At 52.7% G+C, this 55684-nt stretch carries 64 protein-coding genes and 1 tRNA gene (2 of these 65 cut by a window edge); 16 read left to right on the forward strand and 49 right to left on the reverse strand.

The window, feature by feature from the left end; translation table 11 throughout:
* The 7 genes from ptsP to AC1RSM_RS05515 all read right to left on the reverse strand — a co-directional run.
* Positions 1 to 932 carry the 5' portion of a phosphoenolpyruvate--protein phosphotransferase gene (gene ptsP, locus AC1RSM_RS05485; RefSeq protein WP_492931467.1) on the reverse strand. 781 nt of this gene lie to the left of the window's left edge, so 932 of the gene's 1713 nt are visible here — the first part of the coding sequence; it begins with the start codon at positions 930 to 932; the stop codon falls past the left edge of the window.
* 60 nt (positions 933 to 992) lie between these two features.
* A complete protein-coding gene (locus AC1RSM_RS05490) occupies positions 993 to 1262 on the reverse strand; it encodes an HPr family phosphocarrier protein (RefSeq protein ID WP_492930239.1) in 270 nt (89 codons plus the stop codon).
* 35 nt (positions 1263 to 1297) lie between these two features.
* Positions 1298 to 1705, reverse strand: a complete 408-nt coding sequence (locus AC1RSM_RS05495; RefSeq protein ID WP_492930241.1) for a PTS sugar transporter subunit IIA — start codon at positions 1703 to 1705, stop codon at positions 1298 to 1300.
* Entirely contained in the window at positions 1702 to 2664 is a 963-nt protein-coding gene (gene gshB, locus AC1RSM_RS05500; protein ID WP_492930243.1) for a glutathione synthase, read from the reverse strand. Before gshB ends, AC1RSM_RS05495 begins: the two co-directional genes overlap by 4 nt.
* A 128-nt stretch (positions 2665 to 2792) precedes the next feature.
* The gene (gene infC, locus AC1RSM_RS05505) at positions 2793 to 3317 is read right to left on the reverse strand and encodes a translation initiation factor IF-3 (RefSeq protein ID WP_492931469.1); all 525 of its coding nucleotides are present in this window, start codon (positions 3315 to 3317) and stop codon (positions 2793 to 2795) included.
* A gap of 46 nt (positions 3318 to 3363) precedes the next feature.
* Positions 3364 to 5286 (reverse strand): threonine--tRNA ligase, encoded by a 1923-nt coding sequence (gene thrS, locus AC1RSM_RS05510; RefSeq protein WP_492930245.1) that lies wholly within the window; start codon positions 5284 to 5286, stop codon positions 3364 to 3366.
* A gap of 231 nt (positions 5287 to 5517) precedes the next feature.
* Positions 5518 to 5760 carry a putative hemolysin gene (locus tag AC1RSM_RS05515; RefSeq protein ID WP_492930247.1) on the reverse strand — a complete coding sequence of 81 codons (243 nt, stop codon included), beginning with the start codon at positions 5758 to 5760 and terminating at the stop codon, positions 5518 to 5520.
* A 101-nt stretch (positions 5761 to 5861) separates the two neighbouring features.
* On the opposite strand from AC1RSM_RS05515, the gene AC1RSM_RS05520 reads away from it, so the two are divergent.
* On the forward strand, positions 5862 to 6101 hold the full coding sequence (locus AC1RSM_RS05520) for a hypothetical protein (RefSeq protein ID WP_492930249.1): 240 nt from the start codon (positions 5862 to 5864) through the stop codon (positions 6099 to 6101).
* A 257-nt stretch (positions 6102 to 6358) separates the two neighbouring features.
* Here AC1RSM_RS05520 and AC1RSM_RS05525 read toward each other — a convergent pair whose 3' ends face one another.
* Both AC1RSM_RS05525 and AC1RSM_RS05530 read right to left on the reverse strand, forming a co-directional pair.
* Positions 6359 to 6529 (reverse strand): hypothetical protein, encoded by a 171-nt coding sequence (locus tag AC1RSM_RS05525; RefSeq protein ID WP_492930251.1) that lies wholly within the window; start codon positions 6527 to 6529, stop codon positions 6359 to 6361.
* 31 nt (positions 6530 to 6560) lie between these two features.
* Positions 6561 to 7505, reverse strand: coding sequence for a carbohydrate kinase family protein (locus tag AC1RSM_RS05530; RefSeq protein WP_492930253.1), 945 nt, complete (start codon positions 7503 to 7505; stop codon positions 6561 to 6563).
* A 254-nt stretch (positions 7506 to 7759) separates the two neighbouring features.
* Here AC1RSM_RS05530 and AC1RSM_RS05535 point away from each other — a divergent pair, with 254 nt between their 5' ends.
* Positions 7760 to 8053, forward strand: coding sequence for a hypothetical protein (locus AC1RSM_RS05535; RefSeq protein WP_492930255.1), 294 nt, complete (start codon positions 7760 to 7762; stop codon positions 8051 to 8053).
* A 73-nt stretch (positions 8054 to 8126) separates the two neighbouring features.
* Here AC1RSM_RS05535 and AC1RSM_RS05540 read toward each other — a convergent pair whose 3' ends face one another.
* The 7 genes from AC1RSM_RS05540 to AC1RSM_RS05570 all read right to left on the reverse strand — a co-directional run bounded on the left by AC1RSM_RS05540 (position 8127) and on the right by AC1RSM_RS05570 (position 12964).
* Positions 8127 to 8366, reverse strand: a complete 240-nt coding sequence (locus tag AC1RSM_RS05540) for a putative hemolysin (RefSeq protein ID WP_492930257.1) — start codon at positions 8364 to 8366, stop codon at positions 8127 to 8129.
* A 44-nt stretch (positions 8367 to 8410) separates the two neighbouring features.
* Positions 8411 to 8809, reverse strand: a complete 399-nt coding sequence (locus AC1RSM_RS05545) for a WG repeat-containing protein (protein ID WP_492930259.1) — start codon at positions 8807 to 8809, stop codon at positions 8411 to 8413.
* Between the two features lie 194 nt (positions 8810 to 9003).
* The gene (locus tag AC1RSM_RS05550; RefSeq protein WP_492930260.1) at positions 9004 to 9762 is read right to left on the reverse strand and encodes a class I SAM-dependent methyltransferase; all 759 of its coding nucleotides are present in this window, start codon (positions 9760 to 9762) and stop codon (positions 9004 to 9006) included.
* Between the two features lie 30 nt (positions 9763 to 9792).
* The gene (locus AC1RSM_RS05555; protein WP_492930262.1) at positions 9793 to 10245 is read right to left on the reverse strand and encodes an NfeD family protein; all 453 of its coding nucleotides are present in this window, start codon (positions 10243 to 10245) and stop codon (positions 9793 to 9795) included.
* Positions 10246 to 10259: 14 nt separating this feature from the next.
* Positions 10260 to 11186 (reverse strand): SPFH domain-containing protein, encoded by a 927-nt coding sequence (locus AC1RSM_RS05560; RefSeq protein WP_492930264.1) that lies wholly within the window; start codon positions 11184 to 11186, stop codon positions 10260 to 10262.
* Between the two features lie 231 nt (positions 11187 to 11417).
* Positions 11418 to 12041: a hypothetical protein gene (locus AC1RSM_RS05565; RefSeq protein ID WP_492930266.1), complete on the reverse strand. Its 624-nt coding sequence runs from the start codon at positions 12039 to 12041 to the stop codon at positions 11418 to 11420.
* Between the two features lie 125 nt (positions 12042 to 12166).
* Positions 12167 to 12964 carry a hypothetical protein gene (locus tag AC1RSM_RS05570; RefSeq protein WP_492930268.1) on the reverse strand — a complete coding sequence of 266 codons (798 nt, stop codon included), beginning with the start codon at positions 12962 to 12964 and terminating at the stop codon, positions 12167 to 12169.
* Positions 12965 to 13161: 197 nt separating this feature from the next.
* Here AC1RSM_RS05570 and AC1RSM_RS05575 point away from each other — a divergent pair, with 197 nt between their 5' ends.
* The 4 genes from AC1RSM_RS05575 (at position 13162) to AC1RSM_RS05590 (ending at position 17400) form a co-directional block, all read left to right on the forward strand.
* Positions 13162 to 13491, forward strand: a complete 330-nt coding sequence (locus tag AC1RSM_RS05575; protein ID WP_492930270.1) for a DHCW motif cupin fold protein — start codon at positions 13162 to 13164, stop codon at positions 13489 to 13491.
* Positions 13492 to 13928: 437 nt separating this feature from the next.
* Positions 13929 to 15266: a uracil-xanthine permease family protein gene (locus tag AC1RSM_RS05580; protein ID WP_492930272.1), complete on the forward strand. Its 1338-nt coding sequence runs from the start codon at positions 13929 to 13931 to the stop codon at positions 15264 to 15266.
* Between the two features lie 11 nt (positions 15267 to 15277).
* A complete protein-coding gene (locus tag AC1RSM_RS05585) occupies positions 15278 to 16696 on the forward strand; it encodes an amidohydrolase family protein (protein ID WP_492930274.1) in 1419 nt (472 codons plus the stop codon).
* Positions 16693 to 17400, forward strand: coding sequence for a sulfite exporter TauE/SafE family protein (locus tag AC1RSM_RS05590; protein ID WP_492930276.1), 708 nt, complete (start codon positions 16693 to 16695; stop codon positions 17398 to 17400). The genes AC1RSM_RS05585 and AC1RSM_RS05590 overlap by 4 nt, the downstream gene beginning before the upstream one ends.
* On the opposite strand, the gene AC1RSM_RS05595 is transcribed toward AC1RSM_RS05590, so the two are convergent.
* From AC1RSM_RS05595 to AC1RSM_RS05625, 7 genes are all read right to left on the reverse strand, one after another.
* A complete protein-coding gene (locus AC1RSM_RS05595; protein ID WP_492930278.1) occupies positions 17397 to 18434 on the reverse strand; it encodes a LacI family DNA-binding transcriptional regulator in 1038 nt (345 codons plus the stop codon). The two genes, AC1RSM_RS05590 and AC1RSM_RS05595, sit on opposite strands and share 4 nt — an antisense overlap.
* A gap of 685 nt (positions 18435 to 19119) precedes the next feature.
* A complete protein-coding gene (locus tag AC1RSM_RS05600) occupies positions 19120 to 19740 on the reverse strand; it encodes a LysE family translocator (protein ID WP_492930280.1) in 621 nt (206 codons plus the stop codon).
* A gap of 298 nt (positions 19741 to 20038) precedes the next feature.
* On the reverse strand, positions 20039 to 21373 hold the full coding sequence (locus AC1RSM_RS05605; RefSeq protein ID WP_492930282.1) for an MFS transporter: 1335 nt from the start codon (positions 21371 to 21373) through the stop codon (positions 20039 to 20041).
* A gap of 68 nt (positions 21374 to 21441) precedes the next feature.
* Entirely contained in the window at positions 21442 to 22218 is a 777-nt protein-coding gene (locus AC1RSM_RS05610; RefSeq protein ID WP_492930284.1) for a 1,6-dihydroxycyclohexa-2,4-diene-1-carboxylate dehydrogenase, read from the reverse strand.
* A 67-nt stretch (positions 22219 to 22285) separates the two neighbouring features.
* A complete protein-coding gene (gene benC, locus AC1RSM_RS05615) occupies positions 22286 to 23293 on the reverse strand; it encodes a benzoate 1,2-dioxygenase electron transfer component BenC (protein WP_492930286.1) in 1008 nt (335 codons plus the stop codon).
* 14 nt (positions 23294 to 23307) lie between these two features.
* Complete coding sequence (gene benB / locus AC1RSM_RS05620; RefSeq protein ID WP_492930288.1) at positions 23308 to 23796, reverse strand: benzoate 1,2-dioxygenase small subunit; 489 nt, start codon at positions 23794 to 23796, stop codon at positions 23308 to 23310.
* Positions 23793 to 25151 carry a Rieske 2Fe-2S domain-containing protein gene (locus AC1RSM_RS05625; RefSeq protein ID WP_492930290.1) on the reverse strand — a complete coding sequence of 453 codons (1359 nt, stop codon included), beginning with the start codon at positions 25149 to 25151 and terminating at the stop codon, positions 23793 to 23795. Before AC1RSM_RS05625 ends, benB begins: the two co-directional genes overlap by 4 nt.
* Before the next feature lie 484 nt (positions 25152 to 25635).
* On the opposite strand from AC1RSM_RS05625, the gene AC1RSM_RS05630 reads away from it, so the two are divergent.
* Positions 25636 to 26571, forward strand: coding sequence for a LysR substrate-binding domain-containing protein (locus AC1RSM_RS05630; RefSeq protein WP_492930292.1), 936 nt, complete (start codon positions 25636 to 25638; stop codon positions 26569 to 26571).
* Between the two features lie 143 nt (positions 26572 to 26714).
* Here AC1RSM_RS05630 and AC1RSM_RS05635 read toward each other — a convergent pair whose 3' ends face one another.
* The 6 genes from AC1RSM_RS05635 to AC1RSM_RS05660 all read right to left on the reverse strand — a co-directional run bounded on the left by AC1RSM_RS05635 (position 26715) and on the right by AC1RSM_RS05660 (position 31321).
* Positions 26715 to 27776, reverse strand: coding sequence for an NADH:ubiquinone reductase (Na(+)-transporting) subunit F (locus tag AC1RSM_RS05635; RefSeq protein WP_492930294.1), 1062 nt, complete (start codon positions 27774 to 27776; stop codon positions 26715 to 26717).
* Between the two features lie 10 nt (positions 27777 to 27786).
* Positions 27787 to 28149: a phenol hydroxylase subunit P4 gene (locus AC1RSM_RS05640; protein ID WP_492930296.1), complete on the reverse strand. Its 363-nt coding sequence runs from the start codon at positions 28147 to 28149 to the stop codon at positions 27787 to 27789.
* A gap of 69 nt (positions 28150 to 28218) precedes the next feature.
* Complete coding sequence (locus AC1RSM_RS05645) at positions 28219 to 29724, reverse strand: aromatic/alkene/methane monooxygenase hydroxylase/oxygenase subunit alpha (protein ID WP_492930298.1); 1506 nt, start codon at positions 29722 to 29724, stop codon at positions 28219 to 28221.
* 18 nt (positions 29725 to 29742) lie between these two features.
* Positions 29743 to 30018: an MmoB/DmpM family protein gene (locus tag AC1RSM_RS05650; RefSeq protein ID WP_492930300.1), complete on the reverse strand. Its 276-nt coding sequence runs from the start codon at positions 30016 to 30018 to the stop codon at positions 29743 to 29745.
* Entirely contained in the window at positions 30018 to 31025 is a 1008-nt protein-coding gene (locus tag AC1RSM_RS05655; RefSeq protein WP_492930302.1) for an aromatic/alkene monooxygenase hydroxylase subunit beta, read from the reverse strand. The genes AC1RSM_RS05650 and AC1RSM_RS05655 overlap by 1 nt, the downstream gene beginning before the upstream one ends.
* A gap of 23 nt (positions 31026 to 31048) precedes the next feature.
* A complete protein-coding gene (locus AC1RSM_RS05660; protein WP_492930304.1) occupies positions 31049 to 31321 on the reverse strand; it encodes a phenol hydroxylase subunit in 273 nt (90 codons plus the stop codon).
* A 349-nt stretch (positions 31322 to 31670) separates the two neighbouring features.
* Between AC1RSM_RS05660 and AC1RSM_RS05665 the strand changes: the two genes are divergently transcribed.
* The 4 genes from AC1RSM_RS05665 (at position 31671) to AC1RSM_RS05680 (ending at position 35521) form a co-directional block, all read left to right on the forward strand.
* Positions 31671 to 33374: a sigma 54-interacting transcriptional regulator gene (locus tag AC1RSM_RS05665; RefSeq protein ID WP_492930306.1), complete on the forward strand. Its 1704-nt coding sequence runs from the start codon at positions 31671 to 31673 to the stop codon at positions 33372 to 33374.
* A gap of 655 nt (positions 33375 to 34029) precedes the next feature.
* Positions 34030 to 34350 carry a TM2 domain-containing protein gene (locus tag AC1RSM_RS05670; RefSeq protein ID WP_492930308.1) on the forward strand — a complete coding sequence of 107 codons (321 nt, stop codon included), beginning with the start codon at positions 34030 to 34032 and terminating at the stop codon, positions 34348 to 34350.
* Between the two features lie 193 nt (positions 34351 to 34543).
* On the forward strand, positions 34544 to 35122 hold the full coding sequence (locus AC1RSM_RS05675) for a hypothetical protein (protein WP_492930310.1): 579 nt from the start codon (positions 34544 to 34546) through the stop codon (positions 35120 to 35122).
* Positions 35123 to 35248: 126 nt separating this feature from the next.
* Positions 35249 to 35521 (forward strand): hypothetical protein, encoded by a 273-nt coding sequence (locus tag AC1RSM_RS05680; RefSeq protein WP_492930312.1) that lies wholly within the window; start codon positions 35249 to 35251, stop codon positions 35519 to 35521.
* Between the two features lie 197 nt (positions 35522 to 35718).
* On the opposite strand, the gene AC1RSM_RS05685 is transcribed toward AC1RSM_RS05680, so the two are convergent.
* The 5 genes from AC1RSM_RS05685 to AC1RSM_RS05705 all read right to left on the reverse strand — a co-directional run bounded on the left by AC1RSM_RS05685 (position 35719) and on the right by AC1RSM_RS05705 (position 39354).
* Positions 35719 to 36453 carry an amino acid ABC transporter ATP-binding protein gene (locus tag AC1RSM_RS05685; RefSeq protein ID WP_492930314.1) on the reverse strand — a complete coding sequence of 245 codons (735 nt, stop codon included), beginning with the start codon at positions 36451 to 36453 and terminating at the stop codon, positions 35719 to 35721.
* Entirely contained in the window at positions 36450 to 37148 is a 699-nt protein-coding gene (locus AC1RSM_RS05690; RefSeq protein ID WP_492930316.1) for an amino acid ABC transporter permease, read from the reverse strand. The genes AC1RSM_RS05685 and AC1RSM_RS05690 overlap by 4 nt, the downstream gene beginning before the upstream one ends.
* A complete protein-coding gene (locus AC1RSM_RS05695; RefSeq protein WP_492930318.1) occupies positions 37148 to 37882 on the reverse strand; it encodes an amino acid ABC transporter permease in 735 nt (244 codons plus the stop codon). The genes AC1RSM_RS05690 and AC1RSM_RS05695 overlap by 1 nt, the downstream gene beginning before the upstream one ends.
* Positions 37883 to 37986: 104 nt before the next feature.
* Positions 37987 to 38796, reverse strand: coding sequence for an ABC transporter substrate-binding protein (locus tag AC1RSM_RS05700; RefSeq protein ID WP_492930320.1), 810 nt, complete (start codon positions 38794 to 38796; stop codon positions 37987 to 37989).
* 138 nt (positions 38797 to 38934) lie between these two features.
* Positions 38935 to 39354, reverse strand: a complete 420-nt coding sequence (locus AC1RSM_RS05705) for a GFA family protein (RefSeq protein ID WP_492930322.1) — start codon at positions 39352 to 39354, stop codon at positions 38935 to 38937.
* 312 nt (positions 39355 to 39666) lie between these two features.
* Here AC1RSM_RS05705 and AC1RSM_RS05710 point away from each other — a divergent pair, with 312 nt between their 5' ends.
* Together AC1RSM_RS05710 and AC1RSM_RS05715 are read left to right on the forward strand one after the other, a co-directional pair.
* Complete coding sequence (locus AC1RSM_RS05710) at positions 39667 to 40071, forward strand: RidA family protein (protein WP_492931471.1); 405 nt, start codon at positions 39667 to 39669, stop codon at positions 40069 to 40071.
* Positions 40072 to 41354: 1283 nt separating this feature from the next.
* On the forward strand, positions 41355 to 41666 hold the full coding sequence (locus AC1RSM_RS05715) for a hypothetical protein (RefSeq protein ID WP_492930324.1): 312 nt from the start codon (positions 41355 to 41357) through the stop codon (positions 41664 to 41666).
* Positions 41667 to 41877: 211 nt separating this feature from the next.
* Here AC1RSM_RS05715 and AC1RSM_RS05720 read toward each other — a convergent pair whose 3' ends face one another.
* The 5 genes from AC1RSM_RS05720 to AC1RSM_RS05740 all read right to left on the reverse strand — a co-directional run bounded on the left by AC1RSM_RS05720 (position 41878) and on the right by AC1RSM_RS05740 (position 46344).
* Positions 41878 to 42087, reverse strand: coding sequence for a cold-shock protein (locus AC1RSM_RS05720; protein WP_009461560.1), 210 nt, complete (start codon positions 42085 to 42087; stop codon positions 41878 to 41880).
* A gap of 1571 nt (positions 42088 to 43658) precedes the next feature.
* Positions 43659 to 44141, reverse strand: a complete 483-nt coding sequence (locus tag AC1RSM_RS05725; RefSeq protein ID WP_492930326.1) for a hypothetical protein — start codon at positions 44139 to 44141, stop codon at positions 43659 to 43661.
* A 1291-nt stretch (positions 44142 to 45432) separates the two neighbouring features.
* On the reverse strand, positions 45433 to 45606 hold the full coding sequence (locus tag AC1RSM_RS05730; RefSeq protein ID WP_492930328.1) for a YegP family protein: 174 nt from the start codon (positions 45604 to 45606) through the stop codon (positions 45433 to 45435).
* A 60-nt stretch (positions 45607 to 45666) separates the two neighbouring features.
* Positions 45667 to 46095, reverse strand: a complete 429-nt coding sequence (locus AC1RSM_RS05735) for a hypothetical protein (protein WP_492930330.1) — start codon at positions 46093 to 46095, stop codon at positions 45667 to 45669.
* Between the two features lie 39 nt (positions 46096 to 46134).
* On the reverse strand, positions 46135 to 46344 hold the full coding sequence (locus AC1RSM_RS05740; protein WP_492930332.1) for a cold-shock protein: 210 nt from the start codon (positions 46342 to 46344) through the stop codon (positions 46135 to 46137).
* A gap of 728 nt (positions 46345 to 47072) precedes the next feature.
* Here AC1RSM_RS05740 and AC1RSM_RS05745 point away from each other — a divergent pair.
* A complete protein-coding gene (locus AC1RSM_RS05745; RefSeq protein WP_492930334.1) occupies positions 47073 to 47222 on the forward strand; it encodes a hypothetical protein in 150 nt (49 codons plus the stop codon).
* A gap of 310 nt (positions 47223 to 47532) precedes the next feature.
* On the opposite strand, the gene AC1RSM_RS05750 is transcribed toward AC1RSM_RS05745, so the two are convergent.
* Entirely contained in the window at positions 47533 to 47700 is a 168-nt protein-coding gene (locus tag AC1RSM_RS05750) for a hypothetical protein (RefSeq protein ID WP_492930336.1), read from the reverse strand.
* A 284-nt stretch (positions 47701 to 47984) separates the two neighbouring features.
* Here AC1RSM_RS05750 and AC1RSM_RS05755 point away from each other — a divergent pair, with 284 nt between their 5' ends.
* Together AC1RSM_RS05755 and AC1RSM_RS05760 are read left to right on the forward strand one after the other, a co-directional pair.
* On the forward strand, positions 47985 to 48773 hold the full coding sequence (locus AC1RSM_RS05755) for a hypothetical protein (protein ID WP_492930338.1): 789 nt from the start codon (positions 47985 to 47987) through the stop codon (positions 48771 to 48773).
* Positions 48772 to 48871, forward strand: a tRNA-OTHER gene (locus AC1RSM_RS05760). The genes AC1RSM_RS05755 and AC1RSM_RS05760 overlap by 2 nt, the downstream gene beginning before the upstream one ends.
* A 293-nt stretch (positions 48872 to 49164) precedes the next feature.
* Here AC1RSM_RS05760 and AC1RSM_RS05765 read toward each other — a convergent pair.
* The 9 genes from AC1RSM_RS05765 to AC1RSM_RS05805 all read right to left on the reverse strand — a co-directional run.
* Complete coding sequence (locus AC1RSM_RS05765) at positions 49165 to 49413, reverse strand: hypothetical protein (RefSeq protein ID WP_492930340.1); 249 nt, start codon at positions 49411 to 49413, stop codon at positions 49165 to 49167.
* Positions 49410 to 50030: a transglycosylase SLT domain-containing protein gene (locus tag AC1RSM_RS05770; RefSeq protein WP_492930342.1), complete on the reverse strand. Its 621-nt coding sequence runs from the start codon at positions 50028 to 50030 to the stop codon at positions 49410 to 49412. The genes AC1RSM_RS05765 and AC1RSM_RS05770 overlap by 4 nt, the downstream gene beginning before the upstream one ends.
* On the reverse strand, positions 50027 to 50458 hold the full coding sequence (locus AC1RSM_RS05775; protein WP_492930344.1) for a hypothetical protein: 432 nt from the start codon (positions 50456 to 50458) through the stop codon (positions 50027 to 50029). Before AC1RSM_RS05775 ends, AC1RSM_RS05770 begins: the two co-directional genes overlap by 4 nt.
* Positions 50459 to 50508: 50 nt before the next feature.
* The gene (locus tag AC1RSM_RS05780) at positions 50509 to 50943 is read right to left on the reverse strand and encodes a DUF4376 domain-containing protein (protein WP_492930345.1); all 435 of its coding nucleotides are present in this window, start codon (positions 50941 to 50943) and stop codon (positions 50509 to 50511) included.
* Entirely contained in the window at positions 50927 to 51337 is a 411-nt protein-coding gene (locus tag AC1RSM_RS05785) for a hypothetical protein (protein WP_492930347.1), read from the reverse strand. Before AC1RSM_RS05785 ends, AC1RSM_RS05780 begins: the two co-directional genes overlap by 17 nt.
* A complete protein-coding gene (locus tag AC1RSM_RS05790) occupies positions 51334 to 52851 on the reverse strand; it encodes a hypothetical protein (RefSeq protein ID WP_492930349.1) in 1518 nt (505 codons plus the stop codon). Before AC1RSM_RS05790 ends, AC1RSM_RS05785 begins: the two co-directional genes overlap by 4 nt.
* Positions 52848 to 53060, reverse strand: a complete 213-nt coding sequence (locus AC1RSM_RS05795; protein ID WP_492930351.1) for a hypothetical protein — start codon at positions 53058 to 53060, stop codon at positions 52848 to 52850. The genes AC1RSM_RS05790 and AC1RSM_RS05795 overlap by 4 nt, the downstream gene beginning before the upstream one ends.
* Positions 53061 to 53107: 47 nt before the next feature.
* Positions 53108 to 53851, reverse strand: coding sequence for a hypothetical protein (locus AC1RSM_RS05800; RefSeq protein WP_492930353.1), 744 nt, complete (start codon positions 53849 to 53851; stop codon positions 53108 to 53110).
* Positions 53852 to 54257: 406 nt separating this feature from the next.
* Positions 54258 to 55684: the end of a TipJ family phage tail tip protein gene (locus AC1RSM_RS05805; RefSeq protein WP_492930355.1), read on the reverse strand. The gene runs 3538 nt beyond the window's last position; 1427 of the gene's 4965 nt are visible here — the last part of the coding sequence; the start codon falls outside the window, past its right edge; it ends in the stop codon at positions 54258 to 54260.

Here is a 55684-nt window from a genome sequence, read left to right on the forward strand (position 1 = left end):
TCCGTGCGGCCCATAAACAGGAACTCGCTGCGGAACAAACCAATACCGTCGGCACCCGCTTTCAAGGCCAACTCGGCCTCCTCTGGAAGCTCAATATTGGCTTCCAGGCGCACGGTAATACCGTCCAGGGTCATGGCTGGCGCATCCAGCAACTCTTCCAGCTCGGCCCGTTCAAGTCGATAGGCTTCTTGACGCTCACGGTATTCGGCCAGGACCAGCTCGGACGGATTGACTATAACGGCGCCCGAAAAGCCATCTACGATCAGGTAATCACCATCACGGATCAAGGTACGGAAGCTGCCTAGCCCCACCACGGCGGGGACACTCAAGCTACGGGCAACAATGGCGGTATGTGAGGTGGGCCCGCCCAGGTCCGTCAGAAAACCGGCGAAATGACCACCGCGTAAACGCAGCATATCCGCAGGGGAAATATCCCGTGCCACGACGATCAGCGGCTCTTCCTGAGCAGCCGAAAAGCCAGGCAATAAAGCAGGCTTGCCAGCCAGAACACGCAGCACCCGCTCGATAACCTGGCGCACGTCCGCACCCCGCTCGCGCAAATACTCGTCTTCCATCTGGGAAAACTGCTCAACCAGCATTTGTCCCTGAGAGGTCAAGGCCCATTCCGCGTTGTAATGGCGCTCGGCAATGATGGCGCAGGTTTGCTGCGTCAACATAGGATCGTCCAGCAACAGGCTGTGCACCGTCAAAATAGGGGCAAGCTCGCGTGGCGCGTCCACAGGTAATTGATCCACCATGACACGCAGCTCGTCACGTGCACTGGCCATGGCACTGAGCAGGCGCTGGCTCTCGGAATCAACGTCCTCAGCAGCGATCCGGTAATGAGGGACCTCCAGTGCTGCAGCGCTCATTACCACCGCCCTAGCGATGGCGTATCCCTTACCTACTGCTTGACCTTGGGCGGTAAACATCGCGGGCAAATCAGCGGCGGGGGTTCGAGCTGCAGCACTATTCATAACCAGATTTTTTCCTTACTCGTTTTCGCCAAACTTGGCATCGAACAACGCCTGAATATCGCTCAGGGCTTGGTCGGCATCATCGCCTTGGGCATCAACAACAACGGTGACACCCATACCGGCAGCCAACATCATGACACCCATAATACTTTTTGCATTCACGCGCTGTGAACCGCGCGCGATAAAAATCTCACTGCTATAACGGCCGGCCAGCTGTGTCAGCTTGGCTGCTGCCCGTGCATGAAGACCTAATTTATTACTGATCGTGATGGATACGCTAGGCATAAGGGCAACTGGAAAAATGAAAGTGAAAATTCAAATTAGCAATGGCAGTCGGCATGGACGATGCCACGCAAAGCGCCTGCCATGACATCCTGCGCAAAGCTTTCAGGATTGTCACGTCGCTCGGTCAAAGCTTTCAAGACCATGCACATATTGGTGCCGGTCAATAAATACGCGCTCTGCCCTTGATCTTGCAAGGCTTGCTGGACTCGGCGGGCCACATTAAAGGGGGTGGCGCCATACAGATCACACAAAATCAGTGTGGCTGGAGAATCAGGAGCTTGCGATTGCAATTGCCCCAGCAAGCGCTCTACCGCCGTATCCGTGCACTCGTCCGCTTGAATATCAAAAACGAACAAATCGGGCTTTTCGCCCAAAACGTGCTCGGCACAGCTGGCAAATGCGCTGGCCAAAGGCTCATGCATGATCAAGGCAAGGCGAATCACGTCCGTTCCGTCGCTTTTTCGACGGCCTCGGCAAAACGCTGCGCAACATCAAAACCAGTCTGTTCAGTAATTTCCACAAAACAGGTTGGGCTGGTTACGTTGATTTCAGTCACGTAGTCACCGATCACATCCAAGCCAATCAACAACAAGCCGCGCTCAGCCAGGACCGGGCCCAGCGTGCGGGCAATATGCCAATCGTGCTCGGACAAAGGCTGGGCAACCCCACGTCCACCTGCTGCCAGGTTTCCGCGTGTCTCGCCAGCCAAGGGGATACGGGCCAATGCATAAGGCACCGGCTCTCCGTCAATGATCAGGATACGCTTGTCGCCGTTGACGATTTCGGGAATATAGCGCTGCGCCATAATGGTTTGCGTCCCATTGTCGGTCAGCGTTTCCAAAATGGCACCCAGATTGGGCTCAGGGTCCTGCAAACGGAAAATACCCATGCCACCCATGCCATCCAATGGCTTGACGATGATGTCTTTATATTCTTGGTGAAAGGCACGCAGGCGAGCCATATCACGGGTCACCAAGGTGGGGGGTGTAAATTCCGGAAATTCGGTGATAGCCAGTTTTTCGGGGTGATTGCGAATGGCAGCACCCGAATTGAAGACCTTGGCCCCTTGTTCCTGCGCAAAACTGAGCAGGTGCGTGGAATAGGCATATTCCATGTCAAAGGGAGGATCTTTACGCATGATCACAGCGTCAAAGACATTCAATTCCTGCTCTAACGCGGCTTGGGGATGAGTCCACCACGAAGGCGCACGCAAATCGGCATCGGCAGCAATATCAACGGCCTGGCTGCGCGTACGCACCCGGCTGTGAGCAATGTACAAATCAGACTGCAAGGCGACGCTGACGCGATGACCACGCGCCAGAAATGCACGCATCATGGCTACGGAGGAATCCTTGTAAGCCGACAGGCTGGGCAAGGGGTCGACGATGAATAAAACGTGCATATCCCACCTAGAGAAAAACGCCCTTGCAGACGAGCTGCAAAGGCGAATGTACCCGACTCGCTACTTGGGAGCGAGTCGGGCGACGCATAATGCTCCTGAGAAAACCCAGGCAGTATCGTGCAAGAGTATCAGGCTGCCTTTTTGCGAGGTGCCAAAACCATGACCATTTGACGGCCTTCCAGCTTGGGCATCGCTTCAACCTGACAGATTTCGCTCACTTCATCACGAACCCGTTCCAGCACCCGCATCCCAAGTTCTTGGTGGGCCATTTCACGGCCACGGAAACGCAAGGTTACTTTGACCTTGTCGCCATCATCGATGAAACGCTTCACGTTACGCAGCTTGACCTGGTAGTCACCCTCGTCCGTACCGGGACGGAATTTGACTTCCTTGATCTGAATGATCTTTTGCTTGGCTTTCGCTTCTTGTTGGCGTTTTTGTTCCTGATAGCGGAATTTGCCGTAATCCATCAGACGGCAGACGGGTGGCGCAGCCGCAGGGGCAATTTCCACCAGATCCACATCATTTTGTTCAGCCATAGCCAAGGCGTCAGGCACCTTGACGATGCCTAGCTGCTCACCTTCGATTCCAATGAGTCGCACCTCTGGAATACGGATTTCACCATTGATGCGATGTTTTTTCTCGGTTGCGATGTCGAAAACTCCTAAAAATGTCGATAAAAACGATAGCGTTCCTGTTTTACTGACGGCTATCGATCTCTTGCTTCAATCGTGCGGAAAAATCGGCTAACGGCATGACGCCCAAGTCCACACCACCACGCGCACGCACGGCAACTGCGCCGTTTTCACGCTCTTTTTCACCCACGACCAGAATATAGGGCACTTTTTGCATACTGTGCTCACGGATTTTACGAGTGATTTTTTCACCACGCAAATCAGACGAGGCACGGAACCCCATTTTCTTCAAATTTTGCGCGACTGACTGGGCATAATCAGCCGAACTTTCAGAAATGCAGCATACCACTACATGCTCAGGGGCCAACCAGGCTGGCAAAGCGCCCGCGTGGTTTTCAATCAGCATGCCAATAAAACGCTCGAAAGATCCCAAAATAGCACGATGCAACATGACAGGCACGCGGCGCTGATCCTGAGCATCCACATATTCGGCACCCAGGCGGGCCGGCATGGAGAAGTCCACCTGGATTGTGCCGCATTGCCAATGACGGCCAATAGCGTCTTTCAAGGTGTACTCAATCTTCGGACCGTAAAAAGCGCCCTCGCCTTCAGAAATCTCGAACTCGCAGCCTGTGCGACGCAAGCTTTCAATCAAAGCCTGTTCAGCCTTGTCCCACACCGCATCGTCACCGATACGCTTTTCGGGGCGAGTAGCCACTTTATACAGAATGTCGGTAAAACCAAAGTCTGCATAGACCGCCTGCAATTGAGCGGTAAAGGCCGCACATTCATCTTGCAACTGGTCTTCGGTACAGAAGATGTGACCATCGTCCTGAGTAAAACCACGCACGCGCATCATGCCGTGCAAGGCACCAGAGGGCTCGTTGCGGTGACATTGGCCAAACTCGCCATAACGAATCGGCAGTTCGCGGTAGGAGTGCAGGCCGGAATTAAAGATCTGCACGTGGCCCGGACAGTTCATGGGCTTCAAGCCATAAACTCGGTTCTCCGACTCGGTCGTGAACATGTTTTCAGCATAGTTGTCCCAGTGACCCGTCTTTTTCCACAGCGACAAGTCCAGAATTTGCGGGGCTTTTACTTCCTGATAGCCATTGTCCTGGTAGACACGGCGAATATATTGCTCGACTTGCTGCCAGATCACCCAGCCTTTGGGGTGCCAGAAAATCAAACCAGGGGCTTCTTCCTGGAAGTGGAACAGATCCAGCTCACGGCCCAATTTACGATGGTCGCGGCGCTCGGCCTCTTCCAGCATGGTCAAGTACGCTTGTTGATCTTCCTTGGTCGCCCAGGCAGTACCGTAAATGCGTTGCAGCATTTCGTTATTGCTGTCGCCACGCCAGTAAGCCCCTGCCACCTTCATCAGCTTGAATACTTTCAGCTTGCCAGTGGAAGGCACGTGAGGGCCACGGCACAAGTCAATGAAGTCGCCTTCGCGGTACAGACTGATAGGCTCATTGGACGGAATGGAGGCAATGATTTCGGCCTTGTAGTCCTCGCCGATGCTCTTGAAAAACTCCACAGCGTCGTCGCGCAGCCATTCTTCGCGGGTAACCACTTCGTCTTTCTTGGCCAGTTCAGCCATTTTCTTTTCAATGGCTTCCAAATCTTCAGGCGTGAAGGCACGCTTGTAGGAGAAGTCATAGTAAAAGCCGTTGTCGATGACCGGGCCAATCGTGACCTGAGCATCCGGAAAAAGGCTTTTAACGGCATAAGCCAGCAAGTGAGCGGTCGAGTGGCGGATCAAATCCAGACCATCGGCGTCCTTGGCAGTGATAATGGCCAGATTGCTGTCCTGCTCAATCACATACGAGGTATCCACCAAGCGCGATTCGGTGCCGGGCGTGCCGACACGGCCAGCCAGGGCAGCGCGGCCCAGGCCTGTACCAATCGAGTTCGCCACTTCGCTGACGGAAACCGGGCCCTGAAACTCTCGCTGGGAGCCATCGGGCAGTGTGATTCGGACCATAACACTTCCTGAAATAAAAAACGCGGCCTTGAAAAGGCCGCGCTTTTGAATTGAACGTTCTTGGAAAGCAAACGAAACGCTACGCGGCCACGGCTAGATTTGCCGACGGGTAGTTCGCGTTGATTTCATAAGATTCTGCTTCCCAAATAACACATTTGATTGCTTAAGTTTATCACCTTCGCCCACTATCGCGGCGCAGTATCGCCACAAAAACCACAATTGGGGAAGAATTCAGTCCATTCGGGGATACCAGCTACGGTAAAAGGCCCATTCTTCGGACTCGCTGCCATCTTGCATCAGACAGGTTCCATAGGCACCCCGCACACTTTCATGGACGATGGTTTGCCCACCCATACGCTGACAGAAGGTGGAGGCCAGATTGGCTTGAGCCACGGGTTTGGTGCTCTGGGTGGTGTTGGCGCAAGCCGATAACACCAAAGAGCCTGCGCAGGCGGATACTAAGCGGAAAAACATGATTTCCTTCTCCTTGACCTGATTGATTCGGGTGCCGAAAAGCCATCCAGTGAAATGGCCCAGTGGGCAGCGTCTGCTGTTAGCGCAGGCTTGAAACAAGCATGAAAGCGCTGGTCGCGAAACAGATCGTGAAAATAGCTTACTACACTTGCTTGACGGTGGAAGTGCGTGGTGACGATCGTGCAGCAAAAGCAACACGTTCAGTAAGCAATAGAGAGGAAATCAAGCGTAAATGTGGGTGGTGTATTGCAAAGCGCAACACAGCCGGGGCTCAATCAAGAGCGGTGCAGCCAGAAAGACAACAGAATAAAGCCAAGAATCCCGCAGCCAGCCAGCATTAACACCACGGGTACATAATCGATCAAGTTCGAGGCATTAATCATGGTGTACATCCCAAAATCCCAACAAAACACAAGCTTGAGATAATGGTAACGGCCAGCTCTCAGAACATGAAGTCAACGATTGTCAAGATCCGACACAGCAGCGACACAAAGGGCATGATCACGCTACACGGGCTTACCGATATAGCAAAAATCACAACAAAAACTCATAAAGCGCAATATAAGGTCGCTTGTGACGCAGCGCCGCTGGGCTTTGGCTAGCGATTCAGGACGGTCACCAGGGCGTAAACCACCGGCACTGCCAAAGGCGTAATCATTAATAAGCCTGTGTCCCGCTTCCAGCTTTTGGGCCGGGTATAAAAAAGGGTGACACCCAATAAAACAGTCACCAGCAGATACAAGCCCACAATAATAATGGTGGTCGCCATGGCATCCCCTCCTTTGTGCTGTCGTTTTTATTTATAAAACCACTACTTCATCGGTATCTTGCCCGAATAAGGGCGGAAAGGCATTGGCAGCCCACTGCTCTAAACGTGCCGCCGCCGCCTGACTGGCAAACTGCAAAGCCTGGGGTGGTGCCATACCGCGTTTCCAGGCCAATGCAAAGCTGGATAGAAAAGCGTCGCCCGCCCCCACGGTCGAGCGCACGCTAAGCTTGCAGGCGGGCTCAAAGTATTGTTGCCCGTCAAAGGCCAAGACGGCGCCCTCTACCCCCAAAGTAATCAGTAGCGCCTGACGCGGGTGATGTTGCAATCGGGTAGCCAGCTCACTCGCTTGCCCAGCTGACAAATCCAGCTGAATATCCGCACCCGGAATCCCGGCCAGCATTTGCGCTTCCACAGCGTTCAGGCCCAGCACATCGCTGCGAGCATAGACTTGCTTGAATCCCTCTCCCTGCTGTCGCAAGCAGGCGACACTGGGATTAAGCGCCAAACAACCCTGCTCTGCCTGCCTTACCTGCGCCAAAGCCTGGGCCAGACTCTCCATAGGCTGCAAGGCCAGGGGAGCAACGTAGATCAAGTCCGCCGACAGGTCCTGTGGTTGAATACTCAAGCAGGCATTTGCGCCACGTCTCGCCAATACCGAAGCGCTTCCTGATGGGCCTACCAACACGATGGCCTTGCCCGTGGGCTGGTCTGCGCAGATCTGCACACTGCCAACATCAATCCCAAGCTGTTCGATATGAGCGTACAAGCTCGCGCCTAAACCATCCCGCCCTAGCGCCCCCAGCAGTCGCACAGACTCGCCCTGACTCATGAAGCCCGCCGTTGCATTCAAGGCCCCGCCGCCTGGATACAAATCGATCGCCCCCACCTCCTGCTTGTCGCCGCGCGCCAATTCGGCAGGCATATCGGAGACCACGATATCAACGGTAATACTGCCAATCGCTACTACCTGCACCATGCACCTCGAGCGTTAAATAGAGAGCGGGAACGTATTTGTGGCAGTATACCTAGGAGCTCAACGAGGCGGCCTATGACTGAAGCTGAAGTCTGGGACGCCTGATTAGGAGACAGCGACAACCGCTTATTCCCAGAGCCTATAAGGGGTGTCAAGAAGCCGGCTAATAGTTGATGCAACAGGCATCATAAAAATCTAGCCTAAGCTAAAAAGGCATGCTAAATTACTGTTTATCCATACAGCAAAAAAGAAGCATCATGTCCTATACCATCACTTTGCACGACGCTCCTTCTGATATTACCGACCGCGGCCGCCGCGAGGCTGAGGAGCGTTTTCGCCGCACCTTGGAAAAAGCCATGCAAGGGCCCGAGGCAGTAGTCCAAGCCTACCGTGCCTGGCAATTGGCCGAAGAAACGGCAGAGACGGAATTATCCGAGACTGACATTACGCTGGCCAAAAAATGGATCGCCGCTGCCACACGCGCCATGAGCGATGGCTTCCGGGACCTGGGCGAGTCTGAAGCCTACTTTGAAGTACGCATCGAACGCTGATTCTTGCCAGCCAAAATAACAACGGGCCTGTGCTTGGCAGCATAGGCCCGTATAGAAGCTAAAGCGCTAGAGATCAGAGCTTGCCCGATGGATGATCACGGCGCATCAGCTCCCATTCCTCGATGACCGAGCCATCCGGCAAGGTACACATACCTACCTGCCCCTTGGGCGTGTCCACAATATCCAGGCGACCGCCTTTTTCCACGCAATATGCCGAAGCCGGGTTCGCAATGCCAACAGGTGGCTGCGTTGTGGCTTGATTGGCGCAGGCGGATAAAAGACCGGCCACAGCCAGTGTTCCCCATTTCTTCATCGTGCTCTCCGGATAATTCTGTCTTGCAGTGTACTGTGGGCCGCTTACTTCAAGGGTCGATTCTTCTGCTTTCGCAAAGGATTAGAGATCATTTCCCACTGCAGACAACGAACCAGATGATGCTCACCCTGAGGGCGCAATTGACAATCCATGCCCACTTTTGCCTTGCCTTCAACAAAGGGAAAAGCAAAGTCATAACGGGCGGGAATCTGAATAGTCAGAGCCTGGTCAAAAAAACCCATTTTTCCCTCGGACACGAAACGGGCTAAGCCTTCCTCAAAATAATCCGGTCCATTGTCGTAAATAAAGGGGCGCACAATAGGCTGGCCACGTTCGTCCACATACACCCAGCCCTGCTCGTCCTGAACAAGACTTTGGCCTTGGGACGCTAGGCTCGGCCCAGCAGCGAAGCTCAGCAAAAAAGCGTGAAGTAATACAGCCAAGCGGCGTTGATAGCTCGCGCCCCTGAAAGGCAGAAAAGAGCTATTGGACCGACCGCTAAGGGAAGGCTCCGCCTGGGCTGCACACGGTAATGCCGTTGAAACGGAGTCAGGGTTCATTGAGCGCGCCTTGAAGATAGGAAGTCGGTCTCAAATTACAGCCATTTCCAGAACGGTAATGGCTGTAGTCAGCCTGCTTACCGCTTACGCGCTTCAAATGTGATGATCCCATCGGTATCTTGCGGCGGCTTGCCGTACTGATAGCCACCCGAGACTACGATGTCGCCAAACCCGATCTGCTCAAGCGCCATGCGCATTTCGTCCAGACCCCACCAGCGCAAGGAAAACTGTTCCAGTTGGGTCTCCAGCAACACGCCTTGTTGCCACAATTCGTAGCGATGCATTTCGCGAGTCACTTGAGCGCAGAAATCCTTTTCCAGAGCCGCGGCATTCAAGGTAATCAAGCCGTGCGACGGGGCGGACCACGTGCGCATGCCCGGATTCACATTCACAATGGCGGCCACCGGGTCCAAGTCCAGCAGCAAACGCCCACCTGTTTTCAAGTCGGTATGAAAACGACGTAAGGCGCTAATGCCTTGCTCGAACGAATCCAGTAACTGGAAAGAGCCTGCCGGCACGATCACAGCATCCAAGGGACGATCCACGCTGTAATCCGTAAATCCAGCCAGAGAAAGCTTGGCGTTCAAGGACCTCAGCTCCAGCTCCCGCTGGCAGTAGTCCAGCATCTCCTGAGACAGGTCAAAGCCGCTGACATCCAGTCCTGCTTGCAGTAGAGGAATTAAAATGCGGCCCGTCCCGACGGCAGGCTCCAGAATCGGGCCAGTGATGCCCTGTAAACGCGCTTGATAGTATTCAACATCCCCGAAGGAACGCCCGATTGGCTTGTCCAGGTGATACACCAAAGAGGCCAGCTTGCCGTAGCGATTGTTCATCATTGCCTTACATCTCAATTTTTATTACTTGCTTTACTCAACAGCCTGAACACGCATATGAGCGCCTTCCACCGTCAAAACGATCACTGACGTGCCCTGCTCCAGATCCTGAGTAGCCGTAGCGCTGTAATAGCTGTCGTTTAAACGAATGCGCCCGCGACCATTGATAAACGTTTCGCTGACCTGCGCGCGGGCACCCACATAGGCACTCAAGCCCGTGTTCAGAATATCTGGCTGGTTCACACGACTGCGGCGCTGCCAGCGCACGCCCACAATCACCCAGCCCAGCATGGCAATAGCCAGGATCAGCCACTGCAACCAGGAAGGCGCATCGGGCCAGATCGCGGTAAACAAGCCCACGGTCAGCGCCCCCAGCCCAAACCACAGCAGATAGACGCCGGAGACCAGGACCTCGGCAGCGATCAGCAAGACGCCGGCGACCAGCCAATACCAAAATGAATCAAAGATAAATGCCAAGATCAGCACCTCCAGCCGCCCGCTTAACCCTGTCCCGGCTTCACACCGGAGGCCTTGAGCAGCTCAGTCACACCGGCAACGGCACCAGTAATGCCGCTAGCTTCCAAGGGCATCAAGACCAGCTTGCTATTAGGACCATTGCCAATATCACGCAACGCTTCTACATACTTCAAGCCAACAAAGTACTGCAGTGCTTGCACATCACCCTCTTGAATGGCCTCGGACACCTCGCGGGTAGCACGTGCTTCTGCTTGAGCTTCACGTTCTCGAGCTTCGGCACGCAAAATAGCAGACTGTTTTTCACCTTCCGCACGCAAAACAGCCGCCTGCTTTTCACCTTCGGCTTGCAACACTTCCGCCTCTTTCTGCCCGCTGGCCTTGGTCACGACAGCTCGGCGATGACGCTCGGCAGTCATTTGCAAATTCATGGCTTCCTGCAATTCCGGGGCCATATTCAAATCGCGAATTTCCACCCGCGTCACCTTCACGCCCCAAGGGGTCGTGGCCGCATCCACAGCAGCCAGAAGGCGATCATTGATCATTTCACGGTTGGACAGCATATTGTCCAGTTCCATCGACCCCAGCACCGAGCGCAGATTGGTCGTAGTCAGGTTAACGATGGCCGGCTCCAGATGGTCGATTTCATAGGCCGCCTGCGCTGCATTGTCGATACGATAAAACACCACCCCGTCAGCGGTGACCGCAACGTTATCGCGGGAAATGACATTTTGCGAGGGAACGTCCAGCACCGACTCCATCATCTTGAGCTTTCGGCCGACGCGGTCCATAAAAGGGACTAATAAAGACAGACCCGGAGTCAGTGTGCGGGTGTAGCGACCAAAGCGCTCCACGGTCCACTGCTGGCCCTGCGGCACCACTTTGACCCCAGCCATAATCACGACCAGCGCCAAAAACGCCACTACCACTACAAAAGTAAAAGAGCCATCCATGTTGTTCAGATCTCCAAGAACACAGCTGAAAGGGCGATTCTAGCCCAGCCACGATGACAGTTCCGCTAAAGATAATCTTTGGTCACCCTATAAGCGATCTGCACAAAACGGGCCGGGAAGCCTTAGAAAAGCCTGGTGAAACGTAGCGCTGGGGTTGCAGCGTACAGCCGACCGCGCAAATAGACGAAAGACAAGAAGCGTAGAAGGACCTGACAGCCCGGAAATGGCCTCTTAATTCAGAATGTCGTACAGGCGGAAAATCCACTGCCCTTTGTAGACCAGGGTTAGAAATACAAAGATGGCTTGATAGCGTTTGCTCTGCACCACCATGGCAACAATTCCCAAGGCAATCAGCACAAGCTGCTGCAAGGGATACTCGATGCCCAGACTCAAGAAATACTGCTTGCCCTTGATCGCCGTATCAATCAGATCCATGATCTGCAGCAGCACAAAAAGCCCATAGAGCGAGCGCCGCCGCGTCTGAAAATAGTCCTCAAAGCCCTTATATTCCGCCAAGCTGGACGGAAAAAGCAAAGACGCCATCAAGGCAAACACACAGGTGTACAGAATCAGGAAAAAATACAGCTGAAAAGACCAGACCTGTACCTTGACCAAGCTGAACTCATACCACCAGAAATGAATAATGGTCAGGAACAAATACAGTACCCAGCCCATATGAATGGGATAGATACGCTTGGCCTTGGGGTGTTGAATGAATTCAGAAACGCCAACCAGCAGCCGGGAAATACTGATCCCCAACACCATGCCGATAATGATGCGTACGTGAACAAAATGCTCTGGGTGAATCAACTCTGGTGGCACAGGCAAGCCCTTGCAAGGTGATCGTCCTGCCACACATTATCAGAGACATTCAAGGGCACCAAGAGCGTAGTTTCCCGCTCTCGGCGCCCTGCTTAAACGTCATTTAACGATCAGCTAGCCTGCCTCAAGTGCCCATCCGACGCTCAGCAAACGCCGGCTCAATAACGAGGTGGCGCCGCGTATGGGCCCGAGTCAGCGGGAAAGGGATTAGGCGCGGGGCTTGCCGATGGCTGAGCCGAAACGGGGCGTACTTCATACAAGACCGTACCAATCACACCGACATTGCGGCTGTCACCGGCCGGGCTATTCGCTGCGTAAGCCCGATCTTTTTCAGAAAAGCGGAAAGCGGCTACTTCCTGGGCGCTTTTACGAAAGCCCTCAATCCGCAACACAGCCCCAGCTTGCAACATATAGCCGTTATGACTGCGGCTGCCTGGTTTGCCAGACAAGACATCCAAACCGTCTACGCTAGTGATGATTTCATACGGCGTACCGCTACGGTTGGTGTAGACCAAGACATAGCGCTCACCCGCTTTACCTGCCAGTTGGTAGTTATTTTGGCCAACACGGCTATAGATAGGCAAAGGCGCGTCCCGCGCATCGTGAACGGACAGCTCCACATTGCCCTTGTCCAACAAGATGCTGCGCTGCGCATCCAGATTTGAACCTAAAGCCCGGCGAATACTGGCTTCATCGGAATAGGCCAATTGCAGCTCATCTCGCTGTGGCTCCACACGTTGAGCCTGTACCGAATAGACCCGCGACTCGCGCCCTTCGCCCCATTGGGTCCCCAAGGTAGAAGCCGTTTTGGCGGCCGCAGACAGAGGCACCGCCGTCTGCGCAGAGTGCCTGGATGGTTCGGATACGCTGCTGCACGCTGATAACAGCAAAGCCGCAGCCAGCAAGCTCCAGCGTCCTAGAGCACGTGCAGGTAAAAATGACTGATACGGACTCATATGCTTCCCCTTTATTAGATGCAAGGCACCGCCTGATGCGCTTGTTGAGCGGGAGTATTCATGATGTCCCCAAGTTTAGATAGTCAGCAAGATTCAAAATTGAAATCGCCTGTATCAAGAAAAATCGCAGGCCCTGCAAGCGAAGGGCCTTGAACAGGTCTACTATTTCAAACCGTCTCCCTTAAGAAAGCATTGCCATGAATATCACTAATCTGCCCTTTTGCACCGTGAACTGGTCTGAGATCCCCCCTACCGAACACAAAGGTGAAACTGGCATGGCGCTATGGCGCACGCAGCAGTTTGGCCCCATCCGGGTGCGCATGGTCGAGTACAGCCCCGGCTATCTGGCGGATCACTGGTGTGTCAAAGGCCATATGCTGTTGTGTCTGGAAGGCAAGCTGGACACCGAGCTGGAGGATGGGCGCCGCTTCACGCTGGAACCCGGTCAGTCCTACCACGTTGCCGACAATGCCGAGCCGCATCGCTCCTCTACAAAAACGGGTGCCACGCTGTACATCGTCGATTAAACCCTGTTACTGAAAACCCCAAAAAAGGCAGCCAATACTGGCTGCTTTTTTTATCCAGGAAAACGCCAGTTTCGCCTTCAAGCATGAACGCAAGCTCCGCGACCCTGTAGCACCGCGCCCAATTTTTTCTGGCCCGGCACGCCTTACCGCCCTCTGCGGGTTCGAGCGCCTGCCGGCAAGTCGCAGCACGGCCAAAGCGCGTAGATAGCTCATCAACACAAGCGCTCGTTTAGCCCACCTTCTCTGTCAATTCAGCAGAAAGCAATAATCATTATTTGCTTTCTGCATCAAGCCCACAGAAAATCACAAATACACTACCAAAACGTTTTGGTTACGCATAAAATTCAAACCAAATCGTTTTAACCCTACATTTAACAAAAACTGAAAGGACTGCGCCGGGCCCTTCAAGGCCAGGCAAAGCAGCAAAGGAGACAACAATGAAAGACACCCCCACTGCGCAAGTGGATGAACTGTATTCACCCCAACGCATGATTGCCTTCGGGCTACAGCACGTATTGGTCATGGCCGCTTCTCCCATCGCTGCCGTGTTCCTGATGAGCAAGGCACTGGGCTTTGATGCCGCGCTGACCACCCAACTGCTTAGCGCCACCTTTTTGGTCTGTGGCATAGGCACCTTGATCCAATCTTTTGGCCCCGCAGGCATAGGCGCCAAATTGCCCTTTGTGATGTTGCCAGGGGGTGCGCCCATTATTTTGTTCATCCTAATCGCCCAGCAATCGGACTTGCCCACCGCCTCGGGCGCAGTGATTCTGTCCGCCTTGCTGTACTTTTTGATCGTGCCCATCTTCAAACGCTTTTTGCGTTACTTCCCTGCCCTGGTGATTGGCACCATGCTTTTACTGGTGGCGATTAATCTGGCGCAGATTTCCGGCAAGCTGATTGCAGGCACCCCCGGTTCGGCCAATTTTGGCAATACCGATAATCTGCTGCTGGCCTTGATCACCATCGTTGCCACAGTGCTTTTTGCCCGTTTGCTCAAAGGCATGTGTCGTCAGTTGGCAATCTTGCTGGGCCTGGTTGTAGGTGCTCTGGCGGCCGCTTTGATGGGGGATGTCAGTCTGCAGGGAATCGGTGGTGGGCCTATTCTGGCCTTGCCGTCCCCCTTCCCTTTCGGCCCTCCCACGTTTGACTTGATTGCTGCCTTGCCGCTTTTGCTGTTTACCGTCATTTCCATGGTCGAAGCCACAGGCCAAACTATTGCCCTGAACGAAGTGCTGGGCAAAGAAAGCGAAGCAGAACAGCAAGCCCAGGTTCCCAACACCATTCGGGGCGACGGTCTGGCTTCTTTATTAGGCGGGATCTTTGGCACATCCTTGATCATTACCAGCGGCGAGAACATCGGCATCATCCGTGCCACTCAGGTGCGATCCCGTTATGTCACCGCTGTTGGTGGCTTGTTCCTGATTCTGTTCGGCGTGTTCTCGCCTCTGTCCGCCCTGATCAGCGTCATTCCAGCCGCCGTGATTGGTGCCACTGGCCTGGTGGTGTTTGCCATCGTCGGCACCATGGGCATAGACATGCTGCGCAAGGTTGATCTGCGAGGCCATTCTGCCATGTACGTCGTGGCGACTGCCTTGGCAATTGGTTTGCTGCCCATTGTTGTGCCCGGTATTTACGACCAACTGCCCTCCCAATTGCGCCTGCTGCTCTCTAATGGCGTCGCCATGGGTGCTTTGACGGCCGCCGTCCTGAACTACTTGTTCATCCATCTTGGTCAAGGTTCCCGCAACACCACCCCTCTCCAACATTCTTAATGAGCTGTGTCATGAATAACGCTTCTCTATTCACGTCCACCGATCTTGCCCAGGCCCGTATCCTGGAGCCCGAACATCTCTTGCTGCCCCACGGCCCAGTCACGGGGCACGCAGTTGTTCTTGAACAGGGCCGCTTTAGCGATATAGGCACCGTGCAAGACATCACAGCACGTCATCCGGAACTGCCACGGCTATCCTTGCCCGGCCACTTGCTGATGCCAGGCTTTGTGGATGCCCATCATCACGTCACCCAGTCCTACGGCAAGTCCCTGGTATATGGCGAGCCCTCGGAGATCTTTCGCCGGGTGTGGGTGCCCTTGGAAAGCACCTTGAACGCGCGCCATCTGTATGCCTCCAGCAAGCTGGCTTCGCTGGAAGCGCTACGCGGTGGTTTTACGACGGTATGTGATGCCGGCACGCGCTCATCCGAGGATCTGGATGCCATTGTTGAGGCCACCTCCGACGTAGGCATTCGTTGTGTGCTGGGCCTGATCTGCAACGACAAGCACAGCGCGGTACTATTGGACGCCGAGCCCATTCTGGCCCGAGCCCAAGCCCATTTACAGCACTGGGAGCACCACGATTTGATCAGCCCCTCGCTGGCTATCTCCATTCCCGAAGCCGCCAGTGATGCCATGTTGCATCGTATTTACGCCATGAGTGAAGAGGCAGGCCGCGTGTTTCAGACACATGCCAATGAGCACCTGGTTGCAGTGGAGCGATCTTTGAACACACACGGCCGCCGCCCTATAGAACATCTGGCCCATATTGGTGCTTTGGGGCCAGCCTCGCTGCTGGCCCACGCGACCCTGGTCACACCGGGCGAAATTCGCTTATTGGCTGATTCCAATGCAGCCGTTTCCTATAACCCGGTGGCTAGTGCCTGGAAAGGCAACGCGGTCGCCCCAGCGGAGGCGATGCGAGTCCAAGGCATACGCTTGGGCATGGGCACAGACGGCACTCGCAGCGACGCCTTTCGCATGATGGATTATGGGGAGGCAGCTCAACGCTTTGCCTTTGGCATGATGGTGGGGGACTCATCATGTGGCGCGGGTTGGACTTGGCTGGATATGGCCACCCGAGGCGGCGCGGAGGTAATCGGCTTGGGCCAAGAAACCGGACAAATTCGCGTCGGTGCACAAGCAGACTTTTTACTGGTCGATCTGCAAGTTCCCGAGATGACCCCTTCCTGGGACCTGCCTTGGGAGCTGGTTCGTGTGGCTGCCCGAGACCAGATCCGAGCCGTCGTCGTCCAAGGCAAGCTGCGCTTGTGGGAAGGTCAGCCGGTAGATTGGGACCCAGTGCCCCTCTTGGAAGAAGTACGAGAACTGGCGCGCCATGCGGTGGCTCAATCTGATATTCGCAAGCTGCATGCCCCCTCCACCGAACATCTTGCCCGCCACGCGGCACAAGAGAAGGCAATGGCATGACGACAGGCTTGCTCATCGCTTTTGCTGCTGTGCTGGCCGGCGCCTTTATTCAGGGGGCCAGCGGCATGGGTTTTGCCCTGATCGTGGTGCCGGTGTTGGCACTGGTCCATCCCCAAGCCATTCCGGGTGCTCTGCTATTTCTGATGTTGCCGCTGAATGCCTATGTGGCCTGGCGCGAAAAAGAGGCCGTCGATCGCAGCGGCGCAGCGTGGATTACAGCAGGACGATTTGCAGGCACTTTTGCGGGCGTGGGCATCCTGCTGGTGCTGTCCACCTACTGGCTCAACCAGTTTGTGGGAGTCAGCACCTTGCTGGCGGTGTTGGCCTCCGTCCTGGCCCCCCGCTTCACACCCGGCAAAAAAGCCTTTATTGCCACGGGTCTGGTCACGGGAATCACGGAAACCGCCACCGGCATCGGCGGCCCGCCTCTGGCACTGGTGTATCAACACGCCCCCGTGGCAACCTTGCGCTCTACCGTCGCTTTATGCTTTTTGGTTGGTGAAGTGATCTCCCTGATCGTGCTGGGGATTTCAGGCACCTTGGCCTGGTCACATCTGAGCTATGCCGTGCTGTGTCTGCCCGCCTTACTGCTGGGCATGGGTTTAAGCCATCTGGTGCATCACCGACTGAATCAAGCGCATTTACGCGTTGGGGTACTGGTCTTTGCTACCGTCTCGGGCATTGCCGTGATGTTGGCCAGTTAATCCGTGAGCTGTGTCGAGGCGCGGGCCCTGAGCGCTGGCTTGGAGCCCACCGCGGACAATCGACTCTTGTCGCCGGACAAATGTTCAAACAGCAGCTCCACTGCCAAGGTAGCCACTTGCTCCAGATGCAAATCAACTGCGGTCAACGCGGGCTCTGCCGTGCGAGCCCGCAAACCATCGTAGCGAGTGGCAATCATCACATCCTGCGGGACGCGCAAACCTGCTTTCTGTACGGCGGCCAAGGCCCCCACTGCAAAAGCATCAACCGGCACACACAGTGCATCGGTATCAGGATGCTGGGCTAATAATTCCGCGCAGGCTGCATAGCCCCCTTCTTCCCCCTGGTTTTCCTCAACCTGCATATATCGCAAAGGCATGCCATGGGCCGCCGCGAAACTCTCATATGCCTTTTTATGACTGGCATAAGAATCCCGCGCGGCACTGCTTTGCACTAAGGCAATGCGTCGGCGGCCCTGCTCCCACAGATGGTCCAAGAGTAAGTGGGCCGTGGCTGTGGACTGCAGGTCCACAAAAGGAATGCCTGTGGCTCCTCCGCCTTGACGGCCAATTGACACCAATGCCACACCCCGGTCTTGCAAGAGGCGGATGTTGGGATCGTCCGTCATGGGTTCAAGCAAAATTGCCCCGTCAATATCCAAGCCTTCCAGAAAGGCCTGGGCATTTTCCAGCGGGGGAACAAATACCAGTGCTAAACCACGGCGCATTGCGGCCTCGGCGGCAATCCCTGCCACTTCCATCATGAAACCCAGCCGCGATACTCCGCCCGAGACCGCAAAGGGCATGGATGAAACCAAAGCAATACTGTTGGCTGAACCAGAGCGCAGACGCTGTGCTCGTACATTGGGCCGGTAGCCCATCTCAGCGGCCAGCTGTTTGACGCGCGCCCGGGTTAACGGGTCCACTACACCCCGATCATTCAAGGCATGGGAGACCGTCGTCAGCGACACACCGGCCGCTTTAGCGACATCGCGGATGGTAATACGTCGAGCGGGAGAAGAGACAGGTGGCGACAAGGCGGGATCGATATCAGGAAAAAGAAAGAAAATAGCATAGAGGCTTAAGCAGGGGCCATCTTACAAGCGAATGCATTGCCCCGGGGGCTTGAAGATGCGAACCGTCGTCCGCGCCTTGCCCCTTAGCAACCCCCGTGGGCTCGCTGGTAAATAAGGGTGAATGAAAATCAGAACTAAGCATCAGGGGCCCGGCACCCGGATCAAAGCTAGTAAACGATCACCGGCAAAACGAAACACGAAAAACGATTAAAAAAGAAAAACTCACAGACATGAAAAAGCCGCCTGGGTAGGCGGCTAGGCTGGTTAATGGTCTCCGTTTATTTTTTTAAAACGCTACAGCGAATCATGTTTACTCGGAAAATCACTGGGCCAGTTCATGGGCGTGTCATTCATATCCAAACCTCCTTGTATTTCTTTAATCGAGAAAGCCTAGAACGAGTTTTTATCCTAACAAAAAAAATTCAAACTACAAGTATTTATGGGCATATTAAGCGTTTACCCTGTACAAATAGACACACAGAACAGCGTGAAGTTCCCGGCCGGCAAGTGAAGAAAAATTTCGGCCGAAATTTTAAGGCGCTGCATAAGCCAAAAATATCTTGAATCACCCCCACCGGTGTCGAACACTCAAAAAAAAGCCCTCTTAACGAGGGCTTTTTAAGGGCTCATGACCGAAGTTCAACCATCAGGAGCGTCTGGCCATGGCAAGAATCACCCCAAAACCAATCATCATGCTGCCACTGATGCGATTAACCCAACGCAAACCCCGAGCATTTTGCATCACGCCAGACAGCCGCGTCCCCACGTAGGCATAGGCAGCAATCGCTATCACTTCCAAGAGCAGAAAGATCACGCCTTGCAGCATGAAACTGGTCCAGTAATGGTTCATATCCACAAATTGAGGGAAGAACGCCGTAAAAATCAAAATCGCTTTGGGATTGCCGATGGCAACAAAGAACTCCTGACGGACAAGACCTCCAATGCTGGTTTTGCCCACATCAGCCTGCTCCTGCGTCGCATGGGAACTGGCACGCAGTACTTTGACCCCCAAATAGATCAGATACGCAGCACCCACAATTTTGACCACCGTGAAGGCAGCCTCCGAGACCATGAGCAAAGTCCCCATGCCCAAGGCAGCCACCACGATCATGATGGCAAAGGCGACCAGGCGGCCCATAGCCGCGACCAGTGCTGTCGATAAGCCCTGCTTGGCTCCCACCGTCATGGACAGCAGATTATTCGGCCCAAACGCCATATTCAGCGCAAAACAGGCCGGTAAAAACAATATAAAGCTACTGGCACTCATCATTTACCCCAGGCGTATTAACCCTGCCCCCCAGCCAGGGTTTCAGGGCCGCAAACTCAATAAACAGATCATAAAAACAAGGGCCACACGAACGCTAGAGCTGATCGCGCTGGCCCCATAGACAATGCCAGCCACTCAAGAAGAATGGCTGGCATCGAAAATTCAGAACAGGAAAAGAGGGTCTTGGCATTCCTGACACTGACCCGCCTTGCACAGCGGATCAGTGATAGACAAGTATAGCGGGCAAAATCTCAGGAGATCAAAACAAGAAATCTGAAAGGACGCCTAGTGAGCCCACTTAAGTTGGCATAACAAGCAGCGGGGCTTTACTGACGTGTCGCAAGGACACCATAAACATCAGGAAAGCCAGCATCGCCACCACGCCCGGTATGGCAAAAGCCAAAAAGTTCATTGGCAAAGGCAACTTTGCTGCCATCAAGGTGCCGCCTAAGAAGGGGCCTGCAATCGCCCCGATGCGGCCAACGCCCGAGGCCCAACCCAAGCCAGAGGATCGCATGGACGTGGGATAGAACTGCGCTGTGTTGGCGTAGAGCAGAATCTGCGTCCCAATCGTGGTGGCACCCGCCAGCACAATCAACAGATATAAAACCGCCGTGGGACTTTTGAAACCCAGCAGACTAATAGAAATAGCCGACACCAGAAAAAACCAGGCAACCACCTTGGGCAAACTGAAACGATCGCCCAGCCAGCCACCTAAGATGGCACCGAACATGCCGCCCAGATTCAAAGCCACCAGGAAGGACAAGCTGGACCCCAAGCTATAACCGGCATTGGCCATCAACTTGGGCAACCAGGAGCCCAGAGCGTAGACCATCAACAAACAGCAAAAGAAGGCCAGCCAAATCATCAAGGTGCCCAGCAAGCGCCCTTCTTTAAGCAGATCCAGCATGGGCACGCCCAAGGACTTTTGCTCGTTCAAGGTCAACACCGTATCGTCTGACACTCCGGCTTGCGGAGCCAGAGAGTGCACAATAGAGCGTGCTTTTTCTCCCTGACCTTGGCGGATCAGAAAGCCCAGGGACTCTGGCAACTTCCAGACAATAAAGGGCAACAGCAGCAGGGGCACAGCGGCAGCAAAAAACATGGATTGCCAGCCAAAACGCGGCAGCATGTAAATACCAATGGCCGCGGCCAACAAGCCACCTAAGGAATAGCCGCTGAACATGATCGCCACCAAAGTGCTGCGCGAGCGCTTGGGCGAGTATTCATTCATCAAGGCCACCGCGTTAGGCATCAAGCCACCACAGCCCAAGCCGGCCAAAAAGCGATACACACCAAACTCCGTCGGTGTCGTGGCAAAACCGTTGAAAAACGTCGCCAGGCTGAACAAGGCAAAACAAATGGTGACGCCTTTCTTGCGGCCAATGCGATCCGCCAGCGGGCCGAACACAAAGGCGCCAAACATCATGCCAAACAAGGCATAACTACCCAGGGCACCCGCCTGCACCGGCGTCAAATCCCACTCTTGCATCAGGACCGGTAAAACCACGCCGTAAATAAACAAGTCGTAGCCGTCGAAAATCAACAGCAAGGCACACAGACTCATCACCATCCAATGAAAGCGGCCAAAGCGCGCCTGTTCAATCACTTCATTGACTTCTAGTGTTTTCATGATTTGTCTCCCCCTAATGGAGTGTTATGTTGACGCCGCAGCCCATACGGGCCGTCCGCATCGGATGACTAGCCTTGGTCGCCTCCTCCCACAGGCAAGACCGTGCCGGTGATGTAGGACGCCTCGTCCGAGGCCAAAAACAGAATGCTGGCGGCCTGCTCATCCAGGCTGCCGTAGCGTTTCATCAAACTACTGGAAACGGTTTGATCCACGATCTGCTGATACCAGACGGCCTCTTGCGGATCTGGCTGTGGCGGCACCTGCGCATTACGGGGAATGCGCCGTGGCGGTGCTTCCGTCCCGCCAGGCGAAACCGCGTTGACCCGGATACCGCGCTGCGCATTTTCAAAGGCCAGGGAAGCCGTCAAGGCATTGACGCCTCCTTTGGCGGCCGCATAGGGAGCCCGGTTGATGCTGCGCGTCGCAATCGAGGACACATTGACGATGGCGCCACTGCCCTGCTCCTGCATAGCGGGCAAAACCGCATGACACGACCACAAAGTGGGAAACAAAGAACGCCGAATTTCGGCTTCGATCTGCACGGGGGTGTAGTGTTCATAAGGGCGGGTCCAGATTGTGCCGCCGACGTTATTGATCAAGACATCTATGCGCCCCCACTGCTCCAGCGCCTTCTGGGCCGCCGCTTGCGCGCCCTCCCAGGTTTCCAGATCCACTTCCAGCGTGAGTACCTGCTCGCTGGCCAGCTCCCGCACCAGTTCTGAGCGGTCTACCGCCAGCACCCGGGCGCCCTCTGCCTGCAAGCGTTCGGCCACTCGGCGTCCAATACCCTGCGCCGCCCCCGTCACGATGGCGACTTTTTGATGAAAACGCAGTGGCGTCATCATAATTTTTCCTTGGCTTGAGTAGATTTCACCCTGGGCGCCTCTACGCACCCCGGGCGGTCCAGGTCATTTACTGACTAGTGATGAATTTTTCGTAGTAGAAATTAGCCGGGGCATGGGCTTGCGCATCAATGAATTGGCTGACGGCATCCACCATGGGCGGCGGGCCACACAGATACACATCCACCTGACCGTCGTGCCAATGAGCCGGGTCCAGATGCTGGGTCACATACCCTTTGCGCTCATGGCTGGACTGCGGGTCCACCACGCAAGTGGTGTAGCTGAACCCCGGCAAACGCTGCGTGTAGGAATCCAGCTCTTCCAGCATCACCAGATCCTGATCACGCGTCACGCCGTAAACCAGATGCACAGGCTGCGTACAGCCTTGTTCAACCAGCACTTCCAGCATGGACAAGAACGGAGCCAGGCCGGTCCCCCCGGCAAGAAACAGCAAAGGGCGATTGACCTGGCGCAGGTAAAAGCTGCCCAAAGGTCCGGTCATCTCTACCGTTTGGCCTACGGGTTGTTGCGCCAGCCAGGAGCTCATCAAACCGCCGGCCACCTGCTTGATCAGAAAACTCAAACGAGGCTGGCCGGGAGCCGAGCTAAAGGAATAAGAGCGATAGTCCTGCCCACCTGGCACAGTGATGTTCACGTATTGACCGGGCAAGAAAGGCACAGCGTCCTCTGCCGCTTCAATGGCCAATTCGTAAGCAGCATCCTCGTACTGGCGGCAGTGCGCCACCTGCCCTTGCCATTTGGCAACGGCGGTTTTACACACGCTGGAGGAAATCGGCACGGCAATCACACAGTCGGACCGGGGCACCATTTGGCAGGTCAAGACCAGGCCCTTGTCGGCCTCCTCTTGTGTCAGTGCGTCCTCAATGTAATCATCGCCCTGCTCGTAGACTCCGCTTTCAGCACGGCATTTACAGGTACCACACACCCCGTCCGAGCAATCCATAGGCAGATTGATCTGATGACGGAATGCCGCATCCAGCACTTTCTCGTGCTCGCCACAGTCCACAAAACGGGTAACCCCATCCTCAAAATTCAGAGCAATTCGATAGCTGTTCACAAGAAACCTCCGCCTTAAATGTGATAGACATCAATCACTTGACGGATGTAGTCGTTCTTGAGCACTACTTTCTTTTGCTCGATCAGCCAACCTTGTTCCTGACGCGACAAAGTCAAATAAATAGTGCCAAAGAACTGGTCCGTCACTCGGTAGCGGTGGTTCAGCGTCAGAAAGTTGTAGCGCACATCAATCTGCGCATCGCGCTCGGCCAAAATCTCGATATTGCTCAACATATGTGCGGTGCGCGGCTCTGGCGTCGAGGCACCGGAACGCTCCGTCTTAATGCGAAAGACCCGATCCTCCAGGCCATGCCGGTTGGGATAAAAAATCAGGGAAATTTCGCTATGGGGATCTTGAGTCAGTTGATCGTCATCGTCCCAGCACGGCATCCAGTACTGCGCCTGCGGGCTATAGCAGTCCAGCCACTCGTCCCATTGGCGGTCATCCAGCAAGCGAGCCTCCCGGTACAAAAAGGCGGCTACCGATTGGTAAAGGGCGCTCATGCTGAAATCTCCTCGCTCTCTGCTTTCAAAGCCTGGGCCATGGTCTTGGCCCAATACTCGTGTTGGCACACAAATAGACCTTCGTCCTCACTACGGCCACCGCTGATCAGGGGTTTCATGCCCATTGCGGCTGCGTTCTCGTCCGGCCCTTGCACCCACAAGGGGGCGCCACGGCTTAAGTCATTCCAGGGGGCCGCCAGGCCGGCATAACCTTCCTGACACGCGCGGAACTCTTCCAGATCGTCCGCTGTACCCATGCCAGAAACGTTAAAGAAGTCTTCGTACTGACGAATGCGAATGGCACGTTGCTCTGCGCTCTCGCCTTTGGGGCCAAAGCAGTAAATGGTGACTTCCGTCTTGTCCACGCTGATCGGCCGCGTGACACGAATCTGGGTAGAGAACTGGTCCATCAAATACACATTGGGGTAGACGCACAGGTTGCGGGTCTGATTCACGATGAAGTCTGCGCGGGCTTCCCCCAGCCGCTCCTTCAGCTCTTCCCGATGCTGGTAAACCGGGCGCACCGTAGGATTCATGGTTTGGGTCCACAACAGGATGTGGCCGTAATCAAAGCCATACACACCGCCCAGGCTTTTGCTCCACCCATTGGCATCCACCGCCTGCGTACCGCCCTCTTTGCGGCGGCCCATGGTGGCGGAGTAGTTCCAATGCACGCTGCTGACGTGATAGCCGTCAGCGCCGTTCTCCATTTGCAGCTTCCAATTGCCGTCATAGATATAGGACGAGTTACCGCGCAGCACTTCCAGGCCTTCCGGTGCCTGGTCCACAATCTGGTCAATAATCACCTTGGTTTCGCCCAGGTACTCATCCAGGGACACCACATCGGGATTCAAGCTGCCAAACAGAAAACCGCGATAGTTCTCAAAGCGCGCCACACGCGTCAAATCGTGCGAGCCTTCGGTGTTGAACTGTTCGGGATACTGGGTGTTTTTCTCATCCTTCACCTTGAGCAACTTACCGGTGTTATTAAAGGTCCAGCCGTGGAAAGGACAGGTAAAACTGCCTTTGTTGCCATGCTTGCGGCGGCACAACATGGCGCCCCGGTGGGCACAGGCATTGATGAACGCGTTCAAGCCACCGTCTTTGCCGCGTGTCAGAAACACGGGCTGGCGACCGATATAAGTGGTGAAGTAATCATTCACATTAGGCAGTTGGCTCTCATGGGCCAGATAGACCCAATTGCCTTCAAAAATGTGCTTCATCTCCAGCTCGAACAAGTCTGGATTCGTGAAAATGTCACGACGGCAACGATACACACCCGTTTCTTTATTTTCTTCCAGGGCTGTGTCAAGCAAGTGCCTGATATCTTTGGTTTTATCCATAAGGACTGACATAATGTGGCCTTTATGAGAGTTGCAGCCGCCCCTGCCCATGCCGCTGAGGGCATAGCAAGTACGCGTGATAAAAGAAAAATAGATCCGGTGCCAAGCCGGACAGAATCAGGGCAGGTCCATCACTTCACGTATCGACCCACCGCGCTTGTCCCACCAAATTCAGGCAGCCCATCTTCAGCTCAGAAAATGACTCGGATCTAGCCCACCTTGCCAAGCCCCGGGCACTTGATCCCTTGGGCTGGTCTACATGGCTTTCATTACAGTCTGTGCATCCCCAGGCTTCCAATACAATATCGGTCCCGCACTATGCCAAAATTCTATAGTTTGATTTTTATTCAATAAAATCAAATAGATAAAAGACCAAAAAACCAAAACCTATCGTTAACCCTAGAGCTTGGCGGGCTAATCCTTGAAGCCTAGATGGTCGATATAGGTGATATATTGGTTCGGGTTTTTTCGGGGATCTTGGCCACAGGCAAAGCATATGGACTTGAAACAAATCCGCTACTTTGTTGCGGTCGCCAAAGCGCGGAATTTCACTCGTGCGGCCGAACAATTGCACATTGCCCAGCCAGCCTTGAGCCGGCAGATTCAATTGCTGGAACAAGAATTGAATGTGGTGCTGTTGTCGCGGGAAAGCCGCCCTCTGCAATTGACGGAAGCGGGCCGAATTTTCTATGAGCAATCCTTGCAACTGCTCAACCGCGTGGAGGTCATGAAGGCGGCAACTATGGAAGTCGGTCTGAACCAGCGGCCCCAGCTGTCCATCGGCTTTGTCGCCTCGACGCTATATGGGGGGCTGCCCATCCTGATTCAGAAATTTCGCCACGCCTACCCGGACATACGCTTTCACTTTCTGGAGCTCACCTCCAGCCAGCAGATTGGCGCCTTACGCGCCGGTCGCATTGATATTGCCTTTGGGCGGGTGCGCATCCATGACAGTGCCGTTTGCCGCACGGTATTGCGAGAAGAGCGCCTGGTCCTGGCCATCCCACCCAAGACAGAATTGGCCAAGGACAGAAGCCCGGTTTCCTTGCAGGTGATTGCCGAGCACGCCTTTATCGTCTATCCCAAATCCCCGCGCCCAAGCTTCGCCGATCATGTGCTGAACATCCTGCACGACAACGCCATCTTCCCCACTGAAGTTCATGAGGTCATGGAATTGCAAACAGCCATGGGATTAGTGGCGGGCGGTGTGGGCCTGTGCCTGATTCCATCAGCGGCGCAGATACGTAGCGATCTGGTCTACCGGCTGATTGATGACGAGAAAGTGACCTCCCCCATTATCTTCAGCCACAGGAAAAACGATAATTCCTGGTATATCGCCCAGATGCATGCCTTTATTGAAGAGATGTATGCAGAGAAACCGCCTTGGCTGATACCGGGGCACAGTGCCTTGAGCAATCTGCCGCCCTGTTGACGGCTGCACCAGAACGGCACAATGGCCTGATTCTGGGTGCAGCGAAACCCTCTTAAGCATCCGTACAAAAATCGGTTTCTGTACTCTGCTGCCAGCAGATCACCCCTTGTCAGAAGGACCCGGCTGGCAAACAGATCCGCTATTTAAATACGTTTGAACAAGGCTGAACGCACCTTGCCAGTAGCACCATCGGCTGCCGTCAAGAACTGCTCCATATGAATGTCGCGCTCAAACAGGCGGCTTTGCATCAAGGTGGAAATAGCCGCCTCGATCATGGGGGGTGGGCCACACAGATAGGCCTTATTGCCCCCGCAGCGTTGCTCAAAAAACTGTCCCACGGCTTCATGCACGTAGCCCACAAAGCCATCCCACTCGTCCTCTGGCAAAGGTGCATTCAAAGCAGGAATGTACTTGAAGTTCTCGTGCTGTTCGGCCAGCTGGTAAAAGTGATCGGCGTGGTAGAGCTCTGCCTTATTGCGCGCCCCCTGGAACAAATAAATAGGTCGGGTATCGCCTTGCTCCAGCAAGTCCATAATCATGGATTCGGGGCTGGACAGACCTGATCCACCCGCAATGAAAATCGCGCCTTGCGGATCGGATTTGCGCACGAAAAACTGACCATAAGGCCCGGAGACATCCAAAGACTGTCCTACTTGCAGGGCTTCATGCAGCCAGGTCGTCCCCGCACCGCCTTCCACCTTGCGCACGTGCAGATCAATAATGCCGCTCAGTGAAGGTGGGTTGGCAATGGAAAACGCACGGGTGCTGTCAATGGAGGGCACATGCAAGTTGATGTACTGGCCAGCTTGAAACTGCATGGGACGATCCAGCTCCAGCCGGATGTGCTTGATCGTGGGCGACAGATCCTCGATCAAGACGACCTTACCCTGATAATCCTCAACAGGCAGGCCTTGAAAATCCGGGTCCACATCCACGTCCGCCTCAATCACCATATCGGATTCGGGCAAGCAACAGCAGGCCAGCAGCTTGCCCTCGTCCCGCTCCGAATCCATCAGTGCAAAGCTGGACGCATCGCCTGCGTCCGCATAGCCTTCCAGCACCTGCACCTTGCAGGTGCCGCATGTGCCATGTCCACAGGCAAAAGGCAACCAAACCCCTTGTCGCAAGGCAGCGTCCAACAAGGTTTGCCCATCTTCCACCTCTACCACATCGCCTGTGGGTTCTACGGTTACCTGATACGTCATCGCTGCCCCCTTATACGCCTGTGCCCTTGTAGCCGTTCAGGCCCGGGGTCTTGAAACGCAATAAAGACTTATGGTCAAACCCCTTGTCGCCCAAGGTGTCCTCCGGATTCAGCTCTATGGCCGCCCCGTTCAGATTCCATTGCACCTGACCCCACTCGATCTGCTCAAAGTCCGGGTGCTGGGCAAAACCGGCGGGCAAAAGCTGTTCGATCAGTTGTGCCACCGTCATGTCCGGCTGCACCAGAAACGCCTTGGCCGAGCAGAACAACAAATGTTCGTCCCAACCGATGTACAGCAACATGCTCTGGCCGTAATGGGCCTGCTGGTCCATCGCAAAGCCTTGGTAATCCGGGGTAATTGCAGTAACTGCCATATTGATCTCCAATTTTTATAGGTAGTGGCAGCGCCCCCTCGCGGGGACACTGCCCTTTTCTGATAGCGACTAGACCGTCGCTCCTTTCCATTCCTTCCAGCGCGACTCGTCCACTGAACCCTTGAAGTCCATATTGTCGACACCCACGTTCAGGTGGTAGTAGTCACTCAGGATCTTCTCCAGATCCGGGCCACCACAATTGCCTTGCAGAATCTGGTTCACCGGCAACCAGGCCTGAATGTATTTCTCAGGCTCATGATCGAAGATGTCGCGGCAACCATCTGAGCAAGTGTGGTAGCGCTCGCCTTTGTACTGGCTTTGGCGATAGGTAATTTCGTCGGGTTTTTCCATGTCGGTAAAGGTCATGGGCACCTGACAGACCTGGCACAACTGCGGCAGACCGGTAGAGTAAAAACGCTTGCCTTCGGCTTCCATCTTCTTGGCCATTTCCCAGCGCGGGCGATAGTACTTGTCGAAGGTGTCCGGGTATTTGGAGCTGAGCCAATCCAGTTCCTCGTCGCTAGGAATCCAGGTGTGGAAACCTGCCGCGTGGCCGAAGTTGTAGAAGATCCACCAGGCCTGGTGCGAGATGTGATCTTTCTCTTTTTCAATCACTTCGCTGTACTTGGGCATACGGATGCCATAGCGGGCCAGGTCTTTGAACAGCGCACCACCCGCCTGCTCGAAGTAGACCTCCCAGGCCTCTTTCCAAGACATCACTTTATTGGGCAGCATGTAATCCATCATCATGGCCACCACCGACAACAAACGCGTACCGCGCCAAAACCACTTGTCGATCCACTGCTGCACGATAGGCACGTTGTCTTCGTGCTGCTCCAGCAAGAATTTGATGACCTCCAGACCCAGGGTCATGTGACGCGCTTCGTCAGACTGCGAGCTGAAACCGAAAGTCACCGTGGCCATGTCGCCGTTATAGGCCGCACCCGACATAAAGGGCACGAACAGCAAGTTGGTCAGCACATACTCAAAGGAGAAGCTGATGGCCAGCAAGAACTCGAAGGGGCCCGCTGAACGGGCGTCTTCAAAGAAGGACTTGGGCACGGACAGGTACCAGACCCGGTCGTGCATATGGCTCCAGTCCTGGAAACCATTGAAAAACTTGTTGTAGTGGCTCATGGCGTGAACCTGCGTCTGCACGTGACGCAGCTCGTCAATCGACTGCATCTGGCACGCAATCCGTGCGCCAATGCCGCTGAACTGACGTCCCACATGGGAATAGCCCTGGTACGCCTGGTATTCCAACGGCGTCACTGCCGTCAAAAACACCTTGATCGCGTTCAGGTAACGCGGATCAGAAATATTCATCTGGCCATTGTTTTGTGCGAAGGCATCAAAAATGGCGTACAGCTTCTTTTCTTTCTCAGCCTGGTACTTCCAGTACGCGTCCATTGTCAGACGGAACGGATCTTCCCACTTGGACCAGTCAGTAATCTTGATGCCCTCGAACTCCTCGTAGGGGAAGGCGTCCTTGCGATCCTGGTAGCTGAATTCCCAGTCCAGGTCACGAGTCAGATAGCGATATTTGTCTTTGATATTTAGTTTTTTCGTGGCCATAGTGCCCCCTTTTCTGATTTAGCTGTTCCAGTGCAATAACAAGCGGTCTTCATCCTCATCCACGTTGCCACCCAAGGTGATCAGATTCAGATGCAGTTCCTGCATGTCCCACTGCTGCCCATACTTTTCTTCCACCGTTTCGCGCTTGACCACCAATTGGCCGACACACTCGATACGGACCATGGCGGGTTGGTAAATGACGGTCGCGTCCGGGTTGTCTTCTTCGATGGCCTCGACGATGTAGCGCGACATGTCGTTATCTTGCAGACCGATATAAACCTTGGAAGCTGTCATCAAACTTCTCCACCCAGGCTCAAGCCTGCTTTAGTGACGCGTTTAGCAATGGTGTCCTGGACTTGCTGCCAAACCTGATCGGCCTGATCGGCGAAGGCCGCTTGAATGTAGGGCATGAAAGCGGCTTGCACCTGCGGCATCCACTGATCCACCCAGGTCTGCAATTGCTGCTTGTTTTCTTCGCTTTCTGCGGCGGCAATCTTAAAGACGCTATCGCTCCAGTTGGACAAGTCCTTGTGGCAGTCCAGCATGAACTCCAGCAACATATCCAGATCACGGCCACCGTCGCGGGCCAGCTCTGCCACCAGACCCTGATACACCACTTGATGCACCACGGTGTTCACCAGCAAGGACTGAACCAGCAAAAGTTCAAACCAATCTTTTTGCACCAGCGTTTTTTCGCACAAGGCACGCACGCCTTGCCATGCCGCGTCCTGCATCCAGGCCTCTTTGGCCTGGCTCAAGGATTCAGCACTATTGCCATCGCTGAGCAAGCCAATGCGGGAGACGTATTGCGCCATCCCCAAAGAGTCCATACCGGCATAGAGACAGGCTTGGGAAATGGTGGTGCCATAGCCGTAGGCCGAGCCGGACATGAAGTTCAGATTGGCGGTTTGTTCGACGTGACGCAAAGGCAGCAAAAAGCGGGTCAGTTTCGCTTTGACGACATCGCTCAAATATTGAGCCAGCTCACGCTTTTCAAAAAAGCCATAGTTCGTTTCCGCCGACTCTTGCATGCGGGCACGGTTTTGCACGTAAGCGCCGTAATAGAACTGGCGCGGATCACGAAACACGTACCAGTCCTTCATCTGGATGGCCGTGTGCGTTAGATCATTCAGCGTTTTCTCCGGCATCCACAAAGGCCGGTAATGAAAGTTGGTCGTGGCTTGGGCATCGTAGGTCGCTTCCTGGTAGCGCGTAGCCGGCTTTTCACCAAAGCGGCGAGCCACGTTGGCGAAGGTTTGCCGCACTGGCTGCAAACTGGCCGTTTTAATTTCTAATGTCATCCTCTTGTTCTCCTGAAAAGTTCCTACTGGGCATCAGCCTGGCGGCTGTTACCTACCAAAGTGTCGTAACCAAAACGCCATTTTTCTTCGTTCTCGTCATTGACCCGCATTTGCTCTTCGCTCATTAGCTGGACATTGTTGTGCTGGCAAAACTGCTCAAAGGCCGCTGGCGGCATGACCAGTTCCACAAACAGATCGGCCTGGCCAATCGCAAAGTCAAACTCCACAAAGCGGGCATCAGCGGGACTGCGTACGCGCACATACTTCGTTAAGGTGGGCAGGCTCGTGTCAGACATTTTTTCCTCCTGAGCAAACGGTTGCATGAGTGTCCACACCTCGTTCATAGCAAACGGCGTGCCAAGTTCCAGAACACGTCAATAAACCCTTTAGGATTAAAGAGATAGACGGAACGACTCTTAGAGGGAATGCGGCACACAAGCCGGTGTCTGAAAGAATTTTGATCATTTGATCAAGTGCTTAGCGCACTTTTCATCAAATGCTGACCTAGGGTAAAAACCTATAAAAAGCCGTTTTATCCGGCCTCTGGACACTATTGTGTTTTCTTGGAGTCCTCAGAAAGACAGGCGGCATACTGGTTTTAAAACACTCAAAACCACAATAAAAAACCACAGGATGGAGACAGCCATGGGGGCTACTGAACTCACACTGCCATTAAGTCAGGACCTGATCGACGCCATACGCTTTGATGCGCGAGAAGGGAAAATATGGTTTGGCGAACAACGCATGCTCTTGCTGCACGCCAGTGGCTTTGGCCAGCTGCGCAAAGAGCTGATTGCCTCCTTGGGCAGCGAACGCGCCAAATACTTTCTGATGCGCTTTGGCTATCACGCCGGCATGAAAGATGCGGAGGTCTCACAAAAAGTACGGCCAGACCTGTCGCTGAAAGAAACCTTTCTAGCTGGCCCGCAGATGCACACCATTCGCGGCATGGTGAAAGTGGTGCCGACCGCCCTGACCTTTGACCGCGATGCAGGCCAGTACTACGGCGAGTTCGACTGGTTTGACTCCTATGAAGTCAGCAACCACCAAAAAGAGCACGGCCAATCCAGCGAGCCGGTCTGTTGGAGCTTGCTGGGCTATGCCAGCGGCTACACCAGCTTCTATATGGGCAAGAGCATCATCTATAAAGAAACCCAATGCGCCGCCATGGGCCATAGCCATTGCAAGATCGTGGGCAAGCCAGCGGAAGAATGGGAACACGATGACCCCGAGATTGACCGCTTCATGCTGCCCGACCCGGTGCAGGACGAGCTATTCGCCCTGCGATGTGAGCTGGTGAAGTTGCGTGAACAAGAGTTCAAACGATCCAGCGCCAACTTCACCTTACCCAACTCCATCGGTCAGTCCGCCGCCTACCAAGCAGCCTGTCATCTGCTGGAAAAAGCTGCTCAAAGCAAAGTGTCTGTTTTGCTGCTGGGGGAGACCGGCGTAGGCAAAGAAGCCTTCGCGCGCGGCTTGCATGCCGCCAGCGACCGGGCCGAGCAACCCTTTATTGCGGTGAACTGCGCGTCCATCCCGCCAGAGCTGATCGAATCCGAATTGTTTGGTGTCGAAAAAGGGGCCTACACCGGCGCTCACAAATCCCGTCTAGGCCGCTTTGAGCGCGCCCAATCCGGCACCATTTTCCTGGATGAAATTGTGGAACTATCGCCCCGCTCCCAGGCGGCTTTGCTGCGCGTGCTGCAAGAGCAAGAGCTGGAACGGGTCGGAGATGAAAATATCCGTCATATTGATGTGCGTGTGGTCGCAGCCACCAACGAGGATCTGGCCGAAGCCGTACAGAAAGGCACGTTCCGGGCTGATCTGTATTACCGCCTGAATGTGTTCCCCATCCACATCCCGCCTTTGCGAGAACGCAAGGAAGATATTCCACTGCTGACCGAGTTCTTCCTGAATAAATACTCCAGCCTGTACAAAAAACACGTGCTGGGGGTGAGCGATCGCAGCCAGGAACTACTGATGCAATACGATTGGCCCGGCAATATCCGCGAGTTCGAGAACATGATCGAACGAGGCGTAATTTTGACTGAGCACAATCACGAGATAGAAACCCATCACCTGTTTCCGCAACAGAAAAGTGCACTGCAATATCTGAGCAGCCTGAATACCCAAGGGTATATGGCCAAGGAAACCTGTTTCACGCCCAATCAGACGCAGTGCGTAGAGCACCTGCTGGAAACGCCCTTCAACCTGGATGATCTGGAGGAACAAATCATTCAGCTGACGATGAAAAAAACGAACGGGAACATTTCAGAAGCAGCGCGGCGTTTGGGTCTGACTCGTCCTGCCTTGGCATATAGATTAAAAAAAGTGGCGATGCCCGCCTAAGACGAGCCATCGCTGGCTTGCAGGAAAAACACACCTAATACGCGCCCTTCTTCATCCCTGGAGCTTCGCGCCCCGTTCGGGTCAGGCTGAGCGGACAGGGATCACTATCAGGCAATCTGATTGTTATAAGACGGCCCCGTCCTCCCCTCGTTTGCTAGTTACTCTGCCCTTTGTCCTTGGGCAGAGTAAGGCCTCGTGGGCCAGAGAGGCGCTTTTCCCACTGCAATTCAACAACCTAAACCGTTTGACGCCTCAGTATTTTATTTGAAAATTCTCACCAGACTCCGTAGAAACGGAGTTGATCGACCCAGAAAACAATAAGAAAATGGCTAAAGCGGGTCTTTATTAAAAGAAAATGAACAATATAAAAATCTGACAAAGTCCGAAAAAAAACCAAGGGAAGATTAAAAAACAAAAATAAGACCAGAAAAAACAGCCAAGCACAAAACCCATGAGCAAATCGCTATAATCGTCCAGGTATTTTTTCAAGAATCATAAAAATCCGCAAAGACAGTTAATCAATGAACAGCCCAGGAAAAAAGAAAACTCAAAAAATTCGTGAAACAACGGATAGCTATCTGAAAAAACCAAGGAGCCTAACGGCTCCTTATTTTTTACTATTCAAGTAATTATTATTTTTACTGTGAGGCCCGAAATGTCTAGCAATTCCTCTACGGCTCAAGCCATGCTATACGACGCCAATAAAAAAAGTCTTGGCGTTACGTATCTACTCTGGTTTTTTCTTGGCACGCTAGGTGGCCACCGTTTTTACATGGGTAAAACCGGCAGCGCCATCGCGATTTTGGCCCTAACCCTGCTAGGCGCACTGCTCAGCCTCTTAGGGGTGGGCGTAATCATGTTGGCTGTTGCCGTGATCTGGGTACTAGTGGACGCTTTTCTGATCCCTGGCTGGGTACGCAACAAAAACACCTTGTTGGCCACCTCCTTGGCTAATAATGCAGGGCTGCCCAGCTAAATAAATCCGAGACAAGTCGTTAAAAATTATTTAAACGGCTTGTTAGCGGACTGAGCAGTGCAATAAAGGAACGCTACATTACGCGTTCCTTTCTTTAAAACATTGAGCCCTAAACTACCCTTTTGGCAGTCATAGCAGCCACTTATAAGCACACTGCTAGCACCAGAAAATTTTAACAACCCCAAGAAAGTGATTGGCTCTTCTACCCCTAGAAGAACCAGCAACTAAACAACAGATGAAAAGAAAATTACTCGCCTTAGTGCTCCTTCTTGCCTGCATAGCAATAGGTCTATTCTCATGGAACTACCTGTCTATCTGGCAGCCGGTATCCCAAGCACTATCAAAAGATTCCCGCAATAAGAGCATTCAAGTAGCTACGTATTATGAATACGCCATCATCCCCTCCGTTCTGGTTTTTGATTTGCGCTCTGTGTCTGCGGCAACCAGCCAAATAGATGTGATGAGAGTGTTCTTCCAGGCCGCAGACAGCTTGCGGGACAAGAGTTTCGACAAGGTCATCCTGGCCTATCAAGGCAAGGCCAAATTTGCGGTCGGGGGCGATTACTTCAAAACGTTGGGTAACGAATATTCGTGGCAGAACCCCATACTGCTGACTCGGACGTTTGCACAAAACGTGAAGAAACTGGATGACACACCGGCCTTCAGCACCTGGACCGGTGGTTTGTTCGGCGTGATGCAAAATCAACTGGATGACCTTGCCTCCTTGCACCGCCAGTGGTATCTGAACGACTGGATCGCAAACCCTCAATAAGGCAGCAGGCCCAGCCCCTTGCCCACTCCTGCCCCATTTGAATTCGGCTCAAATGGGGAGATCAGCGCCATAGCTCTGGCCTGATTTCGCCCAGCAACTACAATGGGGGCTTATCTAAGGAGTCTTATGTTGGAATTTCAGCCCCGTGAACGGGCGTATTTAGCCGAAATCCGTGCCCTGTCACAAGATCAGGACGACAATGTGGTGTTTGTAGGTTTGACCGTAGACGAGTCCGTTTGGTACGCAAACTACGTAGAGCAGTCCTACAAGGGTGATGTCGCGCGAGGCGATGAAGCAGAAGCCCGTTACCTTGCCCTGCACGATCAGCATGAAGAAGCACGCCGCACCGTACTTGCCTCAGAATCCCTGATGCAATCACTTAGCACTGCTGCTCAGTGAGCCACGGTATAGCGACTCAGGTTCACTTTAGCCTTGAAGCCTTGCTGCTTTCTTAGCGCTAGTGGTATCAAAGCCTATGCAGTCGCCAATAATGAGCCCGCCCATGTAGCTACAGGCGGGCTCATTTTTATTGGGCTTAATGGCCTCTCTGGCACCGTTGACAAGTGTGAAGCGAGCCAGCCTAGGCAATCAGGCTCCTAGAGGCGCAACTCCTTCGACAAAAAGGTTTGCACGCGCTCCGGCCTGCCTGACAAGTCACCAAAAAACACATCAGTAGCGACATCCTCCAGAATGCTGCCCTGATCCATAAAGATCATGCGATCCGCTACCTTGCGGGCAAAGCCCATTTCGTGGGTGACACACATCATCGTCATGCCTTCCTCCGCCAGACTGACCATGACATCCAGCACTTCGTTAACCATTTCCGGGTCCAGTGCTGAGGTGGGCTCGTCAAACAACATACAAATAGGGTCCATGCACAGCGCCCGTGCAATCGCCACACGCTGCTGCTGCCCGCCTGACAAGCTGGCCGGATAGCGGTCTGCCAAGGCCTTCAGCCCCACCCGATCCAGATACACCAAGGCCCGCTGGTCTGCCTCATCACGATCCCGGCCCAGCACTTTACGCTGCGCTAGTGTCAAGTTAGCCAATACGGTCAAATGCGGAAACAGTTCAAAGTTCTGAAAGACCATCCCGACCCGACTACGCAACTGTGGCAAGTCCGTGGCGGGATCTCCCACTGAAATCCCATCCAGCAGGATGGTCCCTTGCTGAAACGGCTCCAGCCCGTTAACGGTTTTTAGCAAGGTGGATTTACCGGAGCCCGACGGCCCGCACACCACCAGCACTTCTTGACGATCTACTTGGGTCGTACAGTCTTTGAGCACCTGAAAGGCGCCATACCATTTGGAAACATTATTGATGTGAATCATTGGCCATCCAGTCGCATATGTTTGTCATAGCGCCTGGCTACTCGATTTGCAATCGCTTCCAGGGAAGCGCAAATCACGTAGTAAAGCAGCCCTACAAACAAGAAAATTTCTGTGGGGTGCACCATGACCCGGTTGCTGACCTGGGTGGCAACGAAAGACAACTCTGCCACACCAATGACATAGGCCAGCGAAGTGTCCTTGATCAAGGCAACCCACTGATTAATAAAAGAAGGAACCATCACGGGCAAGGCTTGCGGCAAGATGATCGACGTCATGATCTGCGTCGTTCGCAGCCCCAAGGCCCTGCCAGCCTGCCATTGCCCCGCCGGCAGACTCTTGATGCCTGCGGCCACCGAGTGCGCCAAGTAGGCCCCACCAATCAAGGACAAGGCGCACACAACGGTGAAAATGCCGGGCACATCCACTTTGAATAAAATGGGTAGTAAAAAATACACCCAGAAAATCAGCATGATGACGGGGATTGCGCGAAAGAATCCCAGAAACAGCAATAAGGCGGTGTGAGCCACCCCACGTGACAAAACGAGAGCCAGTCCAAAGACCAGCCCCAGGACCGCCGAAATACTGGCCGTCAACACGCTTAATAAAAGCGTCAAAGCCGCGCCACCCAATGGCCCATGAGGATAAGCCCCGATCAGGAAATACAGCAGGTTGTCCTGAATAACGGTGAAGTCCATTACAAGCCCCCTCGCACCTGCAGCCGATGACGCTGCAACCACTGCCCCAGCAGCTCCACCAGCATCACCAAGAGCACATACAGCAATGTCGCAATGCCAAAGGACTGGAAGGTCTTGAAGGTTTCAGTCTCCACCTGACGGGACGCATAGGACAGTTCTGCCAAGCCGATGGCCATGGTCAAAGAGGTGTTCTTGATGACATTCATGTACTGCCCCACGAGAGAGGGGAAGGTATTGCGCAAGGCTTGCGGCATCATCACATAGCACCAAATCTGCATGGAACGCATCCCCAAGGAGGCAGCGGCCGCCCATTGCCCTTTACGCACGGCACGAACACCAGACCGGAACTCCTCCGCCACAAAGGCGGTGGTATAGGCCGTCAAGCCCACAAAGGCCGCCAGCATTTCAAAGCTGGGCCAGTGCACGTCGAACAAGACCAGCTGCAAGGCATGCTGGGTGTTCAACCACTGCACCAGTTCAGTTGGCATCAGCGCTGAAGCACCGAAATACCAGAAAAATAATTGCACCAGCAAAGGAGTATTACGAAATAGGCTCAAATAAGCGCGCACCGGCCAGGACAGCCACACAAAGGGTGACAGCCGGGCGATACACACCAGGAAACCCAGCACGGTTGCAGCCACAGAGACGACCAAAGAGAGCTGGATCGTGACCCAGAACCCTTGCAGCAACCACCCCACATAATGCGGTGCCAGCCAGAAATCAGAAGATGGCATAGCGAAAACCAAAGAGCAGAATCGGCTGATCCTGCGGTAGTGGATACAAACAGGAAAAGGCCAGCCTGATCTATTCAGACTGGCCTACACCTGACAGGCAGAACTTACTGTTGCTGACCGATGCGGTACAAGCGCTCCAGCGGGGTTTTGGACTCAGGGCCAAACCACTGGTCGTAAATAGCCTGGGCCTTGCCTTGGGCTTCCAGTTCCAGCAAGGTTTCGTCCACAAAGGATTTCAGTGCGGTTTCGCCTTTAGGAATACCAATGCCAATCAAGTCCTCGGAAATGCTGAATGCCGGTATTTCATAGTTTTCTTTGTCCGGCACATTAGCCAACAAACCGATCAGCTTGGGGCCATCCTGGGTGATTGCCTGGACATTGCCATTGCGCAAAGCGGTAAAGGCAAATGGCGTATCGTCATACGCTACCAGCTTGGCTTGTGGATACTTTTCACGCAGGACGATCTCGTTGACCGTTCCTTTGTCTACCCCAATGCGCAGGGAATTCAACTGCTCGGGAGAAGACAGCACGCCCTTTTTAGCCAAGAACTGCTGGCCTGACGCGAAATATGGAATGCTGAAATCAACCTGTTTGGCGCGCTCTTCCGTAATGGTGAAGTTCGCCAATACCAGATCTACTTTATTGGACGTTAACAGTGGCACGCGGTTGGCCGGATTAGTCGGCAAGACTTCCAGTTTGACGCCCAGCTTATCGGCCAGCGCCTGTGCGAAATCCACATCCAGGCCTGTGATCTGTCGGGATTTCTGATCCACGAAGCCAAAAGGTGGGTTGCTGTCAAAAGACGCTACTTTCAATACACCCTCTTTCTTGATGTCATCCAGACGATCAGCCTGGGCCACTCCAGCCACCAACGCCAGGGTAAGGGTGGCGGCAATGCTCAAAAACGACTTCATGATAAAAACATCCCGATAAAAAAGGCACGCACGATACATACCGATGTGCCATTCGACCACACCCCCTATGTATTCAAAACGATCAAATCGCCCCTTGCTTATAACTAAAAAAGCTAAGGTTTACAGACCCAGGGATGGTCAAGAGAAAAGCTTAACGACTTCCTCCCCCGTCATTTCCCGCGTCTTATTGGCGAACTGGTAGTTGCCCGGTTTTTCATCAATATAAACCTGCAATTTGAACGGCCAATGTGCGCCCTCTTTAAACAAGCCTGCTGACAGTGAGTAGAATTCGCCACTAAGAAGGCGGTAAAACAAGTGGGTCCCGCAGACTGAACAAAAACTGCGCTCGGCCCACTCCGAAGACTGATAAGAACGAACATGCTCCAGGCCTTCAATGCTAGGGGCGTGATGCCCTTCGACCGACAGGTTAGGCCCGCCAGACCAATTCCGGCACATGCTGCAATGGCACGCACTCAGCGCTGGTTGATCGTGTTGAAAACGGATTGTCACCGCGCCGCAGAGGCATTTCCCCTGAAACGAAACCAGATCCTTTGCCATTTCCGTCGTCCTTAAATAAGTGATGAAAGAATTCTATACCTGGGAATACTGCTGTCCGGGGAAAAGCAATGGCTAATCCCACACTAGGCGCTCTGTAGCGGAGTCACACAAGCACCACTTTCCCGTCAGCAAATAGAACTGCGCTACAGCACGCGGCGCTCGCAGGCGAGACGGGGGTTAATCAGCCATTAGCAATCCCAAGCAGGACGTCCAAGCTTGGAAAATGCACCTTGTGTTCTGCCATTACGCCCCAAGTTAGCAAAAAGGAGTGTGAACACACCTCCTTAACTGACTTTGTATGTACCTATGAAAATGACTAAAAGCGCGATCAACCCTTCTACCGTCTTCAACTCCCTGCAATATGGATTTAGCCAAGGCCTAGTGGTGACAGGAAACCGTCGCGTCATGCTGTCTGGTCAAGTGGGCGTAGACGCCAAGGAACGCACCGTAGACGGCGGTATGCGCGAACAAACTGAAGCAGCACTGGATAACATCGAACACGTTCTGGCTGATGTAGGAGGCACCATTGATCAGGTGATTATGCTGCGTATTTTTATCCGGGATGATGCCAGCTCGCAGCAGGAGCAAGATTCTATTGCTGCTGCGTTGTTAAAGCGTTTCCCCACCAACCCTCCCCCTTCTTCATGGATTCTGATCAGTGGTTTAGCCAAACCAGAATGGCTTATTGAGATCGAAGCGGAGGCGATGCTGGACTAAACGCTGAGCTTTTATGCGTCTGGATTTTTAATCTGTTGTAGGTTTTAAGCGGGTAGACGCCCCTGATGAAACTACAGATAAAGCCACACTAAAACTATTTCTGTGATTATTACTTGAGCCAAGATCTTTAAGACTTGGCTCATTTTTTTGTGTAGATATCCTGCCTGAAACAGTCTTACTTCTTATGGGAAATTAAAAATAAAATCAATTCCAATATTAAAAATTTATAGCAATAAAGCTACGAAGATCTTATCCCAACAGATCACAAAATATAGCAATTTATAGAATTTAAAATTTATCCACTTGATTAGTTATTATAGCCACATTAAATACAAAATCTGAATTAAGAAAAATTTCAATGAAAAACATCTAAACTCACAGAATCCAGACTTTAATAAATTTCTCCCTCTATCTACGAATTACCAGTAATTCATAAAACGTCAACCATAACGATAGATAAAATTATTAAGTCACTACGGACTAACAACCCATTTTTATTTTAATTATCAAAAACTAACGTAGGCAATTAATACTCACCCCTAGATCACACAAGCATCAGCCATTACCTTAGTTACAAATCAAGTCTTTACTTTTAATGACTTATAACGCATAATTATAAAATAATTTCAAAATTATAAAAATTAGCAATTTCGCTGTTCATTAAATTAGTACGCTAAACTGTTTATCTTCACGACGCAACTGGCCTGTCTAGCTTACCTACTGCTCTGAATGATTTACTTGACGAAGCGTCGAAGGCATTAATTATTTATCAAAAGCTCAATCAAGCAAGCCGCAGCCCTCTGCACACCTCTCCATTGCTCGAACCCAAGCATCCGGACGTAGAAAACTCTCAGAGCATTGCCAAACGTATAGTGGCAACACGCCAGACTCTGATACGTCAATTGAAGGATCGCTTTCCAGGCCTACCGTTCTAATACCTTAGCTTCTCGGTATGCGCCACTCTCAAAAAAGCCGCTAAAAGCGGCTTTTTTGTGCTTGATCGCTTCGTAAATCGGGCCGGCTCTATAGATAGACATTCCGCTGCACTCCTCTGGCCAAGAGTCTGCCAAAGCTCAACCCACTTATGCAGCTAAAAACCGCCCTGCCTGTCGCCCTTCATTGCGATTATGCCTCCCCCTTGCCCCACCTTCCACCGCTTTTGCATCACTAAAAGCAAACTCTGTTAAGTCTTACATTGCTTAATTACATCTACTCGATTCTGGAGCTAGCATCCCTGTCAGCTTCCCCCTAGAATAAGGAAAATCAATAAGAGCGAGGCTTAAATGATCACATTAGAGACAGGGCTGTATCTTCGTGTTCAAGAGCTTACAGATGGGCCAAAACCCTATCCGCTCCGAAGCGGATTCAATATGCAAACGGCTTATCGCGCGCTGGGCATGTTCAATCCATCAGAAACCTCAGATGCTTTCTTTATCCTGGCCAATGACAAGGATGAGATCTGGTTTATCTGTAACCGGCACTTGCGGGCTGTGAGTGTGAGCCCCGAACCCAGAGATCTCAGACGTAGTATTGACTCGCTTAAAGCACAAACAGTGCCCAACAGTAGTGCCGTCCAAACCGCGCCTTTAGAATAAAGAGAGTTTTTTAGCTGAAGGCTAAGGCTTTCAGCTTTGGCTTAACACTTATTTTCGGAAAGATAAATTGTTAAGCGTCGATAGCCCGCATTCAGCCGGGCTATGCCATTAACGATGCAGGCGTCAGACGAGAAAAAGCCGAACCCAATGTTTCAAAGGGTCCGGCTTTAGCTGATCAACTCAACGCTTGCCTAGTCAGGCAAGCAGGGGATCAAACGATTTGGATCTGGGTAGCGCAAGGGCCTTTCTGGCCTACGCCTGCAACGAAGGAAACTCGTTGATTCTCTTCAAGAGATTTAAACCCGGAGCCTTGAATTTCACTGTGGTGTGCGAAGAGGTCTTTACCGCCACTCTCCGGCATAATGAAGCCGAAGCCTTTTTCGTTATTGAACCACTTCACAATACCAATTTCTGTTTTCAATGTAAGTCCTAAATATTCAGGGGAAAAATGTCCCTGGACACACTATGGTCGCTATCCGCATATATAGATAGCGCTGTTACAAAGTAATTTTTTACGCCACTGTCCTTTTTACCTATTTTTCCCAACTGAACTTCATAGCTGACCGTCCTGGCGTAACGCTAATTATGAGATACATCGGGACCCGCCCCTCGTCCTATCCGATAAGCGGAGGGTCTGAAAAGGGCTATCTCAGAAAGCCTTATCTATCTGCAGAAAATACACTTATTTAAGTCGGCCAAATGCCAGAGCTCCTCACGGCAGGCGCCATCACAAAGCCCCAAAAAATCCTTCATCTGAAGACGGCGCACAGCCTCTGCTGCTAAGCCACCTAGGAGCCGCAGGAGTTTCAATGAGTACGGGAAGGCATCACCAAAATGTAGATATGCTGCTTTAGCGTTTCAACCAGGCGCGTTATGACGCTCGATGACGACAGCCCATCTCTGATGGCCCTATACCTTGGTGATTGAACGCCTTGGACTTCTTGGAACATTAGAGCCTCGGAGCTTTGAAGTATTGGAATATTGGGGGCTTGGGGGCTTGGGGGCTTGGGGGCTTGGGGGCTTGGAGCCAAGCATAGCTGAGCGGTCGGATACCCTGCTGCAATCACGCAGTCAGGCAAGGCAAGGATAAACACTAAGGCATAAAGCGCGAAGAGCTAACCCTTTATCCTCTTTACACCTTTTCAAAAACCGCGTTGAGATGCCGTTTTAACCAAAGACAGGGAAGACGAAGCTTGAGCATGAGGGCAAGGACCATGCGCTAGTAGCGCGCATGCTTAGCCGGCCTCTCTTGAACAGATACAGCCGACTAGGCAAGTACAAAGAGCTTAAGGGGGTAGCCGTAGCCCGCGACACACAGGCCCAAGGCAAAGATCGCTGCTGGAGACCCCGCATAGCGGCTGCCAAGTCCATGTAAAGGTTCATCCAGGCATACATCATAGACAGCCAGAACCACGATGCTTTGCCTAGAGCAGCGCTTTGGCGATATAAGCGCTGCATGACAACAACGGTCTTCAAGAGGCCTCAATTGAAACTAGCTATTTGTACCTACGCTAGAACAGAGGAGGCAAAGGACCGGCTCAACCAAAAATATGCTGACCTGAGAGCAACCTGGACACAACCCCAAACCCTCCCATCAGAAACAGAGACAGCAAGAAGAGATAAACCAAGCCAATAAAAAAGCCCAGGCGCCTTCCATCACTCACCTTGGTTTCTATCAATGAATCACAAACAGAGTAATAGAAATAGCTCAACCTATTGATAATGAAGAACATAAGCATGAAAGACAGGCTAAATCCATAATTAATAAGTGAGAAATTTTCAAACTTATTCAGAAACCCATCCCATGCAAAAATAGCAGCGAGAGAAATCAATAGAAAGCATAGGAGAAAACCAATCATCGAAACCGGCCTTAATACCGGTTTTCTGAACCTGGTCGCAGGCTTAACAAGCATCTACAAAACCCCATAATTTCAAACAGTTAAGCCATTTCTACAGTATAAAAAACCTGTCTATATCCGGCCTTAAAAATAATCAGCAATCCTGCCAAGGCAAATTTCCAACTTCACTGTAGCGACCGTTAGATGTAGTCACGCTGATGCAAGTCTGCTTGGCTTCATTTTTCCAAATCGTTGTCAGGCCCTTAGTTTTCGCTGGGACATAGCCAGAGTTCATCAAGCGCATCTCCCCACCCGCTGCGCGCGCCCCCTTTAAATCTTCAATCTTGAACTGCTGTTGCACTGCTGGCTCATTGCGACTGCTTTGAGGCCCTTGCTTGGATTCAATCGTCACCACTCCGTTGCTCTCAGTGATGAGCGCCTCGTCAGCTTCAATGTCCGTGTTTTTTCCTGAAATCACAACATTTCCCGTCGCTCGCAAACTAGACGGCTGGAGCGTTTCGATTGCATCTGCCCTAACCGTAAAAGAGCCAATACGAGCATCTACAGGCTGACTCACAGCCACTGCAGAAACAGACATTGCGGCACCAGCCAAAAACGTAGTCACAATTTTGTTCATTACCAACCCTTAAAAAAACAGCGCTCGTATTCGAGTCTTCTTGTGCTTGGGAGGAAATTTGAGATCCCAGGCCCAAGCGACTAGTACAGAGCGCTTATGAAGCCTAGACAGAAGGTGAAGAATCTCGAGCCCCATCTGCTCCCACAGTGTGCCCTATGCAAGCCAGGCCCGGGCACCTTGTTCGTTACCCAACGCTTCAACCCGCACGCAGGGCGAAGCGGTGCTTAGGGAGATATCACAGGCGAAACAGCCAGAAGGAAGTGTGATGAGGACGCTGGACTGAGTGGAGACAACGTAGACCGGTCCATCCTCAGAATGAGTTGAGCCGCAGCCTAAAAAGAGGATCACAAGTCATGGGGAGGGAGTAGGAACAGGAAGTTGGACTCATAGGCCACCTTAAAAGCTACTCGCCATGCACGAGTTTGAACCCTGAGGCGTTATCTAATTCAGCGCGACGCTCGAGCCAGAGGCTGGCCCGCTACAACCATTTCAACTATAAAAAAAAGCGGCCTAGAATGCTCCAAGGCCACCTTTGCTTTAATGAACTAAACCCCTACTTATCTACCGCGGGCTGCGCCTCGACCTACGGGCCTACGACCTTGCACGGATTTTGAATTCTTGAAACCTGCATTCGCGTTTTGACCAGGCCAGCGCGACTGCGTCTGCTTTTGAACAGGCTTTGCCGGCTCAGGAGTCACAACCACCTGTTCTTCCTCTTTCTTTTCCATATGTACCTCATCGTCAATCATGGCACTAACGAAGATGTAGTGCCCAACCCCCACAGCATAGGACACATAGCAAGATAAAGCGTCTTTATCCCCGCTTAGGGCCCTCCAAACAAGGATAAAAGCCTTATAAAGGCTCCGACAAGGTCGGAAACTGTAGTTCAGCAGAAGCGCAGCAACAGCGCTTGGTCAACTAAGAACCATGCCCCTCCAGTTTGAGCTGCAGGCGGAATCTATAATTTGTGCGGGAAATGGCAAGCTGAGACCAACCGGCGGCAAGCGAGTCTGCTCTTACGAGAATGCCTCGCAGAGTGCTCCTGAGTTAGAGATAGGCGCATCACTGTGCTCGCCAAGCAGCAACTCAGCCCACCAGGACTCTTTAACTTCAACCCGGCCCGCGTCTGAGCAGTCGAGAGATACAAGCTGTTAACAGAAGAGGCATCACATAGTCAGGCCAGAGTGAATCCGACATTTCTGATACGCGCCTGCCCTTGCTAACTAGGGGCGCGCGGCAGCTCGTATGCCTGACTATGTGATCAGAAATTGCTGAGGAAAGGCCCCCTTATTTACTCCTCAACAACCGGAGCTGCGGGAGCCCCTTTTTTCACAGATTCAATACTTTGCTGCGCGCTCTGTTTGCTGGTGTAGCCCTCTGAGCTGACACAAATAATATTTCCATTTGCGGCTTTAAAGCGCCACCGCCATTCGCCACCTTTGTCTTTGTAAAGCACAAATTTCATGATGACCCTCTATAGGTATGAGCGCACGTCGCGCCAACCCTATCCTAGGGCTGAGCCGAATCAACAGAAATTGGGGTTTACCTGAAAGTGAGGTATGTCCGCACCACGCGGCGGCTTCTCTACTGCACCACTGGCCAAACTATTGCGGCGATACAACTTGCAGAAGTCATGGAGGTCTAGATTCTGTCTAAAGCCGTCCTCGCACCAATCAGCGGCCCGCTTAAGTATTCCGTTCATGCCTACGCTGAAATAGTCTAGGCGCTCCGGATGATCGACCAGCTCAACGTTGGACAGATCAGAGTCACGCCACAAACGCTTTTCATGCAAAGGCGACTGATGAGCCGCTGGCTTCCTCACCTCTGGCATACGGGTAGCACCTGACAAGCCACATGCCAGCCTGAGAGCGTACAGGGCCAAGGCTCGTATGGTGATAGCGGGCAGCGTACGCGAAAAGGCCGAACCCGATGTTTCAAAGGGTTCGGCCTTCACTGATCAACGCAACGCTCGCCTAGTTAGGCAAGCAGGGGATCAAACTTTTTGGATCTGGGTAGCGCAAGGGCCTTTTTGACCCTCGCCTGCAACGAAAGAAACTCGTTCGTTCTCTTCAAGAGATTTGAACCCGGAGCCCTGAATTTCACTGTGATGTGCGAAGAGGTCTTTACCGCCACTTTCCGGAGCGATGAAGCCGAAGCCTTTTTCGTTATTGAACCACTTCACGATACCAAATTCTGTTTTCAATGTATGTCCTAATTATTCTAGGGAAAAATCTCCCTGAGCGAACTATGACTGTTATTTGCCCATATAGATAGCACCGTTACAAAGTAATCAACCAAACCACATCCAAACTTAGCCCTTCCAGCTGCAGCAACCCCGCCCCCTTAACCATTTTTCAATATCAAAACCGCCCATGTAAAGGGCGGCGGGAGTGCTGCGATAAGAGGGCAATAGAACTCCAGAACCTGCCAACACCGAGTTGCGCGCGCAAGTCATGACGGCGGAGGATGCAAGCTAACCCGCTGTACGTGAACATCGCCTGGACCTTGCAATCGACTCCTCAAGCAGTCAGTCATAAATGCTGTGACAAACATCGCGGCCATCGGAATCATCCTAAACCCAGCCAAGCTGCAAGCGTATCTAGTCCCACGAGACGGCAAGATCTGCCTCGACATCAGCTAGATGGGGCTGATGGATCTGGCTATGTCCACGGGGTCAATCCTTTGGGTCCAAGCCGAACATGTTTACGAGCAGGACGCCTTTGCTCTGAACGGCTTTGATAAGCCTCCCACCAGCACAACCCGTTTTCAAAGGAGCGTGGGTCAATAGTTGGAGTGTATGTCGTCGTCAAAACGGCCGATGGCGACTATCTGACCGACTGCATGAATAAGGACGAGATTGACTCAATCATGAATCGCTGCCAGTAGGTGAAGTCAGGCAAACCACCCCCATGGCAAACCGATTATGGCGAGATGACTAAAAAGACGGTAGTGAGGCGGGCCTATAAATATCGGCCCAAGACAGACCGCTTGGACAAAGCCATCCACCACGTAAACACAGACATCGATGAAGGCTTGGCGCAGCTTGGAACGCTGGGCAACAAAAAAGCCCCAAAGCATTGATCTTTGGGGCTTTTCTTGGCACAGCTTGAAGCTGTGTGCATGTATTCTGGTAGGCAGTACTGGAACGGGGGTGTTTTGTTAGGGTGTTGATATGCTTGGGCTTCCGCTTTCTCGGCTGGAACCTATACCCCCATCCATGCCCCCAAAAGTGAAAGTGCTACTACAAGGAGCGTATGACTCCCGTACGGATTAAGCTCCGACACATTTCCGACAGCCCGCCCTAGAGCGGTTTTTTTTGCGTCTGGAAAATGGTTAACTCACCCAGCATGCACCATTAAAGCCCTGGCAGGTGCCAACCTGCCGCCAGCAATTAACCAGAATGTGCGCGCTTGCCGAGATTTTTCTTGCTGCGGGTATGCGCACCACGTTCCTGGCTAACACGTCGTCCCCGGAATTTCGTGCTGAGGTTCACGCCCTTGGGAGTGGCAGGAGGAGGAGTACGCTTACGGTCGGCTTCAGTAAAAATTTTGGTGCCCATGGAAATCTCTCCAGTTTGGTTAACTTGCGCTTATGTCGCGTTCGCTCGGTTTAATCCTGGCAGCAGGAGTCATCACGGATAACCTGTCATCTCATCTAGAGCATAACAGGCATAGCAGTTCTGTATTATTTTAACAATAGAACACCAAGTCATTTTGACTGCTTCTGTTGCTATAATCGGCTAAAAACACACCTTAGGTCGCGGATTGCTATTTGTCTCTATTGGCGAGCCGCCGGAAAACAGTAACTTAAAATCAGTAAGCGGTTTTACTGTGAAGAGATCTAATGGACAAGTACTCAAGCGCAGCCTACCGGTCTTTCAAGGCTTTTATTGGAGAGCTAACAGCTGTTGCAGCAGGGATGTACGTTGGCATCCAGGAAGCCATACCCATCATAAAAGAGAGTAAAGATAGCGACCCTTGGAAAGTTGCCGCTAAGAAGCATGGGATCATAGTTGACGGACTAATTTCGGAGGACGTTATTAATAGCTCCGTGCGACTAAACTTGGTCAGCCTCTATAGCGGCTTTGATTTATTCATGGTTGACATTCGTACTGCTTTTAACAACGTTCAAGGACGCGAATGGACTCAACACGATGGGGACTCTCCGTTTACCGCGTTAGGACGTAATACGAAGCCTACAGTTGATGCGCACATCGAGCGGTTAGGAGCACATCGCATTGCTGCAATGGACCATTATCGGCTTATACGGAATGCTATCGCGCATCCAAGCCCAAAGGCTCTGTACGCATCCGAGGTATTTTTTAGAGAGAATGAGAAACTGCTGAAGGAAGTTCGTAGCGAATACGGGATGAGAACGGCTCCAAACGAAATTCATGACCTCACGTTCCACGACATAAAGCTGCTTGCTCGCATTGCCCTCGACATTACAAAAGCTATTGATGAATTACTAGATCCAGGAGACCTAAGATTCCAAGAACTATTGTCTAATCGCCCTGTTAACAAAATGAAGTCTACAGAGCGCAGATTCAACGCATCGATCGGTTGGCTTAAGACAGAATATGGCTTGAATGAAGAGAGAGCAAGGAGTATAGTCAGTCAAGCGGGGATCTGACTCAGTGGCTGAATGGTACAGTGACCTCCTTCACAAGCGTCTTTCGCTGGGTGCTTGTGAAGAGGTAGATGCCGGTTCGAATCCGGCCTGAGTCACCATTATTTTATAAATTAAGCAGTCAAGTTAAAACACATCCCTCTCATCTGAGTATTGGCGGTTGAGTCCGGACGACAAGAATGGGCCAAAACGGTCAGCAACAAGCATCGGCTTTCAGTCAATAGTTGATGCTCGCAAAGCAACTAAACGCTTACTAGATACAGCTTCTTATTGCTTGCATAGTCGCTCCCAAATATCAGCCTCTGTTTCTACATAGCGTAGTACTCTGACCGGCGTGACGTCTATCTCGGCATCAGAGCGCCACTGAAACGGCCGTTGGGCGGCAGAGCAGTAGCTACCGCCCCTCTGGGTCCCGCATCCGCTGACGAGCGCGACCACGCACAGCATCATCATCCAGACGCTCAATCTTTTCAGACGCATCACGTCCTACCTCCACTGCGGCCATATCCGCCTTTGTTTGTTTCTGTTCTGCTTCGTGGTGCCCCTCTTGCCGCCCGGCCCGCTTGGCCGTGAGCCAGCCGGCGACAAGAGCCAGCAGGCCCAGCAAATAGGGCCACGTCTTACCAATAATGACTTCGATCATTCGCCCTCCCACTGAAACTGCGACTGGCGCCCACGCTCCAACTTGGCCAACACCTTGGCTGCAGCCTCGGCTTTTGTGATCTTGCCGTCCCTATTCAAATCCAAACCCGCATTCTGTCGGTAAGTCGTGGGTCGGCTAGTCTTATCCCATAGCGTCCAGTCGTCAGGTTTACCAATGCCAGCTGGCCATAGGATCGCCATATAGACATCGGCCAGTGTCTTGAGTCGGCCTTTATAGGGCATGAAATACGCCAATACCCATTCAAGTTGCTGCTCGGCCGTCAACCCCGCCAGTGCCGCCGTGGTCGTTCCCAGGCCCTTGGCAGTGTTCGGCATAAACTGAATCAGACCCGTTGCTCCGCTACCGGCGGCGTTCTTGATCGAAGGACTGAAGGTTTCTGCCGACTCAAACGCCATGCACGCCATCAGATAGTCTGGCTCCACGCCTAGAATCTGGCAGGTCTCGAACAGGCGGTCACGGAACGCCTGGGACACTTTTCGTCCCCAAGCGAGCTGGCGCAGCGGCTTGGTCTCAACCGGAGTGGGTACAGGCTCCGTTTTCTGCGGACGAAAAAAAAGGGCCAGCAGGCCCGAGATCAAACTCAACAACGACTTCATTCTGTTTTCCCTCCAATCGCGCCTTCGCGCAGTTCCGCCATAACTTCGAGCAGATCGGCCTTACGACGCTTATCAAAAAAGTTAAAAGCCCAGCGCACCATGGCCCAGCCTGGCAACCCACATGCGAACGCCAAACCAAGCATGGCCACCAGACCCACTGGGTTGTTTGCCCAGTGATGCAGCTCATACTGCTGAATCACAGCGGCACCGCCCGAGATCGAAGCCACCACAGTACTGATCACCCCCACAATCCATTCCGATTGCGTGCGCGGCCTCAAAATGCACATCACCACCAGCGTTGCCAGCCCTGCGCCAATGGCACCCATCCCCGCAATCCCTCCCATAGCCTTCCAGACGGCCAGTCCAACAGCCGATGTCCCCGTGCTTGTCGGTTCCAAGTCCTTCCCCTTGTGTAATACGGTCGGCATGGCTGTCTCCCGTGAAGCGCTGCAAAAGCAGCAGACGTAAAAAAGGCCGCTTAGGCGACCGGGTATTCCCACACTATTTGATCGACACCGGGTTTGTCTGGAGCCAACTGAACCTGCGCGGCCAGTGACGCGTTGTGCTGCATCAGGCTCAAAATCCGAACCTTGGCCTCTCGCCCAACTTGCTGGATCTGCTGCGCCGTATGTTGTCGCATAGCCCACTGCTCAAGAAGGTCTGCACACCAAAACGGCGTAGACCAACTCTCTCCCTGGTCAGGCAAGAGAGAATCCGCAACGCTGCCAGCCAGATTCAACTGGTCGGTTTCTTTGCTTGGATAGAGATGGGGCTCCCCCAATGCGCTGGACTCAAACCCTGACGTAATAGCAGAGCGACATGCCGCCGACAGTTCAGCGATCTTGGCATTCTTGTGCGCCTGCAGCTGTGTAGCCGCTGTGCGCAGCTTGTTGGTATCAATCTTGATGTTCATGTTCTAGCTCATTAACGGGTGTTGCGACGGGCGCCGCATCAGGCTCAGGCTCTAAAATTGGCAATGAGGTTGGTGGAGTCTGAGCAGGCAGAGTAACAACACCGTCTTGACTGATAATCACTGGCTCCGGGAAACATGCAGCTGGATCAGTCTGGCCTGCATCAATCTGAAACAGCAGCCCGTCAATCAAAACCCCAGATTCATCACGCTCAATCGTAGCGCTCGCCAGTAATGGGTGGTCGATAGAACCTGATGGCAAAGAGTCCCCAGGCTCCATAAAAGAAAGGTCCAAAGCCTCCGCATTCAGAAAAAGAATTTCCCCCTGACGCTCAACTAGTAACGGCTTTACTTCGCCGAAGGGAACCTGCGGACTCAGCTTCAAAGTAATAGTCACGCCTTCCACCTCCCGATAGCAATACAACCAAAATTAGCCCATCTATCATTTTCAGGGGAATTCGTGAACTTCCTAAAAGTGACAGAACCATTTTTTACTTCCAATACAGGCGCAGTAGCGTACCCTCCGTTATCGCCCATACCGCTGGCGGTAACAATCGGCATGTCAAAAAAAGCAATCGGGAAATTCCAACCCCAACCATTCCACACCGTGTCTCGGAAATCTCGATTACCAAAACAGATCTGCGTTCCATCTGCAAATTTCACCCATCGGCCATTTGTATTTTGCCCAGAATCCAAAACAGACCCGGTGGCTACATCCCCGACCATGTTTTGACTGTCTACAACCCGCCGCGCACTTAGCCAGCTACCCGCTGGGTTTGCCGCTGTATGCAAATGGCCATTGATTGTGTCAATGAATAGCAATGCACTCCTGGTAGAGCTAGACGCAATATTTAGGCCTACGCACCAATTTGGCAATGTCGTCCCTGGTATTACGGGTTTGTTTGAACTTCCCCAGCCAAGCAATTGGCTAATGCCTCGGTCATAGCCTGCATTGGTAACTGTTGGTGCCCATCCGCCCAAACCGTAGTCGCCTATCGCTAGGGCCAGCTTGAAATCGCTGTATGTGCCTGCATTCCGGCCACGCCACGCAAGTTTTCCGCTACCGCTTACAACTATTTGCGCTCCTGCGGTCCCGGCCATACGGTGTATGACGATCCCCTGACGGTCAGCGGCCAGCCCGCCAAAGGGAAGGCCCGACACATCACCTATTGTTGACGGGTAGTAATACAGCCCAGAACCCACACCAGCGGCGTTTAGATTCGCTGCTGGGAACGTGTCCAATGTAGGATCTGCGCCGGATCGACCGATACCAAACTGGCCCACAGTGGCAATTTCTTTCCACCCGCGATCAACGCCGTTATTAATGTTTTTGTAAAAAAGGCTATTCCCACCGGGCGAGCCGTAAAGGTACGTCGCATAGGTACTTGACCATCCAAATTTGATATATGAATCTCCCGAATGTGGGGTGGGCTTACCTGCATCTCCAGTGCCCGATCTGTAGAAACCGTTAGTAGTGTTTTTGATGATTTCAGTATTACCAGCATAAGCACTGGCCACCCCATATCCCCACATGCCCGTTTTAAGTAACTTGCCAGCGGTAGCGTCCGTATCGCTGGCCGGTAGCATGGTGTTTGGAATGGCCTTAGAGATCTGATCCGCAGCCGCAGAGTATTTTTGAATCAGCTCAGTTAGCTTCTTAGCTGCGTCAAGTGAGTGGCCATCAATTGGCATTACCCGGTACGGCCTGCCGGTGCCGGTAGCGCTGGCATATGCAGGCTTGATCGTGAGCTGGGTTTGCGAAGGGATATTGATGATCTGGTACAGCTTTTCATCCGGGCCAACAAACGAATCGCCTACCAAACACTGATCCTGAAATTTCGTGTTGACGCCCACCACGTTGGCGTTATTAAGGGTTACGTTTACCGTCCCCTGGTCGTACCACACTGTCATGGCTGGCCTCCTTTAACTGGATCTTCCATGTACTGCGTTGACTTGGATAAAGTGCCGTCCTGCTGCTGCGCCAATTCATCTTTTTGATGCCTGTTGATAGTCTCAATCGTGTTTACATAGATCCCACGGATTAGCTCAGGCGTCAGAACGCTGCCTAAGTTGTTCTGCAGAATATCTAGGAAATCTTGTGCAAATGTTTTCTTCATCATGAATTATTTAAGCCATTCAGGATTCATAGAACTGAGTTAAGAGCCAGTTACCCATAGGGTATTGGAAGCCTGGTTGTATTAATAATGTATAGATAAGTGGTTACTGTATTTTGGTGCCAGTAGGGCAAGTCACCCCACCCGGCAGAGTCCATGTTTATCTCCACATAGTGAACCTTGGCTGTTTGACCATCTACCCACACAGCATCCCTTAACCAAGCTCCACCGGCACCGTACAGAGGAACAGTGCATTGCCTATATGAAGACAGTCCAGCCGCAAAAGTATCTACAGGGCGGGGGACATTAATCGTAAATGCCGGTGTATCCTGCCCCACAATCTGAGGAGAGTCCCAAGGTATGCTGTGAACAGACAATATATCCATCAGGTTCCACGATGAATCAAATACCAAGTCATGGGGTGGCGTTTCCCTGTAAAGCTGTAGTCCTGTCGCAGCTCTCTCGGGTGGCAACCAGTCGTCAAAGATATAGTAGGCAACTGGATTCTTGAGTGGTATGTTCCACCACTTCTTGAAAACCAAATCAGTATCGCCATTTCTCCTTAAGAGGATCGGCGTGACTCTCGATCCAGCCTCCACGGACCTAAAAAATATGAGCGGAGAATTCAATTTCCCTACGTAAATAGTGGGCGTAAATTCATTATTGTTAGAACCCTCACTCCAGATAAAATTGAAAGAATCATTGGTCAGCCACCCAGATTTACGAAGTGTCATAGGCCTTTCAATATTTGACATCTGCAATGTGTTGAAAGAGTTGAGAACCTCAAGACCGCTCATCAGAAAATCCCGTAAGTAACGATACACCCCCCCCATATGTGGGCCTCTGTTCCAGTTGATCCAACCTGATTAACAGCGTCATATTTTGCGACTATCGTATTCCCCTCCATCCAAACATCGGGATGAGTTGCTTGCCAGTGACTCAGCCAGTGCGGACTTGACCAAATACCGTTATCCTCACCGCCGTTCATTATTCCCAGGGTGCTGTCCGATGTGCATAGCCAAAAAGGAGTACCAAGCGAAAACCTTGGATCTGTCGCCCTACGTTCCAAAAAAAGCGGCGGCGAAGATCCTGGATTTGATGCCACCCCAGGGAGAACGAGCCTTCCCAAAACCCTTGTGTATCTAGACGTAACGTCGAGGTCCAATGCGCCGTTTTTAAATGTCTGTAATCCAGTTGTCATTTTTAAAAAATCCCCAAACGCAACACAAGCTGGTTATTCGCGTTAAACACCTGGAGCAACTGATTATTCAAAGTCATTCGCCCACCCCCTGATTGTGGTGAATTCATCTTTATTTCACCCGTTCTAAAGTTCATGCTAAGAACAGGCTGCCCATCTGGACCACGGGCATCTGACTCTAGCCAATCAGTGAACATGGCGGTGTTAATCGTTGCCTTACCAATAAATGCGCTATTCATAATCACCTCACCGTTTTGAATTACAAAAACAGCCCTGGGCGTCCCCCCCGGTGCGTGCATGACAGCGAATCGATCAGCAATTACGTTAAAGCTGGACTGAGTAACGCCGCTTTCGTTCGTCAGATCCAGCCCCACACCGGCCACGTATCGGACGCCGTTATCATCAGCCTGTAGCTTCACCGCCCAAGCTGCGCGAAACTTCCCATCTACCTTGGCCACAGCCTGTAATGCTTCTTCAACGGAAACGGCCAGCCCAACAAGACTCACTTCCAATTGGGTGGTCAGATTGGCCAATACAGTATCTTGATCCACAACTACCTGCCCAAGCTGCGTAATTCGGCCATTCATTTTTAGCGTTTCGTCTTTTACCTCGGAAATATCTTGCTTGGCTCCGTCCAGGCCCAAGGCGTTGTTTATCGCAGCCTCGGCTTCCTCCTGGCGCTTGCGGCGTACTGATGCATTTACCTGCCATCCGATTTGCGCGTCAGCCTTAACTTCATCAACTTCCGTTTTCAACGTGCTGACAGCTTGAGCTGTGGCGTTAACCCCAGTCGTTGGGTTATTAACAGTACCCTCAAGCTGCGTTATCGCCTGACCTTGGCTTGTAATCTTTCCGTCATGGTCGGTAACTTTGGTGCTTAGAGACTGAACGGCTGTGGCATTTGCCTGGGTCTGCACATCTATGTCGGTGATGTTGGGTTGCCATTCCATAGCCGGTATTACTGAACCCTTGTAGAGCGTGGCCCAGTGAATAACCGCTTCACCTGCCTGCGCCCCAGGCGATGGTACGTAATAGAATCGCAGCTCTTTGGGAAGCGTGTTACCGGCGTTCTTCTTGAACTTGATAACTTGCACGCCTCTGGTGGCGTTTTTTTGAAGCTCCCCCACCTTTTGCGAGCTTCCGCCAACCCAAACACCGATTGTTGACGCTGTATCTCCGCTTTCTGGTTTGTGGGTATAGCAGACCACAAGGGTGTAATCCTTTGTGGGCTCGAAATTTTCGGATAGGGAATACTTGCCCCAATAATAGATTGGGGTAGACCGCACCAACTCCACATTTGAATCGAGAAGCAGGTTACCTGAAGGCGCCGTCAATGCACCCAGTTCAGCCCCTAGCTGCGTGAGGCTCTGACTCTGACTCGAAATGCTCCCTTCAGCCTGTTCAACACGCGTCGTCAACGCATTAACGGCTG

Source organism: Alcaligenes sp. GW821-FHT11D07, from assembly GCF_058808495.1.

Coding starts and splice junctions, on each gene's coding strand:
- AC1RSM_RS05490 (WP_492930239.1), bottom strand. CDS start 1,262: ATGCCTAGCGTATCCATCACGATCAGTAATAAATTAGGTCTTCATGCA.
- gshB (WP_492930243.1), bottom strand. CDS start 2,664: ATGCACGTTTTATTCATCGTCGACCCCTTGCCCAGCCTGTCGGCTTAC.
- thrS (WP_492930245.1), bottom strand. CDS start 5,286: ATGGTCCGAATCACACTGCCCGATGGCTCCCAGCGAGAGTTTCAGGGC.
- AC1RSM_RS05515 (WP_492930247.1), bottom strand. CDS start 5,760: ATGTTTTTCCGCTTAGTATCCGCCTGCGCAGGCTCTTTGGTGTTATCG.
- AC1RSM_RS05520 (WP_492930249.1), top strand. CDS start 5,862: ATGAAAGCGCTGGTCGCGAAACAGATCGTGAAAATAGCTTACTACACT.
- AC1RSM_RS05525 (WP_492930251.1), bottom strand. CDS start 6,529: ATGGCGACCACCATTATTATTGTGGGCTTGTATCTGCTGGTGACTGTT.
- AC1RSM_RS05530 (WP_492930253.1), bottom strand. CDS start 7,505: ATGGTGCAGGTAGTAGCGATTGGCAGTATTACCGTTGATATCGTGGTC.
- AC1RSM_RS05535 (WP_492930255.1), top strand. CDS start 7,760: ATGTCCTATACCATCACTTTGCACGACGCTCCTTCTGATATTACCGAC.
- AC1RSM_RS05540 (WP_492930257.1), bottom strand. CDS start 8,366: ATGAAGAAATGGGGAACACTGGCTGTGGCCGGTCTTTTATCCGCCTGC.
- AC1RSM_RS05550 (WP_492930260.1), bottom strand. CDS start 9,762: ATGATGAACAATCGCTACGGCAAGCTGGCCTCTTTGGTGTATCACCTG.
- AC1RSM_RS05560 (WP_492930264.1), bottom strand. CDS start 11,186: ATGGATGGCTCTTTTACTTTTGTAGTGGTAGTGGCGTTTTTGGCGCTG.
- AC1RSM_RS05570 (WP_492930268.1), bottom strand. CDS start 12,964: ATGAGTCCGTATCAGTCATTTTTACCTGCACGTGCTCTAGGACGCTGG.
- AC1RSM_RS05575 (WP_492930270.1), top strand. CDS start 13,162: ATGAATATCACTAATCTGCCCTTTTGCACCGTGAACTGGTCTGAGATC.
- AC1RSM_RS05580 (WP_492930272.1), top strand. CDS start 13,929: ATGAAAGACACCCCCACTGCGCAAGTGGATGAACTGTATTCACCCCAA.
- AC1RSM_RS05585 (WP_492930274.1), top strand. CDS start 15,278: ATGAATAACGCTTCTCTATTCACGTCCACCGATCTTGCCCAGGCCCGT.
- AC1RSM_RS05590 (WP_492930276.1), top strand. CDS start 16,693: ATGACGACAGGCTTGCTCATCGCTTTTGCTGCTGTGCTGGCCGGCGCC.
- AC1RSM_RS05600 (WP_492930280.1), bottom strand. CDS start 19,740: ATGAGTGCCAGTAGCTTTATATTGTTTTTACCGGCCTGTTTTGCGCTG.
- AC1RSM_RS05605 (WP_492930282.1), bottom strand. CDS start 21,373: ATGAAAACACTAGAAGTCAATGAAGTGATTGAACAGGCGCGCTTTGGC.
- AC1RSM_RS05610 (WP_492930284.1), bottom strand. CDS start 22,218: ATGATGACGCCACTGCGTTTTCATCAAAAAGTCGCCATCGTGACGGGG.
- benB (WP_492930288.1), bottom strand. CDS start 23,796: ATGAGCGCCCTTTACCAATCGGTAGCCGCCTTTTTGTACCGGGAGGCT.
- AC1RSM_RS05625 (WP_492930290.1), bottom strand. CDS start 25,151: ATGTCAGTCCTTATGGATAAAACCAAAGATATCAGGCACTTGCTTGAC.
- AC1RSM_RS05630 (WP_492930292.1), top strand. CDS start 25,636: ATGGACTTGAAACAAATCCGCTACTTTGTTGCGGTCGCCAAAGCGCGG.
- AC1RSM_RS05635 (WP_492930294.1), bottom strand. CDS start 27,776: ATGACGTATCAGGTAACCGTAGAACCCACAGGCGATGTGGTAGAGGTG.
- AC1RSM_RS05640 (WP_492930296.1), bottom strand. CDS start 28,149: ATGGCAGTTACTGCAATTACCCCGGATTACCAAGGCTTTGCGATGGAC.
- AC1RSM_RS05645 (WP_492930298.1), bottom strand. CDS start 29,724: ATGGCCACGAAAAAACTAAATATCAAAGACAAATATCGCTATCTGACT.
- AC1RSM_RS05650 (WP_492930300.1), bottom strand. CDS start 30,018: ATGACAGCTTCCAAGGTTTATATCGGTCTGCAAGATAACGACATGTCG.
- AC1RSM_RS05655 (WP_492930302.1), bottom strand. CDS start 31,025: ATGACATTAGAAATTAAAACGGCCAGTTTGCAGCCAGTGCGGCAAACC.
- AC1RSM_RS05660 (WP_492930304.1), bottom strand. CDS start 31,321: ATGTCTGACACGAGCCTGCCCACCTTAACGAAGTATGTGCGCGTACGC.
- AC1RSM_RS05665 (WP_492930306.1), top strand. CDS start 31,671: ATGGGGGCTACTGAACTCACACTGCCATTAAGTCAGGACCTGATCGAC.
- AC1RSM_RS05670 (WP_492930308.1), top strand. CDS start 34,030: ATGTCTAGCAATTCCTCTACGGCTCAAGCCATGCTATACGACGCCAAT.
- AC1RSM_RS05680 (WP_492930312.1), top strand. CDS start 35,249: ATGTTGGAATTTCAGCCCCGTGAACGGGCGTATTTAGCCGAAATCCGT.
- AC1RSM_RS05685 (WP_492930314.1), bottom strand. CDS start 36,453: ATGATTCACATCAATAATGTTTCCAAATGGTATGGCGCCTTTCAGGTG.
- AC1RSM_RS05690 (WP_492930316.1), bottom strand. CDS start 37,148: ATGGACTTCACCGTTATTCAGGACAACCTGCTGTATTTCCTGATCGGG.
- AC1RSM_RS05695 (WP_492930318.1), bottom strand. CDS start 37,882: ATGCCATCTTCTGATTTCTGGCTGGCACCGCATTATGTGGGGTGGTTG.
- AC1RSM_RS05700 (WP_492930320.1), bottom strand. CDS start 38,796: ATGAAGTCGTTTTTGAGCATTGCCGCCACCCTTACCCTGGCGTTGGTG.
- AC1RSM_RS05705 (WP_492930322.1), bottom strand. CDS start 39,354: ATGGCAAAGGATCTGGTTTCGTTTCAGGGGAAATGCCTCTGCGGCGCG.
- AC1RSM_RS05710 (WP_492931471.1), top strand. CDS start 39,667: ATGACTAAAAGCGCGATCAACCCTTCTACCGTCTTCAACTCCCTGCAA.
- AC1RSM_RS05715 (WP_492930324.1), top strand. CDS start 41,355: ATGATCACATTAGAGACAGGGCTGTATCTTCGTGTTCAAGAGCTTACA.
- AC1RSM_RS05725 (WP_492930326.1), bottom strand. CDS start 44,141: ATGAACAAAATTGTGACTACGTTTTTGGCTGGTGCCGCAATGTCTGTT.
- AC1RSM_RS05730 (WP_492930328.1), bottom strand. CDS start 45,606: ATGAAATTTGTGCTTTACAAAGACAAAGGTGGCGAATGGCGGTGGCGC.
- AC1RSM_RS05745 (WP_492930334.1), top strand. CDS start 47,073: ATGACTAAAAAGACGGTAGTGAGGCGGGCCTATAAATATCGGCCCAAG.
- AC1RSM_RS05750 (WP_492930336.1), bottom strand. CDS start 47,700: ATGGGCACCAAAATTTTTACTGAAGCCGACCGTAAGCGTACTCCTCCT.
- AC1RSM_RS05755 (WP_492930338.1), top strand. CDS start 47,985: ATGGACAAGTACTCAAGCGCAGCCTACCGGTCTTTCAAGGCTTTTATT.
- AC1RSM_RS05765 (WP_492930340.1), bottom strand. CDS start 49,413: ATGATCGAAGTCATTATTGGTAAGACGTGGCCCTATTTGCTGGGCCTG.
- AC1RSM_RS05770 (WP_492930342.1), bottom strand. CDS start 50,030: ATGAAGTCGTTGTTGAGTTTGATCTCGGGCCTGCTGGCCCTTTTTTTT.
- AC1RSM_RS05775 (WP_492930344.1), bottom strand. CDS start 50,458: ATGCCGACCGTATTACACAAGGGGAAGGACTTGGAACCGACAAGCACG.
- AC1RSM_RS05780 (WP_492930345.1), bottom strand. CDS start 50,943: ATGAACATCAAGATTGATACCAACAAGCTGCGCACAGCGGCTACACAG.
- AC1RSM_RS05790 (WP_492930349.1), bottom strand. CDS start 52,851: ATGACAGTGTGGTACGACCAGGGGACGGTAAACGTAACCCTTAATAAC.
- AC1RSM_RS05795 (WP_492930351.1), bottom strand. CDS start 53,060: ATGATGAAGAAAACATTTGCACAAGATTTCCTAGATATTCTGCAGAAC.
- AC1RSM_RS05800 (WP_492930353.1), bottom strand. CDS start 53,851: ATGAGCGGTCTTGAGGTTCTCAACTCTTTCAACACATTGCAGATGTCA.